This is a genomic window from Pantoea sp. AG1095 (genome assembly GCF_003208415.1).
Classification (GTDB): Bacteria; Pseudomonadota; Gammaproteobacteria; order Enterobacterales; family Enterobacteriaceae; genus Pantoea; species Pantoea leporis.
In genome coordinates, this window is sequence record NZ_QKMJ01000002.1 from 403700 (window position 1) to 455943 (window position 52244).

Genomic DNA, 52244 nt, shown 5'->3' on the forward strand with positions numbered 1-52244 from the left:
CGAATTCTTGGATAAGCTTGACTTAGATATTGTTGTTTGTATTCATAATGCATTGGATGACGTTCGTGCGTGTTTAGCTTCTTTGAATAAGGTAAAAGAAAGAGCCAATATTATATTAGTTGATGATGCATCCGATTTAGATACAAAGAATTTCTTAGAGGAATATTCCAAAGAAAATGGTGTGATGTTGTTGCGTCAAAATGAGAGAGTTGGTTACACCAAAACATCGAATAACGGTATTCGCTCAGGCATTAGCAAAAACGTCTTACTTTTAAATAGTGATACTATTGTTCCTGAAGGGGCCTTAGATAAACTTTGCCACGCATTAAACACGCATGAAAATCTTGGTATAGTTGGTCCCCTATCCAATGCCGCAAGTACTCAATCTGTTCCCTCAATTAAGGGTTCTGCAGGTCAGACAGCAATTAATGCACTTCCTGGAAATTTAAGTCCTGCTGTGATCGATCATCATTTTAATAAAATATGGGATCATGAGCTTGTAAGAGTTCCATTGGTTCATGGTTTCTGCTTTATGGTAAAACGAGAAGTTTTTGCGAAGATCGGTCTCTTTGATGAAGAGAATTTCCCGCATGGTTATGGCGAAGAGAATGATTTTTGCTTCCGCGCAGCGGATGCAGGTTTTGATTTGGCTGTACTCACCAATACTTATATTTACCATGCTAAATCAAAAAGTTATGCTAGCGATGAACGTGTGCGCTTAATGGATGCAGGTATGAAGGCGTTGGTTCGTAAATATTCTGTGAAACGGATTGAACGTTCAGTATCTACTATGCAAATTCAACCTAAATTAGAGAAAGCGCGTATAGATGCACAAAAACTCTATGATGAGTATGCAAAAAAAACTGAATTAGATTGAAGTTTAGCAGTTTGCTTTTTTTATTTTCTGAATTAGAAGCCTGATGATTTACATCAGGCTTTTCTATAATTTTTAAAAATCTACCCCACCAGCAACTCCCCCCGTCTCCCCGCATTCTCCCCAGCTAACCGCACCACCAACATCCCCGCCGTCACAAACTTGGTCAAATTCCTCGCATACAAAACGCCACCAAACTCCGCCACCAGCGGCATCACCTGGTCAGTAATCGGATCAACAACCTCCGCCACTACTTCCCCAGCCTTAATCCACTCACCCAAATTACGTCGGTAAAACACCAATCCAGATTGCGCCGCATGAATATACTCACATCCCGCCAGCGCCGTCGCCGGATGAATCAGGGCAGGGGATTCACCCACTTCACCGGCAATATATCCGCCCTCAATCAGTGCATTGATAATCGCGTCAGCATCTTTCTCCGCCATCTCAGGCGATACATCCGCCACACCGCGTAGTTCCAGCGTCACCGGCAGCAAGCCGCGCGGCATCGGATACTCATCACCAAAACGCTCTGCCAATGTTAGCCACGGCTCACAGCAAGCCTCATCAAACGGTTCACCGCCAGATATCTGCGCCAGCAACTGCACTTCACTGCCTAACCAACGCGCCAAAGGTTCAATGTCCGGCCACGCGTGCGGCGTGGTGTAGAGGTGCGGCAGCGCATCCCAGTCACAATGCAGATCAATCATCAAATCGGCCTGGCTCGCCATACGCATCAGCGTAAAGCGCTGGGCATCCAGTTCGGTGCGGGCAATGCGGTCACGATAATGGCGATCAATCGCTTCTCTGATCAGGCGCTTGTTTTCGTATTCACTTTGCGTCAGTGAGCCAGCGAGCTCTTCAACCAGCGCTTCACCCAATGCCGGGAAGCGGCGGTTAAAGTCTTGTCCTGATAACGTATGGAAACGCCCCAAATGGCTACCATGCCAATGCTGTCCCATGGCTAAAGGATTCGCCACCGGCACCAATGTGATTTTGGATTTGAGTTGTCCGGCAGATTCCAGCGCCAGCAGTTTCTGTTTCAAGTACCATGCCACCGCCATGCCCGGCAGCTCATCGCCGTGCAATGCAGCCTGAATGTAGACGCGTTGCTGTGAATCCGTACCGAAGTGGAAGCTGACAATTTCGCGTTGCGTGCCCAGCGAGGCGCTTAATAGAGGATGATGTTGTTGTTGCATAACGCTATCGATGTCCTTTATTCATGGCACGCTTTCAGCGACGCCAGATGCATTTTCTGATGGAATTATAGTGCTGAGTGCAAAAAGGGCGGCAAAAAAGCCGCCCAAAAGATTACTGCTGGATGGAGATGTCCGTTGCGAAGTACTTTTTCTGAATTTTATCGAAAGTGCCGTTCTTCTTCAGTTCGGCAAACGCGTTATCCAGTGCGGTTTTCAGTTCGGTGTCGCCTTTACGCAGACCAATCGCGGTGCCCGGACCGATAATTGGGTCCTGCACAATCGGGCCAGCCAGCTCGAAATCTTTGCCCTGCGGATGTTTCAGGAAGCCATTGGCGGCTTGAGCGGCATCAGTAAACACCACGTCAAGTCGACCCGAAATCAGGTCGCTTTCTACCTGCGCCTGATCGCCATAAGGTACAACCTGCACGCCATGCGGCTGCCATTTTGCCAGCGCATAACGCTCCTGCACGGTGCCTTGCTCAACGCCCACGGTTTTGCCTTTCAGCGATTCAGCGGTTGGCAGCAGGCCAGAACCTTTACGCGCAATCAGCTGCGTATGGGTGTCGTAGAGCGGCACGGTGAAATCAATCTGCTTCAGACGTTCTTCGGTGATGCCCATATCCGACAAGATGGCGTCGAACTTACGCGCTTTCAGCGCCGGGATCATGCCATCGAACTGGCTCTCCACCCACACGCATTTGGCCTTCATCTGCTCACACAGCGCATTGCCGAGATCGATATCAAAACCGACCAGTTTGCCCTGCGGCGTTTTGGATTCGAAAGGAGGGTAGGTGGGATCCACTGCGAAACGCACCTGATCGATTTTTGCCTGCGCGCCAAACGCGCAACTTGCCAGCACAGCCAGCACCAGCGTGTGACGCAGGCGGGCGTTTAAACGAGAACTTGCCATAATATCGGTCTTCTTTTGATGTGATGTTGAGTCAGAAAGAGTACCGCTCAGGGCCTGGCAAGGCAATTAGAGTATTATTTTCATAACGTTACCATTATGCAGCGCCTGATAATCCGCAACATTCAGCACCACCGATTGCTCCAGCAATCCGGCATTGAAGGCGATTTCGTCATAGCGTTCAAACAGCAGCGGATCGACCACCAGCTGTAAATCAGGATGGAAGCTTAACGGTGGAATAGCCCCGAATACGCAGCCTGTCAGCGTATCCACTTCCGCAGGCGAGGCCAGCGAAGCGCGTCGACCGCCAACCGCTGCAGCAACCTTGCTGAGATCCGCTTGCTGATCGGCAGGCAGCACCGCCAGCACATGTTGCTTGATGCCGTTGCCTTTCACATGACACACCAGCGCCTTCGCGCCTTGCCCAACTTCCGTGCCGCGAATCGCCGCCACCGCTTCGCACTTGCCGGTCGCTTCATGCTCCATCACGCGATAGCGCGCCTGATGTTGGTCGAGCAGGGCGAGCAATTTTTCATGTGTGGTCATGGTGTTTTCCATGCTGATGAATAGCGTAGGGTGCGCATTTATGCGCGCCTGGGACATTGGTCGCCATGAATGGCGACCCTACGAAACGTTATTTATGACGCGCGCGCAGATTATTGATGATGGTGCTCAAATCCAGCTCCTGATCTTGCAGCAGCACCATCAGGTGATAAAGCAGATCCGAAGCTTCATTGGTCAGCTCGTGACGATCGTTAACCGTTGCCGCCAACGCCGTTTCCACGCCTTCTTCACCCACCTTCTGCGCGATACGCTTGGTGCCGCTGGCGTACAGCTTCGCGGTGTACGAACTCTCTGGATCGGCGTTTTTGCGCGAAGCCAGCAGCTGCTCCAGCTGATAGAGGAACGTCCAGTCTGGCGCAGCCGGTGAGAAGCAGCTGGAGGTGCCGAGATGGCAGGTTGGGCCAATCGGATTGGCCAGCACCAGCAGCGTGTCGTTGTCGCAGTCCGGCGTAATGCTCGCCACTTGCAGGAAGTGGCCCGAGGTTTCGCCTTTGGTCCATAAACGGTTTTTAGTACGTGAGAAGAAGGTGACGTTACCCTCGCTGAGGGTTTTTTGCAGCGCTTCTTCGTTCATATAACCGTGCATCAGCACTTCGCCGGAAACGTTGTGCTGGACGATAACGGGCATCATGCCCGCGGTTTTGACCCAATCCAGCCTGGCCAGTTGTTCTGCAGTTAACACGCGCGAATCTCCACACCGTTGTCGATCAGGAAGTTTTTCAACTCGCCGATATTGATAATTTGTTTGTGAAACACCGAAGCTGCCAGCGCACCATCGACGTTCGCCTGCTCAAAGGCGTCGAGGAAGTGCGGCATAGTGCCTGCGCCGCCGGAGGCGATCAGCGGCACTTTGCAGACATCGCGCACTTTCTTCAGCTGCACCAGATCGTAGCCGTTACGCACGCCATCCTGATTCATCATGTTGAGCACGATTTCGCCTGCGCCCAGCTTCTGCACTTCCTGTACCCAATCCAGAGTTTCCCACGTGGTCACTTTGGTGCGCGCTTCGTCGCCGGTGTACTGATTGACGTGATATTTGCCGCTCACTTCGTCAAACCAGGTATCGATGCCCACCACGATGCACTGCACGCCAAAGCGATCGGCCAGGCGCGTAATCAGCGTCGGATCGGCTAAGGCCGGCGAGTTGATGGAAATCTTGTCGGCACCAAACTGCAGAATGCGCGCCGCGTCTTCTTCGCTCTTAATGCCGCCCGCCACGCAGAAAGGAATATCGATCACTTCCGCCACGCGCGACACCCAGCTTTTGTCCACGACGCGGCCATCTGATGAGGCGGTGATATCGTAGAACACCAGCTCGTCCGCACCTTCCTGCGCATAACGCTGCGCCAGCGGCACAATGTCACCGATGATTTCGTGGTTGCGGAACTGAACGCCTTTCACCACTTGCCCGTCACGCACATCGAGACAAGGAATTATCCGTTTTGCCAGCATGCGATTGCCTCCGCCACCGTGAATTTATCTTCCAGTAACGCGCGACCAACGATCACGCCCTGTGCGCCGCTGCCGCGTAACGCCGCGATGTCATCCAGCGAACCGATGCCGCCTGAAGACTGAAAAGCGATGTCCGGGAAGGCCGCGGACACTTCTTTATACAGCGCGACGTTGGAGCCGCTCAGCGTGCCGTCGCGCGAAATGTCAGTGCACAACACATGCCTGAGGCCAACCGGCTGATACCAGCCAATCACCTCTTCCAGCGTCACGCCCGCCGCTTCCTGCCAGCCGCTGATCGCCACCTCTTTGCGGTTGTTGGCATCAATGCGCACATCTAATGCCAGCACGATGGCGTCGGCGCCAAACTCGTCAAACCAACTTTTGACTTCTTCCGGTTGCTTCACCGCGGTGGAACCCACCACCACGCGCGTGGCACCCGCTGCCAGCAGCGCCGCCACGTCATCGCGATGGCGGATGCCGCCACCAACCTGCACCGGCACGGTCACGCCGCGCAGTAAGGTGGTGAGCAGAGGAATCTGACGTTTGGCCGGATCTTTCGCGCCGGTCAAATCCACCAGATGCAGCACTTCAGCACCCTGGCGTTGGTAATCCTGTAAGCGCGGCAGCGGATCGCTGCCATAATCGCGCTGCTGGCCGTAATCGCCCTGATGCAGGCGCACCACTTTGCCGTCGATTAAATCTAATGCGGGGATAATCATCACATCTCCAGGAAATTTTTCAGCAGCTGCGCGCCGGCTTTGCCCGAACGCTCCGGGTGGAACTGCACGCCGAAGAAGTTATCTTTCTGCAGGGCAGCAGTGAACGGATAACCGTAATCGCACTGGGCGATGGTGGCGGCATTCACTGGCATGGCGTAGCTGTGCACGAAGTAGAAGTAGCTGCCATCGGGAATGTCGCGGAACAGATGGTGGCCGGCTTTAGCGGTGATCTGGTTCCAGCCCATGTGCGGCAGCGGTAAATCCTGCGTGTCCATCAGCGTGACGGGCTCATCAACCAGGCCGAGCGTGGTGACGCCGCCATTCTCATCGCTACCGCGACCGAGCAGCTGCATGCCGAGGCAAATACCGAGCACCGGCTGAGTACAGGCTTTGATTAAGTCGATGAGATCGCGCTCCTGCAGCTGATTCATCGCCGCCTGCGCGGTGCCCACGCCGGGCAGCAGCAGCTTGTCGGCATGCAGCACCACATCCGGGTCGCGGCTCACCTGCGGCGTGTAGCCGAGGCGCTCAATGGCCCACTTCACCGAAGACAGGTTGGCGCAGCCGGTATCGAGGATCACCACGTTCATCACAGCACTCCTTTCGAGCTCGGCAAGCTGTTGCCTTCCACGCGAATCGCCTGGCGCAGCGTGCGGCCAAAGGCTTTGAACAGGCTTTCCACACGATGGTGATCGTTACGGCCTTTGGTTTTCAGGTGCAGCGTGCTCATCATTGCGTAGGAGAGGGAGCTGAAGAAGTGCTCGACCATCTCGGTGCTGAGATCGCCGACACGCTGGTAGCTGAACTCGGCTTTGAATTCGATGTGCGGACGGCCGGAGATATCCAGCGCGCAGCGTGCCAGGCACTCATCCATGGGCAGCACAAAGCCGAAACGGCCGATGCCACGTTTGTCGCCGAGCGCTTTCAGCAGCGCTTCGCCGAGCGCCAGACCGGTATCTTCCACTGTGTGGTGATCGTCGATGTAGAGATCGCCTTTCACATCAATGTTCATGCGGAAACCGCCGTGCACCGCAATCTGGTCCAGCATGTGATCGAAGAAGCCGACGCCGGTGTTAATTTTGCTGCCGCCTTCACGATCCAGCCACACTTCGACTTTGATCTGCGTCTCTTTGGTGTTGCGTTGCACCAGCGCGTAACGATCGCGCTGGGTCAGGCGCGCCTGAATCGCATCCCAATCTTCGCCTTCCGCGCCGTAACGCAGGCCCTGAATGCCCATGTTCTGCGCCAGCTGGATATCGGTGAGACGATCGCCAATCACGTAGCTGTTGGCGGTATCGAGCGCACCGGCGGCCAGCCAGGCTTCCACCATTTTGGTCTTTGGCTTGCGGCAATCGCAGTTATCTTCCGGCATATGCGGGCAGATCAGGATGTCGCTGAAATTCACGCCTTGTGAGCGGAGAATCTGCATCATCAGGTTGTGCGGGCCGTCAAAATCGGCCTGGGGGAAGCTGTCGGTGCCGAGGCCATCCTGATTGGTGATCATCACCAGCTGATAACCCGCTGCCTGCAACGCCAGCAGCGCCGGAATGGCGTTCTTCTCAAACGCCAGTTTCTCCATGCGATCCACCTGATAATCAGTGGGTGGCTCAGAAATGATGGTGCCGTCGCGGTCGATAAAAAGGATCTTCTGACTCATGCTTGCTCCACTGATAAGGCTTGCAGCGCGGCGATCAGGCGCTCGCACTCTTCACGGGTGCCGATGGAGATGCGCAGGCATCCCGCAAGGCCGGGGTTTTTATTTTGGTCGCGCAGAATAATGCCTTGATCCCACAGCGTTTTAAACACTTTTGGCGAATCAGTGAAGCGCGCCAGAATATAGTTGGTTTCACTCGGGAACACCTGCTGCACTACGCTAATCTGCGGCAACTGCTCAAACAGCCAGGCACGATTGGCGTTCAGCTCGGCAACGTGTTGACGCATCAGCGTAATGCCTTGCTCGCTCAGCGCTTGTCCAGCCACATCCGCCACCGGCGTCGCCAGCGGATAGGGCGCAATCACCTTCATCAGCAGATCGATCACCGGCTTGTTCGCGAGGGTGAAGCCGCAGCGCAAACCGGCCAGCGCAAAGGCTTTAGACAGCGTGCGCAGAATCACTAAGTGCGGATATTCCTGCAGCCAGCCCGCCAGCGTCGCGTCCGGGCAGAACTCGATATAGGCTTCATCGGCCACTACCAGCGCTTTACCGGCGGTCATCGCCAGCAGTTCGCGGATATCATCCTGATTGATCAGGTTGCCGGTCGGATTATTCGGGCTGCACATATAGACGACTTTCACGCCGTCGAGCTGGTCAGCAATTGCCGGCAGATTCAGCTGCCAGTCATCGAGTGCCGCCACGGTGCGGTATTCGATACCGATGGTTTCGGCGCTGACGCTGTACATGCCGTAGGTTGGCGGGCAGAACAGAATCGCATCTTTGCCCGGCTCGCAAAACGCGCGCATCAGCAGTTCGATACCTTCATCCGCACCGCGGCTGACCAGAACCTGCTCCGGCGTCAAACCGGCGTAAGCGGCATAGCGCTCAATGACAATCTTTGGCTGGCATTCCGGATAGCGGTTCAGCGTCTGCTGCGACAGCTCAAACGGCACCGGCAGCGGGAATTCGTTGGCATTCAGCCACACATCACCGTTACCACCCAGACGACGCGCCGATTGATACGGCGTCAACGCTCGCACGTTGGCGCGCGCTAACTCTTCAATATTCAGGCTCATGCTTGCTCCTTTAGCGCGGCAACACGCAGGGTAACGGCATTTTTGTGGGCTTCCAGCTGCTCGGCGGCGGCCAGCGTTTCAATCGTCGCGGCAAGATTGAGGAAGCCTTGCGGCGTCAGCTCTTGCACCGTCATACGTTTCTGGAAATCGGCCAGGCCAAGGCTGGAACAGGTCGCGGTGTAACCGTAGGTCGGCAGCACGTGGTTAGTGCCGGACGCGTAATCGCCGGCCGATTCCGGGGACCAGTCGCCAAGGAATACCGAACCGGCGCTGGTGATGCTTTCGACCAGATCGCGCGGCTGGCGCGTCTGAATGATCAGGTGCTCCGGGCCGTACAGGTTGGAGATCTCGATGCACTGCTCCAAATCGCGCAGCACAATCAGGCGGCTGCTCGCTAACGCCTGACGCGCGGTAGCCGCACGCGGCAGCTGCGCCAGTTGCTCTTCAACCGCTTGCGCCACGCCTTCGGCCAGTTGCAGCGATGGCGTCAGCAGAATTACCTGCGAATCCGGGCCGTGTTCCGCCTGCGACAGCAAATCAGATGCCACGAACGCGGGCGTGGCGCCTTCATCGGCAATCACCAGCACTTCCGATGGACCGGCTGGCATATCAATTGCCGCGCCATCTAAACGCTGGCTAACCTGACGTTTGGCTTCGGTCACATACGCGTTGCCTGGGCCAAAAATCTTGTCCACTTTCGGCACGGTTTCGGTGCCGAAGGCGAGGGCGGCGATGGCTTGTGAGCCGCCCACCTGAAACACCTCTTTCACGCCACACAGCTGTGCCGCGTAAAGAATTTCATCGGCAATCGGCGGCGGCGAGCACAGCACCACGCGACCGCAATCGGCGATGCGTGCCGGTGTCGCCAGCATCAATACGGTTGAGAACAGCGGGGCGGAACCGCCAGGAATGTACAAACCCACCGATTTGACCGGACGGGTAATCTGCTGGCAGCGCACGCCAGGCTGAGTTTCCACATCCACTTCCGCCAGAATCTGCGCGTTGTGGAATGTCTCGATATTGCCCACAGCCACGGCCATCGCCTGCTTCAACGTGTCGCTCAAACGATCGCTGGCCGCTTGCATCTCTTCAGCGCTGACGCGCAGGTTATCCACCTGCGCTTTATCGAAGCGCGCGCTAAATTCACGCAGCGCCGCATCGCCGCTCTCTTTCACTTGCACTAACACGTCGCGCACGATCTGGCTGATAGTTTCTGAAGCCGAAATCGCCGGACGCATCAGCAGCGCATGCTGCTGCTCTGCGCTGCACTGCTGCCAATCAATGGGTGTCATCAGCGTGCTCATGGTATTACTCCAACATTTTTTCAATTGGCAGCACGAGGATCGAGCTGGCACCCAGCGACTTCAGCTTTTCCATGGTTTCCCAGAACAGCGTTTCGCTGCTCACCATGTGCATCGCCACGCGGCTCACATCACCGGCCAGCGGCAGCACGGTTGGACGCTCAGCACCCGGCAGCAGCGCAATCACTTCATCCAGGCGCTCGCTCGGCGCGTGCAGCATGATGTACTTGGATTCACGCGCTTTAATTACGCCCTGAATACGCGTCATCATTTTGTCGACCAGCTCTTGCTTGGCGGCCGGCAGTTCGCCATCGCGCTGAATCAGCACCGCTTTAGAGCGGTAGATCACTTCCACTTCGCGCAGGCCGTTGGCTTCCAGCGTGGCACCGGTTGAAACCAGGTCACAAATCGCATCGGCCAGGCCAGCGCGAGGAGCAACTTCGACAGAACCGTTCAGCAGGCAGGATTTAAAGGCGACGCCTTGTTTATCGAGGTATTTCTTCAGCAGGTGTGGATAAGAGGTGGCGATGCGGGCGTTATTCAGGCATTGCGGGCCGGTGTACTCTTCATCAACCGGCATCGCTAGCGACAGGCGACAACCGCCGAAATCCAGACGACGCAGCGTGAAGTAACGCGGATCTTCGCCCTGAGCACGGCGATTCAGCAGCTCCTCTTCCAGCACGTTTTCACCGACGATACCGAGATCGACCACGCCATCCATTACCAGGCCAGGGATATCGTCATCGCGCACACGCAGGATGTCGATCGGCATGTTCTCCGCAAACGCAATCAGACGCTGTTGCTGAAGGTTAATTTTGATACCGCAGCGTGCCAGCAGTTCGCGTGATTCATCACTTAAACGGCCAGATTTCTGCATAGCTATGCGAATACGGGTGTTATCTAACATGGTTCCTGTCCTCTTATTCAATCCTGTCTGAACGTGTTGGTTGGCGTTCGCCCATAAAAAAACCCCCGGAAGATGATCTTCCGGGGGCTCTCTTTGCGTTCGCACCACTGGAAGATCCTAATCGTCTCCCAGCACACATCGCCTGAAAGACTAGTCAGGGTGATGGTGATGATGGTGGTTGAACTGAACGCGTGTCATAGTAAATTCCGTTGCTGAATGAGTATTCATTTGCGTGCTGAATAACCTAACGAAGATGGTGACAATTGGCAACCCTTTTTTAACCGTCAATTTCCGGAATCTCCCGAAACAGTTTACGCTGGTTTGGCACATCTACCCGCACTAAGATGAAGTGTGAGCCCATAGCAGGAGTCGATATGAAAAAGGTCGCGATCGTAGGTCTGGGATGGCTGGGTATGCCGCTGGCGATGGCGCTAACGGCACGCGGCTGGCAGGTCACCGGCAGTAAAACCTCGCCGGATGGCGTGGACGCCGCACGCCGCTGTGGCATTGAAGCCTTCCAGCTGGTGCTAACCCCCGAACTGGAGTGTGAAGCCGAAGAGTTAGATACGCTGATGGCAGTCGATGCGCTGGTGGTGACTTTGCCTGCCAGCCGCACGGTGAAAGGCGGTGAAGATTACATGCAGGCGGTGCAGAACGTGGTGGATACCGCGCTGGCGAAGAAAGTGCCGCGCATTATTTTCACCAGCTCAACCTCAGTGTACGGCAGCGGTGAGGGTGTAATGAAAGAGAGCAGTCCGCTGCAGCCGGAAACCGTCGCCGGCAAGACGTTGGTAGAGCTGGAGAACTGGCTGCACGATTTGCCCGGCACCAGCGTGGACATTGTGCGCCTCGCAGGATTAGTGGGGCCGAATCGTCATCCGGGGCGTTTCCTTGCCGGTAAAACCGGGCTGGAAAACGGCGGTCATGCGGTCAATCTGGTGCATCTCGATGATGTTGTTGATGCGATTGTGCTGTTGCTGCAAACCCCGAAAGGCGGGCATATATACAATTTGTGTGCATCTAAACATCCATCGCGCGATAGTTTCTATCCCAGCGTATCGAAGCAACTGGGGCTGGCGCCGCCGACATTTGCCGTTGAGCCGGAGCGTTCAGCGGGGAAGGTGATTGATGGCTCGAAGATCGCTAACGAGTTGGGCTTCGAATATACGTACGATGACCCGATGAAAATGCCGCTGGAGTGACATCTAAGTCTAATACTAATTAGCAAATGCTATTGTAAAACTATTTCCTTAGGGTTTCCTGAAGGAAATGGTTGCTGAAATTTAATAGGTATGATAATTCTACTCTAATAATCTAAATAACAAATAAAATGATGGGGTCCGTCTTGAAAGATAAAAATATCAATATAGAATTTCTTAGAGCTCGGCTGTCCTTTCGGTAATCTTTATACATATGACTATGCGGCATTATTATGATTCTAAGTTAATGGCTGAGAATCAACCTGCACGGTTATTTAGCCAGGTTTATTATAATCTAACAATTTTTTTGCGCCCCTGTTTTTTATTATTTCTGCGTACTTAAAATTTAATTTTTATTCCAAAAGCTCTATTTTTTCAAGGGGCATGTGATTATTCATTCCTTATATCACATGGTCTTTTATTTACTATGCTTATAGTTGTGGGACTGATGTAAGTGTTTTTATTATGAAGGTGTTTACATCCAAAACATCATTTCATTTATGGTTTATGCCCCCATTTATTGGTTATGCGATTTTATTGCCAATGATAAAGTATATTTTTAATGAGGATGGCAAGGATAAGTTTAGGTTTATTATTTGTTGTGTGTTTGTCTTTTCAATTTGTATACCGTCAATTATTAGTATTATAGGGCTGTTTATAAAAGAGCAAGAGTATCTTGTTAAACTCAACCAGTTTAACCTAACCTTGCCGGGGTACATTCTATATGCAATGGCATTTCCGTACTTACATAAAAAAATAAATATAAAATTAGGGATGTTTGTATACTTAATTACAATTGCATTTAATGTGCTTTTGAATGTTTTCTCATCTGAGAAAATTGGGAGGCCTGTTGAGATATTTTATGGGTTTACAACATTAACTGTTTTCCTGTCATCATATATTTTCTTTAATGTAGTTATGACTGCGGACCTCTCGTTTCTTCCGAATTTTATGAAGTGGATTACATATGAGGTTGGTGAGTGTTCGTTTGGAATATATTTGGCTCAACGGCTAGTATACCTTTCATTGGATAAATTAGGTTGGCTGAATCACGACAGAGCTATCGTGGACCCGCTCGTAAATACGCTTGTAACATTCGCGGTTACTCTTTTATGTGTTGGGGTTTTTAGACGGATTAAATTCCTTCGTTATTAAATGTGAATATTAAAAAGCCCACCACTATGGTGGGCGGAATTTATTTATTGTATTGACTAAGTTTATCAGAAAGTTTTACAATTAAAACGCCGTCCATAATTGATATGGAATCCCGGTTTGGCCATGACGGCAAGGTAGAACCATTTATTCTTGAGTTTGCAACCTGTTCACGAGTTGGTATTTTCGCGTTAAACATGTTACTCATGGCTAGATATCTGTACATTCTTCCATTATTCCCGCCATCTTGTTCAAAAAAAGATCTCCCAAAAATATCAGTTCTTTTCATTCGCCATGAATTGAAGGGAGTATAGCTACCATAAAAGAATATTGGTGTGGATTCAGATTTAAATTGAGGGTATTTTGAATAAATTGTATTTATTATTTGTGAGGAGAGATTTTTATCTGCCTCGCGAGCCATATAATCACTATAGAAGAGTTTATTTGAAGATGAGGATCCAATAAAAAGAATAATTACTGATGCCAGTATTGCGGTAATATTTAGCCTCCATAGAATTGAAGCCAAGATAAAAAGTCCAGCAAGGACAACTGGTGCTTGAGTCATCGTTCTAGGTGGAAGTCGCATTCCAATTCCGATATATAAAAGGAATGTAGACATCAATAAAGCAATGATGGAAAGTAGTGACAATATTTTATTGGAGGGTTTAGTTAATATTTTTATTGCGCATGCAATGACAAGCGGGATTGATAGTGAAAATAAATTCATTCCATAATCAGCATTGAAGCTGAAGTAATCCCAGATAAATGAGCTTAAGTTCCTTAAAATTTGTTCCGTACTTGCAATCTTCCAACCAATGCGCTCTGAAAGATAATCGGAAATAGGTATGTTATAGTATCGAGAAAAAAAATTCGCCAGTGAGGCATTAATTATTAATGAAATTAGCGTTAGTATGGAATATGTGGTCGTGACTTGTAATGATTTTTTAAAGTCGATTTCTTTATTAATTGCCGAAAGAGAAAGCCATATGCACAATAATGATGCTGCATATAAAAACATAGATTGATAAATAGATAATGAAAAGACGGTGAGAATTATGAAAATTAGAGACTTAATAATGTTTATTTTTTTTAAAAATTGCAACGACAAGACGGATGCAAGCGTAGAAAGTGCCACCGTGTCTGCCTGATTGCTAAATTCAAATTGATAAGCCATTTGTGGTAGAGCTGCAAGTACAATCACAAATGCGACAGATTTTTCAAATGAAAGGCTAAGGTAGTTAGTTGCTAATGTTGATGATATTGATAGAATAATAAGAGCTAGAGATAATGTAAAAAAAGGTACAAATGGTTCAGGTAAAATATAATGCCTTAATAAAGCATGTCCCCAACGACCAAGCGAAATAGTTTGTGAGAAGTTATCGAATGATTCTTCATCAATTGATAAAGTAAAGTGAGTTAGTTCAAAGCCGAATATAAGAGTATAGGATAAAAAAGCAGCAATGAAAATGTATAAGTCATTTTTACTAAAGTGTCTTTTTAAATGAAGATTATATATAGACATTGTCATGATTGGCCTTTTTTTAATTAAAATTGATGACATTTTTATAACTAAATTGATGATTATTTTTTTAATAATTCCATTGTCCACCCTGGTGGGTTAATTCTAATTATCATCTTTTCACCATGAGGAAGTGTTGCAAATTTTTTCAAGTCTTCATTATAACCGACATCAGGAAATGGTTTCATTCGGAAATCAGTTGTGGTGCAAATTATGGTAAATGCGATAATAAAAAAGAGAAGTTGATTTTTTAAAATTTTAACCTTGTCCGCCATATAAAGAACTAAGCAGAAGAAAGCGAAATTTGTCACTATAAAATATCGTTTCCCATTATCTGGTCCTAAAAATACGGGCCACTGAGGATCAGTAGTGCTCATCATTGGTTTAGCAAGAGCAAAACCAAACATAAGAATAGGAAATAATGCTGCAGTTCTGAAGCGCCAACTTCCTTTGAACGTAAAATATAATATAGGGAGTACAAGCACGATGAAGAGTAATGATCTGAGCAGTTCGTGCTTCGGAATGTTTGCCACAATTGAATTATTCAAAAATGTGCCAGCTACAATTCGATAAGATATTATTTTCACTAGGTTTGAAAATGAATCACCGAGTGGCGCAGTAGATCTTGAATTCTCAGGTGAGGTTAGTATTGCAGTGATTTGAATAATACAACATACCGCCATAGTCAAATCGAACTTATTAATGCCTTTAATGGCATTAACAAATCCACCGCGTTCAGCTATGCGCTTTATTATCAGGCAGGGCGCGATGAATACGACAAATGGGCCGCTTAGACCACTTATTATTAATATGATATAATCATGAATAGATTCTTTTATAGAACTAGGGGGTGGCGCTATTAAGACGGCTATGAGATATATTGATAAATACCAATGAGCGTTAGTTATATTAACAAATGCCTCATCGACATTTGGCATAATGATAAAATAAAAACATGCAATGAAACGATATTTTAGGTCTATAAAATTCATTCGATGTGAAATGATGAATCCAACAAACATGCATCTAATCAAAATTGCAATTATGTTAGCTAATAACGAAGCGTTTTCAATTCCAAATAGAAGAGAAAAGCCATATGTTATTCGGGATATAGTTTGATAATAACCATTCTGTGGCAGGAAAAGAGAAGCCCAGAAACCATCATTATAAATTCCTGCCATCCAAACCCGTCCATCCTCAGCCCAAGGTTGGGCATTAGTAATTATATCAGGACGTCGCAATACGAGCAGTACAAACGCTAATGCCATAAATCCAATAATTGTTGCTGCGTTCATATGTCTGATTTTGCTATTCATAAGTAGATACCTTCATACCACTTCTCCGTACTAACATTAAAAAATTGTTCAACACTGATTTAATCTGAGAGTTTGACGATTATATTATCATCGATCAGTTTAATACTTCCTGAATTAGGCCATGATTGCATTGAAGATAAATAGCCTTTGTATTTTTCTTTAATTTCATTGACCTGAGGGTAATTGATCTTATCAATGCCTGACATATTAATATAATTAACAATTCGTCCGCTATCACCTCGTTCAAAGAAAGAGACGCCAAAATCATCTGAGTTGAATTTTTTCCAGCCATTCAGATCTTTCAAACTTCCAATAAAATAAATATTGCTTTTATCACGACCGAATTCAGGTTGAACATTATAGATATCATGCATTATACGTCTTGCTATCATTTCATTCTGCTTGTCTGAAATATAATCAGAATAAAATAGTTGGCTAACTGTCGTGCATGCGGTAATCAAAAAGGATAATGTAATAACGCTCTTTATAACGTCACTTTTTAAATATGAAAAAAAGATAACAATTAGAGCGGAAAAAACTAACGATAATTGACTCAGCGTTCTTCCCGGAGTGCCGCCACCTATTGCGATATTCAGAGCGTAAGGCATTATCAATATTATTAGAACTAATAATACGATTAATGCTAGGTTGGTGTTTCTTTTCCATGCATTAATGCAAATTATCAAAACTGCGGCTAAATATGTAAAAGTATACGTAGCAAGTCCATATAAAGGATATGGCCCCGATCTTTCATAAATGAAAGAAAAAGCATTTTTTATTCCGCCACTAAAACCTAATGTCCCCCAAGTGATCAGCCCAGAGAAATATGAGGCAGAAGTAACTCCGTAATGTGATTTTATCTTCGACGTTAAAATAATATAAATCGCCACAGATATAGCCAGACAGATAGCAACTTTAAACGATAAGTTAAACCATTTTTTAAGAGAACAGTTATCATTACATGTATCAATCAAAAGCTTAATGGTTATCAGTGTAGCACTGAAAAAAATGAGTGATTGATATATTGATAGCACGATAACGTTGAGCAGTATGAAAGCTATAAAGAAAATAACTCGGTCTTTAAGAGCCAAAACTGCACTAGAAGCCGCCAAAAATATAGCTACGCCAAAAGTTTCATCCTGGTTAGAGAACTGAAGCTGATACGCAAATTGAGGCAAAGCAATAAATAGCACTGAAAAATATGCAGAATTCGTTTTATTTAAACCTAATGCATAACAGCATATGCCTGCCGCTGCGGATATACAAATTAATGCAACAATCATAGAGGAAAATGGAGACCAAGGTTCGGGGAATATAAACTCCTTGAGCCAAGCATGAGACCATCGTCCTAAGTCTATCATGTGAATAAAGTTGTGGGTTGTGTCTTCATCAATTGATAAAGTAAAGTGACTTAACTCATAACCATAAACAATCAAACATGATATAAAAGCACCTATGAAACCATATAAAATATTTGTGTTTTTTTTAAAATAACTATCGATTCTGGATTCTGAAATCATCATATTCACTTTTACAATTTGATTTTTGATTAATTACTGTGTTTTTATTATTGATGTTTTGTCTGCTGCAAGGTCATCGTTATTATTTTTTTTAGATATTACAAAACGTGGTCTACTTTTGGCCTCAATATAAATTCTACCAATATACTCCCCAAGCACACCAATCCCTATTAACTGAACGCCACCTAAAAACAGCATTGAGACCATAATTGAAGGATAGCCTTTAACAGGGTTACCCCAGAAAATTGTATCTATCAGCATCCATGCGCCATAAACAAACGAAAGTACGGCAACAATGAGACCAATATAAGTCCAGATACGAAGCGGGAAGGTTGAAAACGAAGTGATGCCTTCAAGGGCTAAATTCCACAACTTCCAGCCATTGAATTTGGTGGTTCCAGCAACCCGATCTGCCCGAACATATTCAACAATTTCTGTTTTACCACCAACCCAACTGAGAATACCTTTCATAAACAGGTTACGTTCTTGAAGCATTTTAATATTTTCAACCACATCACGTGACATTAAACGAAAATCGCCAACGTTCTCCTCGATTTTTGGAGAGCTAATCTTATTATGCAGTTTATAAAACCACTCAGCAGTTTTCCGTTTCAAATGTGAGTCGGTGCTACGATCAACACGTTTCGCGAGTACAATATCTGCACCTGAATGCCATTTTTCGATCATTAATGGGATGACATCTATAGGATCTTGTAAATCCACATCGATTGGAATGATGGCATCGCCAGTTGCCGCTTCAAGGCCAGCGAAAAGGGCCGGTTCTTTACCAAAATTGCGTGTGAACGAAATATGTTTGACTAAATCATCATTAGCCTCAATTTCATTGAGAACCGCTTCTGTGCTGTCTGTGCTGCCATCGTTTATGAAAACTATTTCAACATTATATTTTTTAAAAGGTTCAAATTCGCGTACTGCTTTATAGAAAAGGGGAATGGCCTCCTCTTCATTCAGTACTGGAACAATAAGAGATAATTTCATTTACTCGTCCTAAACACGAAAAACTTAGAGTAGGCGAAGCCGCAAACCAAGCTGAGTGCAGAGAAGAAAACCAATGTAATAATTGGATTAATGTGCAGATAGTCAGCTGTCCAGCCCACGGCTGTTGCCATTGCGCCCATAAAGCAGATATAGAGAAGATATCGGGTGGTGGTCGCTTCTGCGTTAAACGTCCATTTTGCGTTAGCAAAGAAGGAAAAGGTTACCGCAACACAAAACGCCACGAGGTTAGACAGGGATTGGCTACCAACGATGGCATAAAGTGCGGCAAATACGCCCCAATGAATGAGCGTATTAATTACACCTACAGAAGTGTATCTGGCGAACAACCTCAACATTTTACAGCCCAAAAATTAAAGAGCCTGATCCTGACATTACTGCTGTTTTATAGCAAGTTTTGGTAAAGGAATGTCGAGAAATTGTAATCAGTGGTTCACACCCCAAACCGATCCCTTAACGCATACCACGCCGCTCCCATCGCGGTAAGCGGCACCTTAAACCGTCTCCCACCTGGAAACGGCAGATGCGGCAATTTCGCGAACGCATCAAATCTCTCCGCATGTCCACGCAGCACTTCAGCAATCAACTTTCCTGAAAGATGGGTACAGGTCACGCCGTGTCCGCTGTCGCCCTGCATAAAGAACGCATTCTTCTCCACCTGCCCAAACTGCGGCATGCGCGATAGCGTGAGCAGGAAATTGCCGCTCCAGCGGTGGCTGATTTTGATATCCCGCAACTGCGGAAAGGTGCGCAGCAGCTTAGGGCGAATCAGCGCTTCGATGTCATCCGGCTCGCGTGCGCCATACACTACGCCGCCGCCGTAGAGCAGGCGGTTATCGGCGGTGAGGCGGAAGTAGTCGAGCAGATAGTTACAATCTTCAACGCAGTAATTGTTCGGCAGCAAACCCAGCGCCTGATCGCGCGTTAAAGGTTCGGTGGTGACGATCTGCGAACCGCACGGCATGCTTTTGCCCGTCAGGCGCGGTTCAAGCTGTGACGGCAAATAAGCGTTACCTGCAAAAATCACGAAGGTGGCGCTGACTTCGCCCTTAGCGGTTTTTATTCGATGCGGTGCACCATATTTCACTTCAATCGCCGCTGACTGCTCATAAATGCGCCCGCCGTGACGGCGAATCGCTTCGGCTTCGCCCAATGCGAGATTAAGCGGATGCAGATGTCCGCCGCGCTTATCAAGTAAGCCACCGACATAGCGATCGGTCGCCACTTCGCGCCGAATACCGCGTTCGTCGAGCAGCTCCAAATCGTGATTGCCGTAGCGTGCCCAAAGGGCTTTTTGGTTGCGCAGATGGCCCATTTGCCGCTGATTCAGTGCGGCGAAAATGCCGCCGGGGCGATAGTCGCAGGCGATAGCGTAACGGTCGATGCGGTCGCGAATGATCTCCGCTCCTTCAAACATCATGCTGCCAAGCATTTGTGCGGTCTGTTTGCCGTAGCGCTGCTCAATCACATCCACGTCGCGGCTGTAGGAGTTGACGACCTGGCCGCCATTGCGGCCGCTGGCGCCAAAGCCGATTTTCGCCGCTTCAAGCAGCACCACGTCGTAACCGGCTTCGGTGAGAAACAGCGCGGATGAGAGTCCGGTAAAGCCGCCGCCAATGATGCAGACATCGCATTGCACTGACTCTTGCAGCTCCGGCCACGGCTCATGGGCGTTGGCGGTAGCGGCGTAATAACTTCCCACATGTTGCATGACATCCTCCTTAAGCGCGAAATCTTAGAAATTGGCGGGCGTATGCGCGCTAACAATGCGACACGGCTGATCTGAGGTATTGGTAAAACTGTGCGGCAAGCCGGTATCAATCACATAGCTTTCACCGCGATAGAGATGGTAACTCTGGCCGTTGACCACCAGCGTGATTTCCCCTTCCAGCACGGTGCCGGTTTCCTCGCCGGGATGGCGTAACTTCTCGCCGGTGCTGGCGCCGGGTTCATAGCGCTCCAGCAGCATCGCCAGCGCGCGCCGTGCAGCACCGTTATCGATCAGCATCAGCGATACGCCAAGGCTGCCGATCTCCACGCACTCTTCCGGGCGCACAATCACCCGCGGCGTGGCATTGATTTTGGGTTCGGAGAAAAACTCTGAGAGCGAAAGCCCATAAACTTTCAGCAGCTTCTGTAAGGTGCTGACGGCCGGGCTCACTTTGTCCTGTTCGATAGTGCTAATGGCGCTGTGCGTTAAACCTGATAACTCAGCGACGCGACGCTGAGACAATCCCAACTCCTGCCGGATCTGCGATAAGCGACGTCCGGGTGCCAGAGTGGCATCATTCATGGCTGTTTTTCCTTGTGATAACAGACAGCGGCGTGGATAAAAGCCTCAAACAGACGGCGCGAGACCGGATCACGTTCGGAGTGCCATTCCGGATGCCATTGCACCGCAAGGGCGAAAGGGTGCTTTGGCAGGCTTACGGCTTCAACCAGCCCGTCGGGCGCGCGCGCTTCGATACGCAGCTGTGGACCGGTTTCGCGGATGCCTTGCCCGTGCAGCGAATTCACCGCAAAGGGTTCGGCGCTGCCGAGCAGTTGGCTCAGCATGCCATCCACTTCTGGCTGCACGATATGTGCCGGCGCGTATTGCTCATCCAGCGGCAGCGCGTCGTTTTCGCGGTGCTCCTGAAACAGATGTGTCATATGCAGCTGGCGATGCAGCGCACCGCCATTAGCGACCACCAGCTCCTGCAAACCGCGACAGATACCGAACATCGGCATCTTTTTACCCATCGCATGGGTGATGAGCCCAAAGGCGAGGCGATCGCGCGCCGGATCGGCATGCGTCTCTTTACCGTCTGCGCCATAATGCCAGGGCTCGATGTTGCTGGGGCTGCCGGTCAGCAAAATGCCATCCAGCACGGTCATACTGTTTTCTAATAGATGAGGTGCCTGCATCAGTTGATGCGGCAAGGGCAGCGGCACGCCACCGGCAAGCACGATAGCGTCGAGATATTTGTTGTGAACGGTTTGCCCTGCGTGGCTGCCAATAAAATTCTGGCACATCACTACGCCAATCAAGGGCTTGTCAAAAATAATGCCCATAACGTCTCCGCGTTGCTGTTCAATATTTTCGCCGAAAATGCGCGGCTGGCCTTAAAAGTGTGCAATATTTTGTCAATCTAGCAACCGATCGTTCATTCCTCAAACAGAATTGTTACATTTGCACACTTTTTGCGTTAGCGCTATGTTAGTGGAGTGGCTGTTATTTTGAGCATTGCGCGCACCAATATTAAACGGTAAAGGGCGGGTGGGATCATGACGAACCTCGTAGAAGTAGAAGACTTCACGCGACACAGTGAAGAGAAACGAACAAGCGCGTTCCAGCTGGAGGTCAAAACCTGGCTGGAACGCCATCCTGAAACGCAGTATGTCGATATTCTTCTTAATGATTTAAATGGGGTATTTCGCGGTAAACGCATTCCCATCTCCGCATTGGCAAAACTGGAAAAAGGGTGTTACTTCCCGGCCTCGGTTTTCGCTATGGATATCCTCGGTAACACCGTCGAAGACGCCGGACTGGGCCAGTCACTGGGCGAACCCGACCACCTCTGCATGCCGGTGCCCGGCACCTTGATTCCTTCTGCCGCCGATCCCACGCACATCGCTCAGCTGTTGCTGACCATGTGTAACCAAGATGGCACTCCCTTTGACGTTGAACCCCGTAATGTTCTCAATCGGCTGTGGCAACAGCTGCGTAATCGAGGATTGTTCCCGGTGGTAGCGGTAGAGCTGGAGTTCTATCTGGTGGATAAAAAGCGTGATGCGGAGGGCTTCATTCAGCCGCCGTGTTCGCCGGGCAGCGACGAACGCAATATGCAGAGCCAGGTGTATTCGGTCGATAACCTCGATCACTTCGCCGACGTACTGCGTGACATCGACCATCTGGCCAAGCTGCAAGGCATTCCCGCCGATGGCGCGCTGGCGGAAGCCTCGCCCGGCCAGTTCGAAATCAACCTGCATCACACACGTGACGTGTTGAAAGCCTGCGATCACGCTATCCAGCTGAAACGGCTGGTGCGTCAGGTGGCGGAAAATCACGGCATGACCGCCACTTTCATGGCCAAGCCTTACGAAGAGTACGCGGGCAGCGGCATGCATGTGCACATCAGCATGCTGGATGCCGCCGACCACAACGCTTTCGCGCTTGATGACGGCAGCGATTCACCGCTGATGAAACGCGCGCTTGCAGGCATGATCGATTTAATGCCGGCTTCGATGGCGCTGCTGGCGCCGAACGTGAACGCTTATCGCCGCTTCCTGCCGGAAGCCTATGTACCGCTGCAGGCGTCATGGGGACACAACAACCGCACGGTTGCGCTGCGTGTGCCTTGTGGCGATGCGGATAACCATCGCATCGAGTATCGCGTGGCCGGTGCGGATGCAAATCCCTATCTGGTGGTGTCAACAATTCTTGCCGGTATCTTGCACGGTCTGGATAATCAGCTACCTTTACCGCATGCGGTGCAGGGCAATGGACATGAAGCCGAAGGGCTGGCATTACCGATTCGGCAGAGTGATGCGCTGTATGAATTCGAGAATAGCTATCCGCTGCAAAAGCTGCTGGGCGAGCGTTTTAGTGGGGTGTGGCACAGCTGCAAACAGTACGAACTGATGCAGTTTGAGCGCTTAATCACCTCGACGGAAATCGACTGGATGCTCAAGAACGCCTGAGTGCCGGAAGAATTGATCTAACGTCTTGTGCCGATGGCATAAGTTGGGGCAAAATACGCGCCCTGCAAAATGAGAACTAACCGACGTTAATCGCGTCGGTTATTTTTTTGCATGATGTACTCACTGACATTCACACGAGGCCGGACACGCATCCGGATAGATAGATACTGACAAACACGCTTGTGCGTGAGATTTGAGGAAAACAAAGATGGGACTGTTTAACATTGCACCAGCGCAGGCTGGTTCTCGCTTCCGTGATGACTACGGCGCCGCGACAATCGTAAACACTAATATCACTTCTCACTGCAGCAAATTGCGCAGTAGCCCTGTAGCCCAACCGATCGCGGTTGTCGTCTGCGGGGGCCTGAACAATGTCGCTTAACACCTCTGCCGCACCTCAGCGTGCACACCTGAAAAAATCTCTGACCCTGATCCCGGTTGTCATGATGGGCCTGGCGTATATGCAGCCAATGACCCTGTTTGATACTTTCGGTATCGTGTCTGGATTGACCGACGGCCACGTCGCCACCGCTTATGCTTTCGCCCTGATCGCGATTCTGTTTACTGCCGTGAGCTACGGCAAGCTGGTACGCCGCTTCCCATCTGCGGGCTCCGCTTACACCTATGCTCAGAAGGCAATCAGTCCGCACGTCGGCTTTATGGTTGGCTGGTCATCACTGCTGGACTACTTGTTCATGCCGATGATCAACATCCTGCTGGCGAAAAGCTACTTTGAGACGCTGGTGCCGGGCATTCCGTCGTGGATTTTCGTGGTGCTGCTGGTGGCCTTTATGACCATCTCCAACCTGCGTGGAATCAAAACCGTTGCCAACTTCAACAGCGTGATCGTGGTGCTGCAGGTGGTAGTGATGGTAGTGATTACCGGTATGGTGGTTTACGGTGTGGCACACGGTGTTGGCGAGGGGACATTGACCAGCAGCAGACCGTTCTGGTCTGAGAATGCGCACGTAGTCCCGATGATTACCGGTGCGACCATTCTCTGTTTCTCGTTCCTTGGCTTTGACGGTATCAGTTCGCTGTCAGAAGAGACCAAAGATGCTGAACGCACCATCCCGCGCGCGATTTTCCTCACCGCGCTGATTGGTGGTGTGATCTTTATTGGGGTTTCTTACTTCCTGCAGCTGTACTTCCCGGACATCTCGCGTTTCCAGAATCCGGACTCTTCACAGCCAGAGATCATGCTGTTCGTGGCGGGTAAAGCGCTGCAAATTGGCATCCTGATCTTCTCGGTGGTGACGGTGCTGGCATCCGGTATGGCCGCGCACGCAGGCGTTTCACGTCTGATGTACGTGATGGGCCGCGATGGCGTGTTCCCGCAGCGTTTCTTTGGCTTCGTGCACCCGAAATACCGCACGCCGTCACTGAACGTGCTGCTGGTGGGCGCGGTCGCGCTGATGGCGATCAACTTCGACCTGGTAACCGCAACTGCGCTGATTAACTTCGGTGCGCTGGTGGCGTTCACCTTTGTAAACCTGTCGGTGATTGCGCAGTTCTGGATCCGTGAGAAGCGTAACAAGACGCTGAAAGATCACATCAACTATCTGGTGCTGCCGGTGATGGGTGCCCTGACAGTCGGTGCGTTGTGGATTAACCTGGAAGAGACCTCCATGGTGCTCGGCCTGGTGTGGGCAGCGATTGGTATTATTTACCTCGCCTTTGTGACCCGCACCTTCCGCAACCCGGTTCCGCAGTTCAGCGAAGAAGTGTGATTTAATCGACGTCGCTGTCCCCCATCCCGGCCTTCCCCCGCAAGCGGGGGAAGGAGACGCTGCCACATGCACCTCCTCACTCGCATAGAGCACCATCTTCCTCCCCCATTTATGGGGGAGGACCGAGGAGGGGGACAGCAAGCACGGACCATGGATAGGGGACAGCAAGCACGGATCGAGTAGGGGACAGCACGCACTATCCCGCCAATACCAACTCCCAACTCCCCGCACTCAACGCCTCGCGTCCCGCTTTACTCAACCCCGCATCGGTAATCAAGGTATCAAACCGCTCCAGCGGTAACGCCAGATGCGTCGCAATCTTGTTGTACTTCGAACTGTCGCTTAACAACACGCGCTTACTACTCACATCGCTCGCCGCCAGCTTCACCGGCACCTTATCCTCATCCGGCGTAAACAGTCCGCGCGGGCCCCAGCAGGACGCGGAGATAAACGCGATATCGATCGCCAGCTGGCGCAAACTTCTGGCGGCCGCTTCACCGACGCTGGAACGGTTCTCACGACATACCGTGCCGCCGGTGTGAATCAACTTGCAGCCGCTGCTCTCCATCAGCAGGCGCGCAATCACGAAATCGTTGGTCACCACCAGCAAGTCATCACGCTCAAGCAACTCGCGCGCCAGCGCCAGTGTGGTAGTGCCGGCATCGAGATAGATGCAGCTATTACGCGGAATATGACGCGCGGCATACTGCCCAATCGCCATCTTCTCGCCGCTGTACATATTGGTCTTCGCCAGATGCGACGGCTCCGCCGCCAGACGATCCGCCGAGCGCACGCCGCCCGAAACAGACAATACCGCGCCTTGCTCTTCCAGCTTCTGCACATCGCGACGTATCGTCATATGCGACACACCCAAGCGCTCAGTGAGCTCGGCAATGCTAACCACGCCGCGTTCGCCAACCAGCGCTAAAATTTGTTGATGACGTTCAACCGGAATCACCTTGCTCTCCCTGAATTATCATTTTTTCACATTGTAGATCATCGATTCACAGCCCGCAGCACAATTTATCTTGGCGGAATCTAAGCAGAAATCCCATCTGAACTGACTTCGAAGCGCTGACGTCCGGCTGTGAATCCATGTTAATCATTGAGCACCTAAGTTAATTTTTGTGATATTACGCACGTTTATTCGCCACCGACTGCGGCAGACTTAACACCAATGAACAAATTATCACTTAAATTAACAATGAGGGTTTGCTATGTCAGCAACCGTGAATAACATCGGCGTGATTGGTTTAGGTTCCATGGGCATGGGTGCAGCGCAGTCTTGCATCCGTGCAGGATTAAATACCTGGGGTGTTGATCTCAATCCGCAGGCGCTGGAAACCCTGCGTCAGGCCGGTGCACGTGATGCGCAAACCTCCGCTGCCCGCTTTGCCGCTGAACTCGATGCGGTGCTGTTGCTGGTGGTGAACGCCGCGCAGGTTAAAGCAATCCTGTTCGGTGAAAACGGCGTGGCGGCTCAGCTCAAGCCCGGCACCGTGGTCATGGTCTCTTCTACCATCTCTTCACAGGATGCGCAGGCGATTGAACAACAGCTGGCGCAGCATCAGTTGCTGATGCTGGATGCACCGGTTTCCGGCGGCGCAGCCAAAGCTGCAGTTGGCGAAATGACGGTAATGGCGTCCGGCAGCGATGAAGCTTTTGCCCTGCTCAAGCCTGTACTGGATGCGGTGGCGGCGAAAGTCTATCGCGTGGGCAGCGAAATCGGTCTCGGCTCAACCGTAAAAATCATTCACCAGTTGCTGGCGGGCGTGCACATTGCTGTGGGCGCTGAAGCGATGGCGCTGGCCGCGCGCGCTGGAATCCCGCTCGACACCATGTATGACGTGGTGACCAACGCCGCCGGTAACTCATGGATGTTCGAGAACCGCATGCGTCACGTGGTGGATGGCGATTACTCGCCGAAATCAGCGGTCGATATCTTCGTTAAAGATCTCAATCTGGTGGCGGATACCGCCAAGTCGCTGCACTTCCCGCTGCCGCTGGCTTCTACTGCGCTCAATATGTTTACCGAAGCCAGCAACGCCGGCCACGGTCGTGAAGATGACAGCGCGGTGATCAAGATCTTCAGCGGCATCACGCTGCCGCAGGCGAAGGAGCAATAATCATGCGTTTAGGCGTTATTGCAGACGATTTTACCGGCGCAACCGACATCGCCAGTTTTCTGGTGCAAAACGGTTTGCCGACCATCCAGTTCAACGGCGTGCCGGAAAGTCATGACGCGCTGAGCGCGCAGGCGATTGTTATCAGCCTGAAGTCACGCTCATGCCCGGCGCAGCAGGCGATCGATCAGTCGCTGGCCGCGCTGCAGTGGCTGCAACAGCAGGGCTGCGATCGTTTCTATTTCAAATATTGCTCCACCTTTGACAGCACCGAGCAGGGCAATATCGGCCCGGTGACTGATGCGCTGTTGGCGGCGTTGGGCGAAACGCAAACGGTGATCTCGCCGTCGCTGCCGGTTAACGGTCGCACGGTGTATCAGGGTTATCTGTTTGTCGCCGATCAGCTGCTGTCCGAATCGGGCATGCGCCATCATCCGGTGACGCCAATGACCGACAGCAATCTGGTGCGTTTGATGACGCGCCAGGCCAAAGGCCAGGCCGCGGTGATCAACGCCGCGCAGCTCGATCAAGGTGCTGATGCGGTGCGTGCGCAGCTGGATACCCTGAAAGCACAGGGCATCAACTATGTGGTGCTGGATGCGCTGCACGAGCAGCATCTGCTGACGCAGGGCGAAGCGCTGAAAGAGACGCGCCTGGTGACCGGCGGTTCAGGCCTGGCGATCGGTATCGCCCGCGCCTGGGCAACGCAGCAGCAGAACAGCGATGCTGAACACGCCGGGCGCCCACAAGGCGATCGCGCGGTGGTGATCTCAGGCTCCTGCTCGCAAATGACCAACCGTCAGGTGCAGGCGTATCGTCAGCAAGCGCCCTCGCATGAAGTGCTGGTGGAGCGCTGCCTCGATAACACCGAAAGCTATGCGCAGGAACTCTGTGATTGGGTGGAAGCGCATCATCAGTCCGATCTGGCACCTTTGCTGTTTGCTACCGCCGATGCCCAGCAGCTGCAGGCCATTCAGCAGCAATACGGCGCGGCGCGCAGCAGTGAAGCGGTTGAACAGCTGTTTGCTGCGGTAACTCGTGAACTAAAAACCCGTGGCTGGCAGCGCTTCATCGTTGCTGGCGGAGAAACCTCGGGCGTGGTGGCACAAAGCCTTGGCGTCACCGCATTCCACATTGGCCCAATGATTTCGCCGGGCGTGCCGTGGGTACGCGATATCCATCAGCCGCTGTCGCTGGCGCTGAAATCAGGCAATTTTGGCGATGAACAGTTCTTTGCCCGCGCACAACAGGAGTTTTCAGCATGACGGAACAACAAGCACGCGAAGAAATGGTGCAGCTCGGCGCGTCCTTCTTTCAGCGCGGTTACGCCACCGGTTCAGCGGGCAATTTGTCGCTGCTGCTGGAGGATGGCAACTTGCTGGCGACGCCAACCGGCTCCTGCCTCGGCGAACTGCAGGCCGATTGCCTGTCGAAAGTGACGATTCAGGGCGAATGGATCTCCGGCGACAAGCCGTCGAAAGAGGTGGCTTTTCACCGCGCGCTCTACCTGAATAATCCCGCGTGCAAAGCGGTAGTGCATCTGCACAGCCACTATTTGACGGCGCTCTCCTGCCTCAACGATCTCGACAGCGAAAACTGTATTCGTCCGTTCACGCCGTATGTGGTGATGCGCGTCGGCGATGTGCCGGTGGTGCCGTATTACAAGCCGGGCGATCAGCGCCTGGCAGACGATCTGGCGAATCTGGCCTCGCGCTATAACGCCTTCCTGCTGGCCAATCACGGTCCGGTGGTGGTGGGAAAATCCCTGCGCGAAGCCGCCAATAACACCGAAGAACTGGAAGAGACCGCGCGCCTGATGTTTACGCTCGGTGACCGCTCGATTCGTTATCTGACCGATAGCGAAGTCGCGGAATTGAGGAATGTTTAATGCCTAAGTTTGCAGCCAATTTATCAACGCAGTTCGGTGAGCTGCCGTTTATCGAACGCTTTGCCGCCGCGGCCAATGCCGGTTTTCGCGCCGTTGAATTCCTGTTCCCGTATGACTTTCCGGCCGAGGTGATTAAAGCCGAGCTGGAAAAACATCAGCTGGAACTGGTGCTGTTTAACACCGCCGCAGGCAACGTGCAGGCGGGCGAGTGGGGCGTTTCCGCCATTCCGGGCCGTGAACAGGAAGCGCGTGCCGATATCGATCGGGCGCTGGAGTATGCGCTGGCGCTCAACTGCCAGCAGGTGCATGTGATGGCGGCAACGGTGCCAAACGGTGCCGATCGTGCAGCCTATGAAGAGACTTTCGTGCGTAACATGCATTATGCCGCCGAGCGTTTTGCGCCGCACGGCATTCGCCTGCTGCTGGAAGCGCTTAATCCAGTCACTAAGCCGAATTATCTCTACGCCAGCCAGTATCAGACGCTGGCGATGATGGCGCGTATCGATCGTGCCAACGTCTTTACCCAGCTCGATCTGTTCCATGCGCAGTTGGTGGACGGCAATCTGACGCATCTGATTCGTGAATACGCCGGGCGTTATCGCCATATCCAGATCGCCTCGGCGCCGCATCGTCACGAGCCGGATGAAGGCGAGATCAACTATTCCTATCTGTTCGACCTGCTGGATGAAGTGGGTTACGACGGTTGGGTGGGATGTGAATACATCCCGCGCGGCCGCACTGAAGCTGGCCTCGGCTGGTTCGCGCCTTACGCTAAATAAATTTTGTTTAACCACCCAGCACAGGGATTTTCAGCACTGTGCTGGGTAAGTCATACCTGAATTCGTCAATACCAGATAGAGCTGTACCCAAACTATACTAATTAAATCAGAGGATTATCATGTCTACCGCGTTGTTGTTAGCCATTGCTACCGCCAGCATTGTGATCTTGCTGCTGCTGGTGATTAAAACCAAAGTTCACCCCTTTGTGGCGCTGCTGATTGTCAGCTTGCTGGTGGCGATTGCGACCGGCATTCCAGCCGACAAAATTATGGAAACCATCTTTAGCGGGATGGGTAACTTGCTGGGGCATATCACCATTATTATCGTGCTGGGGGCGATGCTCGGCGCAGTGATTGAGGCCTCGGGCGGTGCCGAGTCGCTGGCGCAACGCTTCAGTAAATCGCTGGGTATCAAGCGGACCGTGGCGGCGCTGACCATGGCGGCGTTTATCCTCGGCATTCCGGTGTTCTTCGAAGTCGGCTTCATCATCGTGATTCCGCTGATTTATGGCTTCACCAAAGTGGCGCGCGTGTCACCGCTGAAGTTTGGCTTGCCGATGGCGGGCGTGATGCTGACGGTGCATGTGGCGCTGCCAACCCATCCCGGCGCGGCGGCGGCGGCGGGCATTCTGCACACTGATATGGGCTGGCTGATGATGCTCGGTATCCTGACCTCGATTCCGGTGGGTATCGTCGGTTATTACGTCGCGAAAGCGATGAACCTGCGTCAATATCATCTTTCCGTTGATGTATTAGAACAGCTGCAGCTAGCGAAGCCGGAAGGCAAGCCGAAGAACGACGCGCCAGCGCCGGGTGCACTGACCATTACCGGTCTGATTGTTGTGCCGATTCTGTTGATCGTCATGGGCACCGTCGCGCATACCACACTGGCTGAAGGGAGCACGCTGCGTGCAGTGATGACGGTGATCGGTACGCCAGCCATTGCGTTGCTGATTGCGCTGGGACTGGCGGCATGGCTGCTCGGCGTGCGTCGTGGCTGGAGCAAAGAGAAACTGGAAGATCTCACCGGACGTGCGATTCCCAGCTCCGCCAGCGTGATTCTGGTTGCGGGCGCGGGCGGCGCGTTTGGTAAGGTGCTGGTGGAATCGGGCGTGGGCAAAGCGCTGGCGTTGACGCTGGAAACCTTGCATCTGCCATTAGTTCCGGCGGCCTTTATTCTGTCGCTGGCGCTGCGTGCTTCGCAGGGGTCGGCAACGGTGGCGATTCTGACCACCAGCGGCTTGTTAAGCCAGGCGGTGGGCGATGTGACGGATATGCAGCGCGTGTTGGTGACGTTGGCGGCCTGTTTCGGTGGGTTAGGTTTGTCGCACGTCAATGATGCGGGTTTTTGGGTGGTGACGCGCTATCTGGGCTTGTCAGTGGCCGATGGCCTGAAGACCTGGACGGTATTGACGACGGTGATGGGGCTGAGCGGTTTCGCATTGACGTGGCTGGTGTGGGGGATGATTTAAGGGTTTTCCCTCACCCTAACCCTCTCCCACAGGGAGAGGGAACCGATCGAGCGCTCACGCCAGCATTTGGCAGCGTCTCCCTATTCTGTGGAAGGGGGAACCGATCGAGCGCTCACGCCAGCATCTGGCAGCGTCTCCCTCTCCCTGTGGGAGAGGGCCGGGGTGAGGGCATCAAATCGCAGAGGACTACGACACCAGCTCCTGCGCATACAAATACAGCGCCTTCAGCTGCGCCATCTTCTCCGTATTTCCCTCATGCAAACTCGCCAGCGACTCCAGCTCCAACAGGAACGCCTGTACGCGCTCGGCATTCAGCGCTTCACGGCGATGCTGCAACCAGCGCTGCTGTTCGGCGTCATCCAGGGTACCGGGGAAGTTGCGCGCACGGTAGCGGAACAACAATTTAGCAATGCGCTTATCGTCGAAGGTCAAATCCAGCGCCGGTAAGTTCTGCGGCGGCGTCTGGCGGATGATATTCATGCCAGCGCGATCGGCATCGCTAAAGAAACCGTCATACAACTGCGCGTCAACATCATCTGACGGGGTAAACGGCTCGGCGTCGGCAAACAGCGCCACCACTTTCTCACGCACTTCCGCGTGGTCACGCAGCAGCTTGAGATTAGCGAGGCACTGCTGACGATCGATGTTGAGCCGCGCGGCATCTTCCGGACGCAGCGTGCTGGCGGGCGCCAGCACCGGACACTTATTAATGTGCACCAGCTTGATCGGCACCGCAGGCAGATCGCCCAAATCGCTGTGGCGGGTATATAAACGCTCGCGCAGTTCGTCAGATTCCAGCGTCAGCAGCGGCGACATATCACCGGCCAAATCGGCGACAATCAGCGCGTTACGGTTATCCGGATGCCACGCCAGCGGCACAATCCAGCTGGTGTTACCGCGCGCCGCACCGAACATGCCGGAGACGTGCACCAGCGGTTTCATCTGCGGGATATCAATCAGCGTCATCAGTTTCTGTTTGTTGCGATGGGTAAACAGAAACTCAAACAGCTTCGGCTGCTTCTCTTGCACCAGTTTTGCCATCGCCAGCGTGGCATAAACGTCGGACATCGCATCGTGCGCCTGTTCGTGCGCCACGCCGTTGGCTTTAGTGAGATGCTCCAGCTTGAAGCTGGGGAAGCCATCGTCATTCTCCGGCCACTCAATGCCTTCCGGACGCAGCGCGTAGCAGGCGCGCATCACATCCAGCAGATCCCAGCGCGAATTGCCGTTCTGCCAGCTCCAGCCATAGGGATCAAAGAAGTTGCGATAGAAGATATTGCGCGTCACTTCGTCATCAAAACGCACATTGTTGTAACCAATCACACAGGTTTGCGGCTCGCTAAACAGGCCGTGAATGCGTTCGGCAAACGCCGCCTCGGTCACGCCGCGCGCTTTGGCGGTTTGCGGCGTAATGCCGGTGATCATCACCGCTTCCGGCTGCGGCAGATAATCGTCGGCTGGCTGGCAATAAAATACCTGCGGTTCACCTACTGCATTGAATTCTTTATCGGTACGCAGGCCCGCGAACTGCGCCGGACGGTCCAGCGACGGGCTTTTACCGAAGGTTTCATAATCGTGGAATAAGAAGGTGAACTCAGAGGCGGGCACGGCGTTATCCTGGCAATGGAGAATCAACGCACAGGATAGTCGTCCATGGGTAGCAGTACAACCTCGATCATCCTCGCTGCGAGCAGGCGCGCAGCATTTATGCGCAGTTCATACTTTTTTTCAATTTATTCAGATCTGTAAGCGCTATTTGCCGTAAAACGTGCGGCGGTAAATTCATTTTTTGATTTTGAGGAAGAAGTGTTGAAAAGGCGTCTGCTGGTAACTGTATCTGGAATAATTATTTGGGCATCGTGGGCGCAGGCTGACGACAGCATGCCATTTCTCCTGACACCACCGCCGATTGATGCGGCTTCATGGGTGTTGATGGACGCCACCACCGGACAAATTCTCACCGCTGGCAATCCGGATGAAGAGCGTAACCCGGCCAGCCTGACCAAACTGATGACCGGCTATGTCGTGGATCGCGCTATCGATCAGAATAAAATCAGCCGCGATGACAAAGTCACTATCGGCAAAGATGCGTGGGGCGCAGGCAATCCGGTGTTCAAAGGCTCCTCGCTGATGTTCCTCAAGCCGGGCGATCAGGTCACTGTGCGCGATCTGATGCGCGGCGTGATCATCGATTCCGGCAACGATGCCTGCGTAGCGCTGGCGGATCACGTGGCCGGCAGCGAAAGCAGCTTCGTCACCATGATGAACAGCTACGTGCAGAAACTCGGCCTGTCGCACACCCATTTCGAAACCGTGCACGGCCTCGATGCGCCGGGCCAGCACACCACCGCACGCGATCTGGCGGTGCTGTCGCGCGCCATCATCAGCGGCGAGCCCGATTTCTACGCCATGTACGGGGAGAAAACCCTGACGTGGAACGGCATCACCCAAAACAACCGCAACGGCTTGCTGTGGGATCAAAATCTGCACGTCGATGGTCTTAAAACCGGCCACACCGAAAGCGCCGGTTTTAACATCATCGCCTCCAACGTCGTCGGACGTCATCGCCTGATTGCGGTGATCATGGGCGGCAAGAGCCCGAAAGGGCGTGAAGATCAGGCGCGCAAGCTGCTGGTGTGGGGCCAAAACAGCTTTGATACCGTGCAACTGTTCCACGCAGGCAAAAAAATCGGTAGCGAAAACGTCTGGTACGGCAATCCGCATAAGGTCGATGTCGGCACCACGCAGGATATCTATCTGTCGCTGCCGCGCACCGAAGTGGCCAACGTGATGGCGAAATACGTTATCGATCGCAAAGATCTGGAAGCGCCGCTGAAAGCGGGCGAGCAGATTGGCGAAATTCAGGTGATGGACAAAGATAAGCAGCTGGCCAGCTATCCGCTCTACGCGCTGCAAGCGGTGGAAGAGGCAGGCATCATTACGCGTATCAGCGATTACGTGAAACAGAAACTGTAATCTGTCGCGTATTTCCGCGTCATCGTCGTCGCCGTGATGCGGCGATGATGACACAATCGTTGTTGGCGTTGCAGACCAGAAAGGTGTGCTGGTGCGCGATGACGTGATTTTCTGATCGCCATTCATGACAACCGTTTTAATGCGCGCATTAAACCCACTGCGTTACATCAATGTTTCTATTGAGAAAACCTGATGTAACGTCCATGTTGTATTTCAGCAAAACCTGAAAAATAATTGCGTTCGACCCTGATGATGCAGCCGTCGCCAGGGTAACATAGCGCGCAAATTTTTAGCGTTCCCGGACAACCATGTTACGCGCTGACAAGCCCATCTCGCAGATTGAGTTCTGGTTCTACCGCCACTATCGCACCGTACACGGCGTGCGTATCGCTATCGCCTTTGTGCTGTGTTTCCTATTTGTGCGGCTCACCGACATTCCCGAAGGCACCTGGCCGCTGATTACGCTGGTGGTCGTGATGGGGCCGATTTCCACCTGGGGCAATGTGCTGCCGCGCGTGGTGCAGCGTATCAGCGGCACCTTTGCCGGACTGATTTCTGGCCTGATCGCGCTCAAGCTTGAGCTGTTTTCATTGCCGGTGATGCTGGTGTGGTGCGCCGTTGTGATGGTGGTCTGCGGCTATCTGACGCTGGGAAAACATCCCTACATGGCGCTGCTGATCGGCATTACGCTCGGCGTGGTGGTTGGCGCACCGGCCGGGGATTTCACCATCGCCATGTGGCGCGGGGGCGATGTGATTCTCGGTTCACTGATGGCGCTGCTGTTTAGCGCCATCTGGGCGCAGCGCGCCTACACCCATTGGCGCATCCAGTTGTCGGATGCGTTTATCGCCATGGCCAAACTGCATCACACCGGCTTCTCGGCCAATCTGCTGGAGAAGCCGCGGCTGAATAAACCTTTTCAGAAATTGCTGAGCAGCGTGATCAAAATGCGCGCGCTGCTGGAGCCGGCGAGTAAAGAGACGCGCATTCCGAAATCGGTGTTTGAGGCGATCCAGACCATCAATCGCAATCTGGTCAACACCATGCAGATGCAGATTGATGCATGGTGGTCGTCGCGTGAAAGCCACTTGATTATGCTCAACGCGCCTGCGCTGCGCCGCACCCAGCAGATGACCGAAGACACGCTAAATGCGCTGGCCACGCTGATGGTGAAAGGCGAAACCGAGCAGATCACCGCCAACAGCCACGCGCTCGAGGAGATCACCCAGGAACTGGAGCAGCTGATTGCTAATCGCAGCGGACGTTCCGAAACCACGGCGATTTACGGCTACGTCTGGCTGAGCCTCGAACAGGCGCGTCAGCTGGAGCGTATGACTGATTTAGTGCGTCTGGCGCTGCGTAAATAGTTTTCTCAGGCAAGGACTTAATGTGAATCACCCTTTCTTTGCGCTAAGATAAGCGCCAGTCCGAATTTAGCGGTGAGAATTGCAACCCTGGCGGCCAAGCCGCTAAGCTAAACGTTATGACTATTCCGCCTGCCGACGCAGGCCTCAAGAAAGGTGCCAACATGGAAAATGCCAAGCAATCATTTCAGGACGTACTGGAGTTTGTGCGTATGTTCCGTCGTAAAAACAAACTGCAGCGCGAAATCGTGGATAACGAGAAGAAAGTCCGTGATAACCAGAAACGTGTGCTGCTGCTGGACAACCTGAGTGAATACATCAAACCCGGCATGAGCATCGAGGCGGTGCAGGAAATTATCGCCAGCATGCGTGTGGACTATGAAGACCGCGTTGATGAGTACATCATCAAAAACGCTGACCTCTCCAAAGAGCGTCGCGAGCTGTCGAAGAAGTTGAAAGCGATGGGCGAGCCAAAAGCGCAATAAATCGTCTGGTCGCCATTTATGGCGATTTGGCCCGCACTAATGGGCAATTCATATGAAATAGCGCGACGAATCGCGCTGTTTTTTTTATTCCGCCGCTAACTCCCACCATAGCTTATCCAGCGCGTAGTAGCGGTCGCGTTCCGATTCAGGCTGATTCAAGTCGCGTTTCCACGGCTTCGCCAGAATAAAGTGCAGGTTCTTCACTTCATCTTCACGCCACATCTTACTGTGCTGGAACGGCAACGTTTTCAGCGCATTGTATTTGTACGAAAGCGGCAGCCAGCGATCCTCGAACACTTCATTAAGCAAATCCTGCTCGGAGAAGGGATAGCGGCGCAAATCGGTAATGCCCGCCACTTTTTCCTGCAGCCACGCAAACACCGCCAAATCCGGCTTCAGCACCAAAAAACCGCCGTTCAGATAGCAATCGAGCGTGGACGGTGCCGGTTCGCCGCGATCCTGCCAGGTATAGTGACAATTCTCTGGCTGCCAGCTGGCGGGATAACTGGCGATCTTATTGGGGTTGCAGCGACAGGCGTGGCACGCTGCCAGCGCATGCTTGCCCAGATCGAGCGTAAACAGCTCATCCATGTTGCGCAGCACCAACATATCGGCATCGAGAAATACCACGCGCTCACAATCAACCAGCTCCCACGCGCGCAGCTTGCTCCACACTTCACCGAACTGCGCCGAGGCGTAATGCTGCTCCAGTTCGGCTTTTGGCGTCAGCGGATCCACCGGATGGATCACACAGCCCAGCGCCTGCAACGCCTCACGCGTCTCCAGATCGATGGCGTCGGTGACCATGACAATCAGCGGCCAGCGGGTTTCGCTGCGCTTCAGCGAGCGGTGCAGCGCCTTCACGCCAATGAAATAGTCCGGCTGCGTTAACAGCGTTACCCATGCAAACATGGTTTCTCCCCTTCAAACTTAATCAAACAAAGCAGTGACATAGTCATTGCTAAAACGGCGTTGTGGATCGAGCTGGTCGCGCACCGCGCGGAAAGCGTCCCACTGCGGATAGATATCGCGCCACTGATAGCGCTGCGGATCGTAATATTTGCCCCAGTGCGGACGTCCGCCTTCGGCCGCCAGCAGCTTCTCGACTTCAGTGAGAAAATGCAGGCCATCCTGCGACAGCGAACCGTCATCAGCGTAATAGACCACAAAGCCAAAGAAGCAGGTGGCGTGCTGATACGCCGGGCTGAGCCAGCCTTCAGACGCGCCGGTACAGCGCAGAATGATCGGATAGTGCATGTGCGGATGATTCTCGGCATACCACGCTTTGATCTTGCTGATAATCTGCGGCGTTTTCTCCAGCGGCACGCCGATCTCGACGTTGATCTGCGGCACGGCAATGCCGCGACAAAATAGCTGATAGATATCGCCGCTGATGTCGGTGAAATCGCGGAAGCGCGTCACGGTGCGGAACTGTTTGCCGCCTTTGCCGTGAATCTGCGTATCGCGATGCATCTGCGCCAGCGTCTGGTCGATGGTGTCATTCAGGCTGCTGTCGGTGTCATCGCCATGCTCAATCACCTCGCGCTGATTGGCGTGCCATGCCTGCGAATCTTCAGCGCTGGCTTCGTGCGCGTTCCACACGTGCATCAGGTTGTCATCGACAAACCACCAGGCTTTGCTCATCTCATACTGCTGGTTCCATTCGATCAGATCGTTCTCCAGCGTATCGGCGGAGACGGCGAATTTGTGGCAGGTAAACAGGCGGAAAGGGCGGGTGCGCAGCGTCACGGCCGTCACAATGCCCAGGGTGCCGAGCGAAACCTGTGCGGCAGCGAAATCGGGCTCACCGCGCACAAATTCACGCACGCTGCCGTCAGCCAACACTATGCGGATGCGCAGCGCTTCATCGGCGATGGAGCTTTGTGCTAAACCCTGGCCGTGCGTGCCGGTGGCCATTGCGCCCGCCAGCGTCTGCACCGCAATCACGCCCGGCGACGAGGCCAGCATGCGATCCATCTCGGTTAGGGTGCTGTAAACCTGCTCCAGCGGCGTACCGGCGGCAAAGGTGACGCTCTCTTCGTCTTGGGCGATCACGCCGTTGAACGCGCTGAGATCCAGCAGCAAATCCTGCTCATCAACGCCCAGCATGCGGCCCGGCGACAAGCGGTTGCCCAGCACGCGCACTTTACCGCTGGCGGTGCGCAGCAGTTGTTGCAACTCCGCTTCAGTTTGCGGCTGATGTAGCTGACTACGCTGACCAACCACCGAGTTTTGCGCCCAGTTCCACAGTGCGCTGTCCCGATCGGTATTCTGCGTATGGCGTAAGGGATAAAGGTGGGGATCTTTGTTCACTACGGCGTTCCTTAGTCTGTGGTCTGTGACGGTCCCAAATTTAAAAGCGTAGACCATCAGCGCGCAGCCGCAGCCTACGGGGCTTTGCGCACATAACGCAGCGTGGCGGTGACGGCTAACTGGCGGTTGCGACGGATGCTGTCTTCCTCGCTATCGTTCGGCGTGAACAGCGTGTGAAAGGTGTAGCGATTGGAGACGTGATGCACACAAATGCTGCTCAGCAAGCGGTGCACATCCACGGTATCCAGCCCAGCAATAAACAGCCCTTGCTGCTGGCCGCGCGTCAGAATGTCATCCAGCACATCGAGTGCACTTTTGTTCAGCGCCTTGATGCGTTCGGATTGCATGATGTAGCGCCCGCGCAGCAGGTTTTCGGTACACACCAGCCGCATAAAATCCGGATGCGAGACGTGGTAATCAAAGCTGGCTTCCACCAGTTTTGTCATCGCCAGTTCCGGTGCCATCTCGGCGAGATTAAGGCCGGTTTCATGCTGGCGAATCGCCTGATACACCTGCTCCAGCACCTCAATATAGAGCTGCTCTTTATTGCCAAAGTGATACACCACCATGCGTTTAGTGGTTTGCGCGTGCTCAGCGATCTGCTCCAGCCGCGCGCCCTGCATACCGAACTCGGCGAACATTTTCAGCGCACCAGCAAGGATGCGTTTCTTGAGCCCTTCAGGGTCATTTTTTCGTTTAGGTGTGGTGTCCGACATAGCGCTCAGTAACAAGTCCATCAAAAGGGGGAGGATAGCACAGCCATTTCTCGCGTGTGGCGATGCGAGCGGCGCCGCGGCTTTATGCTTTTCAGGAATAGCATTCCTGAATAAATCATAATGCAGGAATAAGCAACTGCGTATACTGCGGTCATCTGTCGTTACGACAGCTAATTTTGACTCGCGCAATTATAACGATTAGGAAGCACTTTATGCACACACGTCTGTCATCAGTAAAAAATAAATTCCTGTTAACAGCTGGCGCCTTGCTGCTGGCCAGCGCGGCGTTGTCGCCGCTGTCCATTGCGCACGCGGCGGATAAAACCTCGGTAAAAGTCGGTATTATGAGCGGCGAAGATGAAGACGTCTGGCGCGAAGTGATCAAGCAGGCGGCGGCGAAAGGCTTAACGGTGAAAACCGTGATATTCAACGATTACAACCAGCCGAACGAAGCGCTGCAAAACGGCGAAGTAGATGCCAACGCCTTCCAGCATCAGCCGTTCCTCAATAACCAAATCAAGGTCAATCACTACGACATCGTACGCGTCGGCGATACCGCCGTGTGGCCGATTGGTCTCTACTCGAAGAAAGTCAAAAGCGCCAAAGCGCTGAAAGAGGGCGCGGTCATTGGCGTGCCAAACGATCCCTCTAACGAAGCGCGCGGTCTGGTGCTGCTTGAGCAACAAGGCCTGATCAAACTGAAGCCGGGCGTCGGCATCGCGGCCACCACCGCGGATATCACCGCCAATCCGCATCACCTGAAAATCAAAGAGCTGGATTCCGGCATCATCGGCCGCTCCGTTCCTGACCTGGATGCCGCCGTCGTCAACACCGATTGGGCGTTGAAAAGTGGCCTGACCGCCGCAGACCGCATTGCGCAAGAGCCGGTAAAAGATAACCCGTACAACAACTTTATTGCGGTGAAGAAAGAGAACGTCAGCGCGCCGTGGGTGAAAACGCTGGTGGCTTCTTATCAGAACGATGCCGTGAAGACCGTGTTTGACAAGGTCTACAAAGGCACGGGCGAAACGGCCTGGTAAGGAACGATAAAGATGACGTTATTCTCAGCAGCCGAAACGCCCTTTACCGCCGTGAAACGCGGCGTGGCGGAAAGTGCCCATGACGAGGCGCAGGTGAAGTTTCGCGATAGCGGCAGCGTGGTGCGCCTGCAAGGCGTGTCACGTCGCTTTGGACAAACCCAGGCGCTGCGCGATATCTCGTTGACGGTGCAGAAAGGCGAAATCCTTGGCCTGATTGGGCGCAGCGGCGCGGGGAAATCCACGCTGATCCGCTGTCTCAACGGGCTGGAACAACCTGATGAAGGCGTCATTGAAATCGAAGGCCGTAACATCACCGGCCTGTCGGAAAAACAGCTGCAAACGGTGCGCAGCCGCGTTGGCATGGTGTTCCAGCACTTCAATCTGTTATCAGCAAAAACGGTGGCGCAGAACGTCGCGCTGCCGCTGAAAATCGCCGGCATGGATAAAGCGCAACGCCAGCAGCGCGTGGCGGAACTGCTGGCGCTGGTGGGATTGGCGGACAAAGCACAAAGCTATCCGGCAGCGTTATCCGGCGGTCAAAAACAGCGGGTTGGCATTGCCCGCGCGCTGGCGGCCAGCCCGGCGCTGCTGCTGTGCGACGAAGCCACCTCGGCGCTCGATCCGGAAACCACGCGCTCAATTCTGGCGCTGCTCAAATCCCTGAATCAAAAACTCGGCATCACCATTTTGCTGATTACCCATGAGATGGAAGTGATCAAATCCGTGGCGCATCGCGTGGCGGTGATTGATGCCGGTGAAATCATTGAACAAGGTCCGGTTTGGCAGGTGTTTGCGCATCCCAACTCGCAATTGACGCGCACGCTGCTGCGCGGTTTGCTACCGCAGCTGCCGGAAAATATTGCTGCGCGCCTCAGCGATGACAAGCAAGGCGACGCCATCTACAGCGTGCATTTTGCCGGTGACGATGCGCAGGGCGATCTGCTCACCCGCTTTGCCAGCGCGCTGCCGGGCAAGTTCCGCCTGCTGCAGGGCGGCATCGATCACATCCAGCACTACGCGGTGGTGCGTTTCTTTATTGCGCTCCCGGCAGCCAACGCGGCCGACGAGCAATATATTCTCAGCTGGCTGCACGCGCAGCAGGCGCAAGTGGAGTTAGTGGGTTATGTCGCCAGTCATGATTGATCTTTTACTCAATGCGTTAGGCGAAACGGTTTTAATGACGGTGATTTCCGGCCTGTTTTCGCTGGTGGCCGGCTTGCCGCTCGGCCTGATTCTGGTGATGACCAGCCCCGGCGGCATCGCCGAACATCGCGGCGTGAATCGCGTGCTGGGCCTGATCATCAACAGCTTCCGCTCGCTGCCGTTCATTATTCTGCTGGTGGCGTTGATTCCCTTTACCCGTTTTCTGGTCGGCACCCCGCTCGGCACCTGGGCCGCGATTGTACCGCTGTCGATCACCGCCACGCCGTACTTCGCGCGCGTTGCGGAAGTGTCGCTGCGTGATGTCGATCGCGGCCTGATTGATGCGGTGCGCGCCATGGGCGCCAGCAAGCTGCGCATTGTCTGGGACGTGCTGATCCCGGAAGCGCTGCCCGGCATTTTGTCGGGATTTGTGGTTACGCTGGTGGCGCTAATTGGTGCTTCGGCCATGGCCGGCGCGATTGGCGCAGGCGGACTGGGCGATCTGGCGATCCGTTATGGCTATCAGCGCTTTGAAACCTCAGTGATGATCGCGGTGATCGCGGTGCTGATTGTGCTGGTGTGCGGCATTCAGTGGCTCGGCGACCGGTTAGTGCAGCGTATTGATAAGCGCCATTGATTATCACTGTTGCGCGATAAATCGCGCCGCTACGAATATCTGCATCTAAGGTAGCGGCGCAATCTATTGCGCATTGTTTTGCCAAAGGAGAATGCTCATGTCGCTGAATCCACTTCAGCTCACGCTCGAAAACAGCCTCGAACAACACAGCGCTGCTTATCTCAAGGTATCGCAGGCGATATTCCAAAATCCCGAAACCGGCAATAACGAATATTTCGCCAGCGAGCAACTCACGCAACTACTCAGCGCTGAGGGCTTTGCGGTCACGCGCAACGTCGCCGGACATGAAACGGCGTTCTACGCGGTAAAGGCCAGCGACAAACCGGGCCCCACCATCGCTTTTCTCGCGGAATATGACGCGCTGATCGGCATCGGTCACGCCTGCGGTCATAACCTGATTGGCACCACCAGCGTGGCGGCGGCCATCACGCTATCGCAGGTACTGGATCAAACCGGTGGACGCGTGGTGGTGTTAGGCACGCCAGCGGAAGAGGGCGGATTAGCCGGACCGGGCGGACCCAAAGGCAACGTGAAAAAGCGCTTTGTCGAAGCCGGCTACCTCAAAGATGTCGACGTGGCGCTGATGGTGCATCCTTCGGGCAAAACCCGCCTGACTGAATCCACGCTCGCCAATAATCATCTCTATTTCCACTTCTACGGCAAGCCGTCGCACGCCGCCAGCGCGCCGCATGAAGGGATCAACGCACTGGATGCGCTGGTGCTGCTCTACAACGGCATCAGCGTGTTGCGTCAGCAACTGCCGGATGGCGTGCGCGTGCACGGCATTATCACCAACGGCGGCCAGGCCCCGAACGTGATCCCGGAATACGCCTCCGCGCATTACTACATCCGCGCGGACAGCCGCGAAGTGGTGGAATCCCTTGAGCCGCGTCTGCGTGCCATTGCTGAAGGCGTGGCGCTGGCGACCGGCGCGCGCGTCGAGATTGACCATCAGATTGGCCCGCGCGATTTCAAACTCAACTCAGCGCTGGATGCCTTGCTGCTGGAAGAGTTCACCGCGGCAGGCGAACAGGTTGATCTCTCGCCGCAGAAAAACAAAGTCTCCACCGATGCTGGCGACATCAGCCACGCGGTGCCGACGGCGCATCCGTGGCTGAAAATCGGCCATGACGATCTGATTTTCCATACCGTGCCATTCCGTGAAGCGGCCAACTCTGAGCGCGGTTATCAGGCGCTGCTGATTGGCGCGCGCGTGCTGGCTCGCACCGGCTTACGTCTGCTGACCGATGCGGACGCCTTAAACCATGTCAAAGCGGATTTCGCGCGACAACCATAAAGGAGAGTGTTGTGTCGCAAACCTATCGCAGAAAACTTAAAACGCTGGTCGGCGCCAGCAGTGTGATTTCCGCCGCCAATGACAGCCAGACCGGCGTGGGCATCACGCGCGCCATCGAACTGGCGAAAATTGCCGAGCGCGAAAAAATCACCGGCCTGTTCACCGCCGATTTGCTGCAGGCCGATGCGGCCGGATTAGCGGGCACCACCGGCACGCAAGATCCGCTGATTGCGCTTGCGGCATTGAGCCAGGTCACTTCGCACATCGGTTTAATCGCTACCGTCAGCACTAGCTGGCTGCATCCGTATAATCTGGCGCGTCAGGTCGGCACGCTCGATCACATCAGCGGCGGCCGCGCGGGCTGGAACGCGGTAACTTCCTCGGTTGGCGAGGAGAACTTCGGTGAGAGCCAGCTGCCGCCACCGCAGGAGCGCTACGCGCGCGCCACTGAATTTATTGAAGTGATGAACGCGCTGTATGACGCCAACGAACGCGCGGCAGTGCAGCGCACCGCCAGCGGCGGTATTCGTCTCGACCACAGCAAACTGCATCCGATTCACTATCGCGGCGACTATTTTCAGGTGGCGGGACCGCTTAACGTGCCGCCGCCGCCACAGCGCCGTCCGGTACAGTTCCAGGCGGGCCAATCCGACGCGGGCGTCACGCTCGGCGCACGTTATGCCGAGGTGATTTACACCTCGCAGCCCACGTTTGATGCCGCGCAAACCTTCGTGGCTGATGTGCAGCAGCGGGCGCGTCGTTTTGGCCGCGAACATCATCCGCCGCTAATCATGAATTCGTTCCACGCCATCATTGGCGACAGCGACGCCGATGTGGCGCGCCGTCTGCGCGATAAGCATGAACGCATCAACTATGAACAGGGCAGATTACGCGTGGCCGATATGCTGGGCGGCGAGGTGGATCTGCGCGATGTGCCGCTCGACCAACCGCTGCCCGCCGCGTTAATTCCCGAACTGGCGCAGGTGCATCGTCGTCAGGGGCGCGCCGCCATTTTCCGTGGCTATGCGCTGGAAGGATTAACCCTGCGCGAGCTGATCATCAAAGCCGAAGAGACCGGCCACTGGTTTGTTGCCGGTACGCCAGAAACCCTGGCCGATGCCATCGAACAGCGCTACCGCGCCGGCGTGCTGGATGTGATTTCGCTGCATGGACTCGGCCAGCCCGATCAGCAGGATTTGCTGCTCAACGGCCTGCTGCCAGAACTGCGTCGCCGCCAGCTGATCGATAACGATTATGTCGGCAACGATTTCCGCAGCAGTCTGGAGCTGGCTCCGCTGCCAAACGCTATCGATTAACCTAAACCAGGTGCGCGCTTATGCGCACATGGTTGGCGGTCACCATACGAAGCGCTTATTCAAGTTAAAGCTCAGTCACTGCAAGCAAGGTTATCCGCCGCGCAACATAGTCGAGGACAGTTTTTCGCTGCGCTTCTGGCATGTGACTTTCAGTGTAGGTATCAATAATCAGCTGATGGTTACTGATAATTTCGCTTAGCCATTTTTTGGCCAAAGCGGGATGAATATCCATACCTTGCGCGAGCAGAATAAAATCCGCTCCCAGATATTCCCCGTAAATGGAGTTAATTCCCGGAGCGCTTTCCGCATCATTTTCTTCCCGCTCCAGAAGTGGCAACGCTAAATATTCTTTAAACGCCGCAGGGTAGGGAACGACGCTGATAAAGTCATAGACTGGAGCCAAATAAGGCGCTCCTTTTTCAGGAAGGATGATGCCGATATTGCGCAGATGAAAATCATTATTGCCTAATACATAGGCATAGATGATGCGTAAAAAGAGATCTCGCTTACTCTTTAAGCTGCTACTTACCGAATGATTGAGAAATTTAGCGGCTTTCTCGTAACTCGTGGCCTTTTTATTGTCTACATAGCCATATTTATCGCCGAGGCCCATCGCGCCATCCAACTGCTCCTGATGCAATCTGCCTTTATCAGTCCCTATCCGGTCATATCTCTTGATGACAAAAGCGAGTTCATCTGGCCGGTTATCATCATGCTTAAACTGCATAAGTCCAAAGGATGGAACGTCAAATTTCAGGCGTTGCATCAGACACATCGTTGCATGCTCATTTTCTGCCAGGTGCGGGTACTCCTCTGGTGAGGGTTTTAGAATATAGGTACCGTCGTTGCTGACCACATGCAACTCTCCTGCTTCCAGGCGGAGAGAGAGCTTGGGTTGATAGCCTGAAATGCTCATCCCTTTCTGGCGCTCAGGGAGTTCCTGAATAAACTGGCTACGGGTGAACGGCAAGCTCAGGGACACTTGCAAACTACCCAGTAAATGTTTAATGCCTTGTGTCGAATAGCCCGTATTCAACTCGGATTCTTTCAGCAGGTTTAAATTTATCAGGCAGCGTTCTGGGTTCATTGAGTTATCTCTTTAAGTACGACGGCACCAAGCAAGTCGTCACCATTCTGCATCAGTAAACCGAACAGATCTTTGTCGTCAATTTTCTGAATTTCAGAATATCGTTTACGCAACCATCCTTCTGGTGCTAATCCCTTGAAGAATGGATGAAGCTCTTCACTAAAGTAAGGCTCCGACCTCACTGGCATGCTAAGAGATATTGCTGGCCCGCGATAATTGGGCTGATAGCAGAAAGCAAAACCTCTTTCTACTTCACTCAATGTTCCTACAGGATGGTGGTATAGCCACACCGCTATTTTTCGAGCCATACTTTTATTCCGAGCTCTTTAAGCAATGCATGGAGATTAATTGCCTTTGCCGATGATGGTTTGGCAATCATTCGTTTAAACGTCGAGATTGAAACGCCAATTTGCAAAGCCATCTCTTCATAAGTGATATTTTGTTGCTTGAGTTCACGCGTCATGATCTGCGGCAAAAGCGAAAATTCCAGAGCGTTGAGAGCGCGTATGTCGTTCGGAGCACATTGAGTTGAAGATTGAATGTTCAACGCCCACTCTTCCAACACGCACTGTCGATCTGATTCAGAGAGCTTGTTAAGTTCAGATTTGATGTCATCTAGGTTCATTTTTGACACTGCTGCGCCTTTGCTAGCCTGCATTTTACGATATGACTCAACTATAAAGCCTTAAGGTTCATTTTTGAACCTATTAACTATTTTATCGCCAAATCCATGCAGTGACGTTAGAGATGAGATTGAAAAGTGTCATTAATGACACTTGATAAAGCTGCGGAATTGAGTGAGCGGAGATTTGGATATATACAGGAAAGCAAGAAGCCCGCTTAGTTTCCTAAGCGGGCTTCTTTGAATTTGGCTCCTCTGACTGGACTCGAACCAGTGACATACGGATTAACAGTCCGCCGTTCTACCGACTGAACTACAGAGGAATCGTGTGAACGAGGCGCATATTAGCGATGCCGATCCCCGTTGTCAAAGCCCGACTGCACACTTTTGGTTTAAGTGCGCGTAAAAGCAGCGGAATGCTGCTTTTCTACCTTGAATGATCAGATTCTAAACTGCCAGCAAGATCTCACTTTAAACGCAATTCCTTTGAGATGTTAGATGCATGTCAAAGTTTTGTTATTTGCCGATTTTAAAACAATCATTTCAGTGCTTTTATGATGAAAGTTTCAAATGCAAGTTAGATGAAATAAATGAACTGCTAATCATCACCGGCGAAATGAGTTGTGTCATCTGAAACGGCATTTCGAAAATAACTGGCTGATTAGTAGCAAGTTACACAGAAAAGATGCAGTAAACCGATAGCGTTAGACCAGAAGCCTTACCTCTACAACCACAAAAAAAACGCCAGCGACGTTGGGTGAATGTAAAAGATATTTTTCATTCGCGGTCTCAGCCAACCTGAGCATGTTAACGAATAAGAAGGGTTACCCATGAAATTCAAAAAAGCGTTATTAACTTCCCTGTTAGTTTGCATGTTACCTGCCGCCGTGATGGCAAAAGATCTTCAGGTAGGCGTTTCTATGGCGCTGTTTGATGACAACTTCCTCACTATTCTGCGCAACGCAATGCAGAAAGAGATGCAAAAAGACAACATCAAAGGCCAGGTTGAAGACGCCAAAGGCGACGTGGCACAGCAGCTGCAGCAGGTGCAGAACTTCATTGGTCAGGGCGTTGACGCCATCATCGTTAACCCCGTGGATACCAACGCGGTGAAACCGCTGGTGGATGCCGCAGCGAAAGCCGGCGTGCCGCTGGTGTTCGTCAACCGTAAACCGGCAGGCGAGTTGAAAGACAAAATGGCGTTTGTCGGTTCGGATTCTGAACTGGCGGGCCGTCTGCAGATGGAAGCGCTGGCTAAAAAGATGAACGGCAAAGGCAACGTGGCGATTCTGCTGGGTGACCTGGCTAACGAATCCACCCGTGAACGCACCAAAGGTGTGGAAGCGGTGGTCGCCAAATATCCGGGCATTAAAGTTGTGCAGAAACAGACCGCCAAATTCACCCGTAATGATGCGGTGGACGTGGTGAGTAACTGGCTGACCGCGGGCGATGACATTCAGGCGATTGCCTCTAACAACGATGAAATGGCAATCGGTGCGCTGCAGGCGCTGGGTAAAAACCCGAATCACATCCTGGTAGCGGGTGTGGATGGGACGCCGGACGCACTGCAGATGATCAAGAACGACAAAATGGTCGCCACGGTCTTCCAGGATGCGAAAGGTCAGGGCGAAGGCGCGGTACAAACGGCGGTCAAGCTGATTAATGGCGAGAAAGTGCAGAAAGTGGTCGATATCCCGTTCCAGCTGATTACCAAAGATAACTACGAAAAATTCGCCAGTCAGAATCAGAAATAAACCGTAACCGACTTAGCCGTACGGAGGTGATGTATGACCGCTTTTGCGCTTGAAGCCGAAGGCATCAGCAAGTTCTTCCCCGGAGTGAAGGCACTCGACAATGTCTCACTGCGTATTAAACCGGGGTCGGTACATGCCCTGATGGGTGAAAATGGCGCGGGCAAATCCACTTTAATGAAATGCCTTATCGGGATGTATCGTCCCGATAAGGGCACCATTCGCATTAAAGGGGAGCCGGTGCAGTTTCAGGACACCATGGATGCGCTGCGTTCCGGCATCTCCATGATTCACCAGGAACTCAATCTGGTGCCTTACATGACCGTGGCCGAGAATATCTGGCTCGGCCGCGAACCGATGAAGTACGGCTTTGTTGACCACGGTAAGCTGAACAAACAGACGCAGGAACTGCTGAACAAACTCAATATCCGTTTGAAAGCCGATCGTCTGGTCGGCGAGTTGAGTATTGCGTCGCAGCAGATGGTGGAAATCGCCAAAGCGGTGTCATGGAATTCGGACATCGTGATTATGGATGAACCGACCTCGGCACTGACGGAAACCGAAGTGGCGCACCTGTTCACCATCATCCGCGACCTGCGTGAGCAGGGCAAAGCCATCATCTATATCAGCCATAAGATGGATGAGATTTTCACCATTACCGATGAGATCAGTATTTTCCGTGACGGATCGTGGGTCGGCAGCAACAGCACCAGCGAATACACGCGTCAGTCACTGATTACGCAAATGGTGGGCCGTGAATTAACCCAGCTGTTCCCGAAATTTAACGGTGAAATCGGTGGGGATGTGCTGACGGTGCGCAATCTCACCTGCAAAGATCGCTTCACCGACATCAACTTCACGGTGCGCAAGGGCGAAATCCTCGGCGTAGCGGGATTGGTGGGTGCCGGACGCAGCGAAGTGATGGAAAGCCTGTTCGGCATGGAGAGTTTCGACAGCGGTGAAATCCTGATTGATGGCGTGCCGGTCAAGATCGATTCGCCGTCAACGGCGATTGAGAAGGGCATGGCGTTCCTGACCGAAGACCGTAAAAAGTCGGGGCTGTTTCTGGTGTTGTCGGTGATGGAGAACATGAGCATCGTCAACATGCCGGATTACACCCATAAAAGCGGTTTTGTCAGCCACATCAAAATGGCGCAGGACTGCATGGATCAGATTCGCAAGCTGAACATTAAAACCCCCACCATGGATCAGATCATCAATAACCTCAGCGGCGGTAACCAGCAGAAGGTGCTGATTGCCCGCTGGCTGCTGGCGCAACCGAAGATCCTGATTCTTGACGAACCCACGCGCGGTATCGACGTGGGGGCAAAAGCAGAGATTTATCGCTTGATCAGTGAACTGGCGAATCGCGGCGTGGCCATCATTATGGTGTCGTCCGAACTGCCAGAAATTCTCGGCATGAGCGACCGCGTGATGGTTATGCACGGCGGACGTATAACCGGCATCCTCGATAAAGAAGAGGCCAATCAGGAATCCATTTTGTCGTTGGCATCCGAGTGAGGCGTGAGACACCTATGAGTAACGTAAAAATTACGGCCCCGCAGGCCGCAGAACAGAGTTCTTTCTTTGGCAACCTGCGTCACAAGCTGCCAAAAGACACCGGGATTTTTGTCGTGATGGTGGGCATTGCCCTGATTTTTGAAATTGCCGGTTGGTATGTACGTGACCAATCTTTCCTGATGAACACCAACCGCCTGGTGCTGATTATTCTGCAGGTGGCGATCATCGGCATCATCGCGGTGGGCGTGACCCAGGTCATCATCACCACCGGTATTGACCTGTCATCCGGTTCGGTTATCGCCCTCACCGCGGTGGTAGCGGCCAGTCTGGCGCAAACTTCAGACAGCCTGTCGCCGATGTATCCCTCGCTGGTAAACCTGCCTGCGGTGATTCCCATCGTCGCCGGGATTGGCGTAGGGCTGCTGTGCGGCGTAATGAACGGCGTGCTGATCACCAAAACCGGTATTCCGCCGTTCATCGCCACGCTTGGCATGATGGTGTCGGCACGCGGTCTGGCGCAGTACTACACGCAGGGTAACCCGATTAGCTTCCTGTCAGATGGCTTCACCTCCATCGGCCAGGGCGCGATGCCGGTAATCATCTTCCTGGTGGTGGCGTTCCTGTTCCATATCGCACTGAAACACACCCGCTACGGCAAATATGTCTACGCGATTGGCGGCAACATGACCTCCGCCAAAGTGTCCGGTATCAACGTTAATAAGTACCTGATCATTGTCTACACCATCGCCGGTGCGCTCTCTGGCCTGGCGGGTGTGGTGCTGGCGGCGCGCGTCAGTAGCGGCCAGTCCAGCATGGGGATGGCGTACGAACTGGATGCCATCGCCGCTGCGGTTATCGGCGGCAGCAGCCTGATGGGCGGCGTCGGTCGCATCACCGGTACGCTGATTGGTGCAGTGATCCTTGGCCTGATCAAGAGCGGCTTCACCTTTGTCGGTGTCGATGCCTACGTGCAGGACATCATCAAAGGCATCATCATCGTCGCAGCGGTTTCTATTGATATGCATCGCAACCGTAAAAAACGCTAATACGCTTCATACTTCACGCTGTAGCGGCGTTGGCTGCGAAAATTCCCCCCGGTCACATAGTGAACTATGCTCCCGGGGCTGAATTTTCTTGCCGCCTTGCTACAGCGCGAATTATTTTGCGTAGTGACATTGTGCACGGTCGGTTCCCTCTCCCGCGCGCGGGAGAGGGTTAGGGTGAGGGACAACGCTGCACCGCCCCCCACATAAGTTTTCCAACTGGCTAGCCCCATACTCCCTGTTCGTTTTTGTTCCATTCCCGCCGTTTCTGTTCACTTTCTGTGTTTTCTGCACCAAACCAGCTCATCCGGTCATCACTTTTTTGCACGCCTGACTCGCATTTTCTGCCCCACGGCGGTGCATGTTGTTCAACGCTTACGCAAATCACGTCATCGCCCACGCTTATTAACTCCTTCGAGGTAATCACAAACGCTTATTTTCCGTACCGTTAGGAAAAATCTGGCAACGCAATTTTGCATCGCGAACAAACCTGGCCTGCATATTGCAACTTCATTCCCACAAGCCAGCAGGCTGAAACACCCAACTGGGTATTCGGGGATTGACGGAGGCAACATGAATTTAAGACGACTCAAATATTTTGTAAAAATCGTCGATATCGGCAGCCTGACTCAGGCAGCAGAAGTGCTGCACATCGCGCAGCCTGCGCTTAGCCAGCAGGTGGCGACGCTGGAAAATGAACTCGATCAGCAATTGCTGATCCGCACCAAGCGCGGCGTAACGCCCACTGAAGCCGGAAAAATTTTGTATGCCCACGCTCGCACCATTCTGCGCCAGTGTGAACAGGCGCAAACGGCGGTGATCAACGCCGGCCAGGCACTGAACGGCCAGGTTTCGATTGGTTTAGCGCCGGGCACCGCCGCATCTTCGCTCACCATGCCGCTGCTGCACACGGTGCGTGAGCAGTTCCCGGATGTGCTGGTGTATCTGCATGAAAACAGCGGCACCTCGCTCAATGAAAAAGTGATGAACGGCCAGCTGGATATGGCAGTGCTGTACGACCGTGCGCCAACGGCGGGCATCAACAGCATTCCCTTAATGAAAGAAGAGCTCTATCTGGTGGGCGCAACGGCGTGCCCGGGTGCGACGGTCGATCTGGCCGATGTGGCGCAGATGAGCCTGTTCCTGCCGCGCGATTACAGTGCGGTGCGTAAACGTGTCGATGAAGCGTTCTCGCTGCGCCGTCTGAGCGCGCGCATCATTGGCGAAATTGAATCCATTTCGACGCTGACGGCGGCGGTGTCCAGCGGCATGGGCGTGACGGTGCTGCCAGAATCTGCAGCGCGGGCGCTAGTGAGTTCAACCCATGCGTGGATGGCGCGCATTAACAGTCCGTCACTCAATCTGCCGCTGTCGCTGAACATCTCGGCGCGTCTGCCGCTGTCGCCATCGGCGCAGGCCGTGAAGAATATTTTGCTGTCGCTGCTGAATAAGCCAGCGGTAGAGGACCGTGAATTGATGCTGGTGGGATGAGTTAAGCGCACTTTTTCCCTCACCCTAACCCTCTCCCATCAATGGGAGAGGGGACCGATCCCGCCGATATTAGCCAAATAAATCACCTCACCAACCAACCGCTCGATCAACTCCCTCGCCCGCTTGCGGGAGCGGGGACCGATCCCGCCTATATTAGCCAAATAAATCACCTCACCAACCAACCGCTCGATCAGCTCCCTCGACTGCTTGCGGGAGCGGGGACCGATCCAGCGCATATTTAGCCACAATGATCACCTCACCAACCAACCGCTCGATCAGCTCCCTCGCCCGCTTGCGGGTGTACAGTCCGGGGACATGGTAGACAGGTGTTCGGGGACATGGTGAACACTTTTTAACATCCTTTACCCATGGTGATCGACTTTTTCTTCAG

General features: G+C 52.9%; 50 protein-coding genes, 1 tRNA gene and 1 other annotated feature (1 of these 52 cut by a window edge). Of the genes, 22 read left to right on the forward strand and 29 right to left on the reverse strand.

Features of this window, described 5'->3' with window-relative positions:
* On the forward strand, positions 1 to 877 hold the end of the coding sequence (locus tag DEU53_RS08415) for a rhamnan synthesis F family protein (protein ID WP_110866658.1). Its footprint begins 3356 nt before the window's first position; 877 of the gene's 4233 nt are visible here — the last part of the coding sequence; its start codon lies off the left edge, out of view; its stop codon occupies positions 875 to 877.
* 80 nt (positions 878 to 957) lie between these two features.
* On the opposite strand, the gene DEU53_RS08420 is transcribed toward DEU53_RS08415, so the two are convergent.
* From DEU53_RS08420 to hisL, 12 genes are all read right to left on the reverse strand, one after another.
* Positions 958 to 2073, reverse strand: a complete 1116-nt coding sequence (locus DEU53_RS08420) for a succinylglutamate desuccinylase/aspartoacylase family protein (RefSeq protein ID WP_110866659.1) — start codon at positions 2071 to 2073, stop codon at positions 958 to 960.
* 112 nt (positions 2074 to 2185) lie between these two features.
* Entirely contained in the window at positions 2186 to 2983 is a 798-nt protein-coding gene (locus DEU53_RS08425; RefSeq protein ID WP_110866660.1) for an ABC transporter substrate-binding protein, read from the reverse strand.
* A 66-nt stretch (positions 2984 to 3049) separates the two neighbouring features.
* A complete protein-coding gene (locus DEU53_RS08430) occupies positions 3050 to 3526 on the reverse strand; it encodes a YbaK/prolyl-tRNA synthetase associated domain-containing protein (RefSeq protein ID WP_110866698.1) in 477 nt (158 codons plus the stop codon).
* Positions 3527 to 3614: 88 nt separating this feature from the next.
* Positions 3615 to 4226 (reverse strand): bifunctional phosphoribosyl-AMP cyclohydrolase/phosphoribosyl-ATP diphosphatase HisIE, encoded by a 612-nt coding sequence (gene hisIE / locus DEU53_RS08435; protein ID WP_110866661.1) that lies wholly within the window; start codon positions 4224 to 4226, stop codon positions 3615 to 3617.
* A complete protein-coding gene (gene hisF, locus DEU53_RS08440; protein WP_110866662.1) occupies positions 4220 to 4996 on the reverse strand; it encodes an imidazole glycerol phosphate synthase subunit HisF in 777 nt (258 codons plus the stop codon). The genes hisIE and hisF overlap by 7 nt, the downstream gene beginning before the upstream one ends.
* A complete protein-coding gene (gene hisA, locus DEU53_RS08445; protein WP_110866663.1) occupies positions 4978 to 5715 on the reverse strand; it encodes a 1-(5-phosphoribosyl)-5-[(5-phosphoribosylamino)methylideneamino]imidazole-4-carboxamide isomerase in 738 nt (245 codons plus the stop codon). The genes hisF and hisA overlap by 19 nt, the downstream gene beginning before the upstream one ends.
* Positions 5715 to 6305, reverse strand: a complete 591-nt coding sequence (hisH, locus tag DEU53_RS08450; protein ID WP_101763389.1) for an imidazole glycerol phosphate synthase subunit HisH — start codon at positions 6303 to 6305, stop codon at positions 5715 to 5717. Before hisH ends, hisA begins: the two co-directional genes overlap by 1 nt.
* Positions 6305 to 7372, reverse strand: a complete 1068-nt coding sequence (gene hisB, locus DEU53_RS08455; RefSeq protein ID WP_110866664.1) for a bifunctional histidinol-phosphatase/imidazoleglycerol-phosphate dehydratase HisB — start codon at positions 7370 to 7372, stop codon at positions 6305 to 6307. Before hisB ends, hisH begins: the two co-directional genes overlap by 1 nt.
* Positions 7369 to 8445 carry a histidinol-phosphate transaminase gene (gene hisC, locus DEU53_RS08460; RefSeq protein WP_110866665.1) on the reverse strand — a complete coding sequence of 359 codons (1077 nt, stop codon included), beginning with the start codon at positions 8443 to 8445 and terminating at the stop codon, positions 7369 to 7371. Before hisC ends, hisB begins: the two co-directional genes overlap by 4 nt.
* Positions 8442 to 9749, reverse strand: a complete 1308-nt coding sequence (hisD, locus tag DEU53_RS08465) for a histidinol dehydrogenase (protein ID WP_110866666.1) — start codon at positions 9747 to 9749, stop codon at positions 8442 to 8444. Before hisD ends, hisC begins: the two co-directional genes overlap by 4 nt.
* 4 nt (positions 9750 to 9753) lie before the next feature.
* On the reverse strand, positions 9754 to 10653 hold the full coding sequence (gene hisG, locus DEU53_RS08470) for an ATP phosphoribosyltransferase (RefSeq protein ID WP_008104821.1): 900 nt from the start codon (positions 10651 to 10653) through the stop codon (positions 9754 to 9756).
* A 53-nt stretch (positions 10654 to 10706) separates the two neighbouring features.
* Positions 10707 to 10828, reverse strand: a sequence feature (His leader region).
* The gene (gene hisL / locus DEU53_RS08475) at positions 10804 to 10851 is read right to left on the reverse strand and encodes a his operon leader peptide (protein ID WP_100396937.1); all 48 of its coding nucleotides are present in this window, start codon (positions 10849 to 10851) and stop codon (positions 10804 to 10806) included. It overlaps the preceding feature by 25 nt.
* 176 nt (positions 10852 to 11027) lie before the next feature.
* Here hisL and DEU53_RS08480 point away from each other — a divergent pair, with 176 nt between their 5' ends.
* Positions 11028 to 11855, forward strand: coding sequence for an SDR family oxidoreductase (locus tag DEU53_RS08480; RefSeq protein WP_110866667.1), 828 nt, complete (start codon positions 11028 to 11030; stop codon positions 11853 to 11855).
* A gap of 393 nt (positions 11856 to 12248) precedes the next feature.
* Complete coding sequence (locus tag DEU53_RS23305; protein ID WP_370445556.1) at positions 12249 to 13007, forward strand: acyltransferase family protein; 759 nt, start codon at positions 12249 to 12251, stop codon at positions 13005 to 13007.
* Positions 13008 to 13047: 40 nt separating this feature from the next.
* Here DEU53_RS23305 and DEU53_RS08490 read toward each other — a convergent pair whose 3' ends face one another.
* The 8 genes from DEU53_RS08490 to puuD all read right to left on the reverse strand — a co-directional run bounded on the left by DEU53_RS08490 (position 13048) and on the right by puuD (position 21430).
* On the reverse strand, positions 13048 to 14532 hold the full coding sequence (locus DEU53_RS08490) for a glucosyltransferase domain-containing protein (RefSeq protein ID WP_158527631.1): 1485 nt from the start codon (positions 14530 to 14532) through the stop codon (positions 13048 to 13050).
* Between the two features lie 53 nt (positions 14533 to 14585).
* Positions 14586 to 15839 (reverse strand): glucosyl transferase, encoded by a 1254-nt coding sequence (locus DEU53_RS08495; RefSeq protein ID WP_110866670.1) that lies wholly within the window; start codon positions 15837 to 15839, stop codon positions 14586 to 14588.
* 59 nt (positions 15840 to 15898) lie between these two features.
* Positions 15899 to 17362, reverse strand: coding sequence for a glucosyltransferase domain-containing protein (locus tag DEU53_RS08500; protein ID WP_110866671.1), 1464 nt, complete (start codon positions 17360 to 17362; stop codon positions 15899 to 15901).
* Positions 17363 to 17392: 30 nt separating this feature from the next.
* Positions 17393 to 18358 (reverse strand): glycosyltransferase family 2 protein, encoded by a 966-nt coding sequence (locus tag DEU53_RS08505; protein ID WP_110866672.1) that lies wholly within the window; start codon positions 18356 to 18358, stop codon positions 17393 to 17395.
* A complete protein-coding gene (locus tag DEU53_RS08510) occupies positions 18355 to 18714 on the reverse strand; it encodes a GtrA family protein (protein ID WP_101763396.1) in 360 nt (119 codons plus the stop codon). Before DEU53_RS08510 ends, DEU53_RS08505 begins: the two co-directional genes overlap by 4 nt.
* Before the next feature lie 95 nt (positions 18715 to 18809).
* Positions 18810 to 20087 carry an FAD-binding oxidoreductase gene (locus tag DEU53_RS08515; protein WP_110866673.1) on the reverse strand — a complete coding sequence of 426 codons (1278 nt, stop codon included), beginning with the start codon at positions 20085 to 20087 and terminating at the stop codon, positions 18810 to 18812.
* Positions 20088 to 20111: 24 nt separating this feature from the next.
* A complete protein-coding gene (gene puuR, locus DEU53_RS08520; protein WP_008104818.1) occupies positions 20112 to 20669 on the reverse strand; it encodes an HTH-type transcriptional regulator PuuR in 558 nt (185 codons plus the stop codon).
* Entirely contained in the window at positions 20666 to 21430 is a 765-nt protein-coding gene (gene puuD / locus DEU53_RS08525; RefSeq protein ID WP_110866674.1) for a gamma-glutamyl-gamma-aminobutyrate hydrolase, read from the reverse strand. Before puuD ends, puuR begins: the two co-directional genes overlap by 4 nt.
* 213 nt (positions 21431 to 21643) lie before the next feature.
* Here puuD and DEU53_RS08530 point away from each other — a divergent pair, with 213 nt between their 5' ends.
* Both DEU53_RS08530 and DEU53_RS08535 read left to right on the forward strand, forming a co-directional pair.
* Positions 21644 to 23059, forward strand: coding sequence for a glutamine synthetase family protein (locus DEU53_RS08530; RefSeq protein WP_101763399.1), 1416 nt, complete (start codon positions 21644 to 21646; stop codon positions 23057 to 23059).
* A 371-nt stretch (positions 23060 to 23430) separates the two neighbouring features.
* On the forward strand, positions 23431 to 24789 hold the full coding sequence (locus tag DEU53_RS08535; protein WP_101763400.1) for an APC family permease: 1359 nt from the start codon (positions 23431 to 23433) through the stop codon (positions 24787 to 24789).
* Between the two features lie 196 nt (positions 24790 to 24985).
* Here the strand turns inward: DEU53_RS08535 and ygbI are convergent, their stop codons facing one another.
* Positions 24986 to 25747, reverse strand: a complete 762-nt coding sequence (gene ygbI / locus DEU53_RS08540; protein ID WP_101763401.1) for a DNA-binding transcriptional repressor YgbI — start codon at positions 25745 to 25747, stop codon at positions 24986 to 24988.
* 259 nt (positions 25748 to 26006) lie between these two features.
* Between ygbI and ltnD the strand changes: the two genes are divergently transcribed.
* The 5 genes from ltnD (at position 26007) to DEU53_RS08565 (ending at position 31051) form a co-directional block, all read left to right on the forward strand.
* Positions 26007 to 26915: an L-threonate dehydrogenase gene (ltnD, locus tag DEU53_RS08545; protein WP_101763402.1), complete on the forward strand. Its 909-nt coding sequence runs from the start codon at positions 26007 to 26009 to the stop codon at positions 26913 to 26915.
* Positions 26916 to 26917: 2 nt separating this feature from the next.
* A complete protein-coding gene (gene otnK, locus DEU53_RS08550; RefSeq protein WP_110866675.1) occupies positions 26918 to 28177 on the forward strand; it encodes a 3-oxo-tetronate kinase in 1260 nt (419 codons plus the stop codon).
* The gene (locus DEU53_RS08555; RefSeq protein WP_110866676.1) at positions 28174 to 28800 is read left to right on the forward strand and encodes an aldolase; all 627 of its coding nucleotides are present in this window, start codon (positions 28174 to 28176) and stop codon (positions 28798 to 28800) included. Before otnK ends, DEU53_RS08555 begins: the two co-directional genes overlap by 4 nt.
* Entirely contained in the window at positions 28800 to 29579 is a 780-nt protein-coding gene (locus DEU53_RS08560) for an HPr family phosphocarrier protein (protein ID WP_110866677.1), read from the forward strand. The genes DEU53_RS08555 and DEU53_RS08560 overlap by 1 nt, the downstream gene beginning before the upstream one ends.
* Positions 29580 to 29698: 119 nt before the next feature.
* Positions 29699 to 31051: a GntP family transporter gene (locus DEU53_RS08565; RefSeq protein WP_110866678.1), complete on the forward strand. Its 1353-nt coding sequence runs from the start codon at positions 29699 to 29701 to the stop codon at positions 31049 to 31051.
* Positions 31052 to 31237: 186 nt separating this feature from the next.
* Here DEU53_RS08565 and sbcB read toward each other — a convergent pair whose 3' ends face one another.
* Entirely contained in the window at positions 31238 to 32659 is a 1422-nt protein-coding gene (gene sbcB, locus DEU53_RS08570) for an exodeoxyribonuclease I (protein ID WP_110866679.1), read from the reverse strand.
* Positions 32660 to 32860: 201 nt separating this feature from the next.
* On the opposite strand from sbcB, the gene dacD reads away from it, so the two are divergent.
* The 3 genes from dacD (at position 32861) to tmaR (ending at position 35876) form a co-directional block, all read left to right on the forward strand.
* Entirely contained in the window at positions 32861 to 34027 is a 1167-nt protein-coding gene (gene dacD / locus DEU53_RS08575; protein ID WP_199559688.1) for a serine-type D-Ala-D-Ala carboxypeptidase DacD, read from the forward strand.
* Positions 34028 to 34335: 308 nt separating this feature from the next.
* Positions 34336 to 35394 carry an FUSC family protein gene (locus DEU53_RS08580; RefSeq protein ID WP_110866681.1) on the forward strand — a complete coding sequence of 353 codons (1059 nt, stop codon included), beginning with the start codon at positions 34336 to 34338 and terminating at the stop codon, positions 35392 to 35394.
* A gap of 161 nt (positions 35395 to 35555) precedes the next feature.
* A complete protein-coding gene (gene tmaR / locus DEU53_RS08585) occupies positions 35556 to 35876 on the forward strand; it encodes a PTS system regulator TmaR (RefSeq protein WP_008110563.1) in 321 nt (106 codons plus the stop codon).
* A gap of 84 nt (positions 35877 to 35960) precedes the next feature.
* On the opposite strand, the gene DEU53_RS08590 is transcribed toward tmaR, so the two are convergent.
* The 3 genes from DEU53_RS08590 to DEU53_RS08600 all read right to left on the reverse strand — a co-directional run bounded on the left by DEU53_RS08590 (position 35961) and on the right by DEU53_RS08600 (position 38905).
* A complete protein-coding gene (locus DEU53_RS08590) occupies positions 35961 to 36788 on the reverse strand; it encodes a glycosyltransferase family 8 protein (protein WP_110866682.1) in 828 nt (275 codons plus the stop codon).
* Positions 36789 to 36806: 18 nt separating this feature from the next.
* On the reverse strand, positions 36807 to 38189 hold the full coding sequence (locus DEU53_RS08595) for a D-arabinono-1,4-lactone oxidase (RefSeq protein WP_110866683.1): 1383 nt from the start codon (positions 38187 to 38189) through the stop codon (positions 36807 to 36809).
* Between the two features lie 74 nt (positions 38190 to 38263).
* The gene (locus DEU53_RS08600; RefSeq protein ID WP_101763413.1) at positions 38264 to 38905 is read right to left on the reverse strand and encodes a TetR family transcriptional regulator; all 642 of its coding nucleotides are present in this window, start codon (positions 38903 to 38905) and stop codon (positions 38264 to 38266) included.
* A gap of 212 nt (positions 38906 to 39117) precedes the next feature.
* Between DEU53_RS08600 and DEU53_RS08605 the strand changes: the two genes are divergently transcribed.
* From DEU53_RS08605 to DEU53_RS08625, 5 genes are all read left to right on the forward strand, one after another.
* Complete coding sequence (locus DEU53_RS08605; RefSeq protein WP_110866684.1) at positions 39118 to 39945, forward strand: MetQ/NlpA family ABC transporter substrate-binding protein; 828 nt, start codon at positions 39118 to 39120, stop codon at positions 39943 to 39945.
* Between the two features lie 12 nt (positions 39946 to 39957).
* Positions 39958 to 41088: a methionine ABC transporter ATP-binding protein gene (locus DEU53_RS08610; RefSeq protein ID WP_110866685.1), complete on the forward strand. Its 1131-nt coding sequence runs from the start codon at positions 39958 to 39960 to the stop codon at positions 41086 to 41088.
* Positions 41069 to 41725 carry a methionine ABC transporter permease gene (locus DEU53_RS08615; RefSeq protein ID WP_110866686.1) on the forward strand — a complete coding sequence of 219 codons (657 nt, stop codon included), beginning with the start codon at positions 41069 to 41071 and terminating at the stop codon, positions 41723 to 41725. Before DEU53_RS08610 ends, DEU53_RS08615 begins: the two co-directional genes overlap by 20 nt.
* A gap of 97 nt (positions 41726 to 41822) precedes the next feature.
* Positions 41823 to 43022 (forward strand): M20 family metallopeptidase, encoded by a 1200-nt coding sequence (locus DEU53_RS08620; RefSeq protein WP_110866687.1) that lies wholly within the window; start codon positions 41823 to 41825, stop codon positions 43020 to 43022.
* An 11-nt stretch (positions 43023 to 43033) separates the two neighbouring features.
* On the forward strand, positions 43034 to 44338 hold the full coding sequence (locus DEU53_RS08625; protein WP_110866688.1) for an NtaA/DmoA family FMN-dependent monooxygenase: 1305 nt from the start codon (positions 43034 to 43036) through the stop codon (positions 44336 to 44338).
* A 64-nt stretch (positions 44339 to 44402) separates the two neighbouring features.
* Here DEU53_RS08625 and DEU53_RS08630 read toward each other — a convergent pair whose 3' ends face one another.
* The 4 genes from DEU53_RS08630 to DEU53_RS08645 all read right to left on the reverse strand — a co-directional run bounded on the left by DEU53_RS08630 (position 44403) and on the right by DEU53_RS08645 (position 46370).
* Positions 44403 to 45425 carry a type II toxin-antitoxin system HipA family toxin gene (locus DEU53_RS08630; RefSeq protein ID WP_110866689.1) on the reverse strand — a complete coding sequence of 341 codons (1023 nt, stop codon included), beginning with the start codon at positions 45423 to 45425 and terminating at the stop codon, positions 44403 to 44405.
* Positions 45422 to 45733, reverse strand: coding sequence for a HipA N-terminal domain-containing protein (locus tag DEU53_RS08635; RefSeq protein ID WP_110866690.1), 312 nt, complete (start codon positions 45731 to 45733; stop codon positions 45422 to 45424). Before DEU53_RS08635 ends, DEU53_RS08630 begins: the two co-directional genes overlap by 4 nt.
* The gene (locus DEU53_RS08640; protein ID WP_110866699.1) at positions 45718 to 46050 is read right to left on the reverse strand and encodes a helix-turn-helix transcriptional regulator; all 333 of its coding nucleotides are present in this window, start codon (positions 46048 to 46050) and stop codon (positions 45718 to 45720) included. Before DEU53_RS08640 ends, DEU53_RS08635 begins: the two co-directional genes overlap by 16 nt.
* A gap of 244 nt (positions 46051 to 46294) precedes the next feature.
* Positions 46295 to 46370: transfer RNA gene (locus DEU53_RS08645), tRNA-Asn, on the reverse strand.
* Between the two features lie 507 nt (positions 46371 to 46877).
* Between DEU53_RS08645 and DEU53_RS08650 the strand changes: the two genes are divergently transcribed.
* From DEU53_RS08650 to nac, 4 genes are all read left to right on the forward strand, one after another.
* Positions 46878 to 47801, forward strand: coding sequence for a sugar ABC transporter substrate-binding protein (locus DEU53_RS08650; protein WP_110866691.1), 924 nt, complete (start codon positions 46878 to 46880; stop codon positions 47799 to 47801).
* Positions 47802 to 47834: 33 nt separating this feature from the next.
* Positions 47835 to 49319: a sugar ABC transporter ATP-binding protein gene (locus DEU53_RS08655; protein ID WP_101763420.1), complete on the forward strand. Its 1485-nt coding sequence runs from the start codon at positions 47835 to 47837 to the stop codon at positions 49317 to 49319.
* A 14-nt stretch (positions 49320 to 49333) separates the two neighbouring features.
* Positions 49334 to 50365, forward strand: a complete 1032-nt coding sequence (locus DEU53_RS08660; protein WP_101763421.1) for an ABC transporter permease — start codon at positions 49334 to 49336, stop codon at positions 50363 to 50365.
* A gap of 570 nt (positions 50366 to 50935) precedes the next feature.
* On the forward strand, positions 50936 to 51853 hold the full coding sequence (gene nac / locus DEU53_RS08665) for a nitrogen assimilation transcriptional regulator NAC (RefSeq protein ID WP_101763422.1): 918 nt from the start codon (positions 50936 to 50938) through the stop codon (positions 51851 to 51853).
* Positions 51854 to 52244 lie beyond the last annotated feature (391 nt).

Excerpts from the sequence above, each read along its gene's own strand:
- DEU53_RS08420 (WP_110866659.1), bottom strand. The coding sequence starts at position 2,073 with ATGCAACAACAACATCATCCTCTATTAAGCGCCTCGCTGGGCACGCAA.
- DEU53_RS08425 (WP_110866660.1), bottom strand. The coding sequence starts at position 2,983 with ATGGCAAGTTCTCGTTTAAACGCCCGCCTGCGTCACACGCTGGTGCTG.
- DEU53_RS08430 (WP_110866698.1), bottom strand. The coding sequence starts at position 3,526 with ATGACCACACATGAAAAATTGCTCGCCCTGCTCGACCAACATCAGGCG.
- hisF (WP_110866662.1), bottom strand. The coding sequence starts at position 4,996 with ATGCTGGCAAAACGGATAATTCCTTGTCTCGATGTGCGTGACGGGCAA.
- hisA (WP_110866663.1), bottom strand. The coding sequence starts at position 5,715 with ATGATTATCCCCGCATTAGATTTAATCGACGGCAAAGTGGTGCGCCTG.
- hisH (WP_101763389.1), bottom strand. The coding sequence starts at position 6,305 with ATGAACGTGGTGATCCTCGATACCGGCTGCGCCAACCTGTCTTCGGTG.
- hisB (WP_110866664.1), bottom strand. The coding sequence starts at position 7,372 with ATGAGTCAGAAGATCCTTTTTATCGACCGCGACGGCACCATCATTTCT.
- hisC (WP_110866665.1), bottom strand. The coding sequence starts at position 8,445 with ATGAGCCTGAATATTGAAGAGTTAGCGCGCGCCAACGTGCGAGCGTTG.
- hisD (WP_110866666.1), bottom strand. The coding sequence starts at position 9,749 with ATGAGCACGCTGATGACACCCATTGATTGGCAGCAGTGCAGCGCAGAG.
- hisG (WP_008104821.1), bottom strand. The coding sequence starts at position 10,653 with ATGTTAGATAACACCCGTATTCGCATAGCTATGCAGAAATCTGGCCGT.
- DEU53_RS08480 (WP_110866667.1), top strand. The coding sequence starts at position 11,028 with ATGAAAAAGGTCGCGATCGTAGGTCTGGGATGGCTGGGTATGCCGCTG.
- DEU53_RS08490 (WP_158527631.1), bottom strand. The coding sequence starts at position 14,532 with ATGACAATGTCTATATATAATCTTCATTTAAAAAGACACTTTAGTAAA.
- DEU53_RS08495 (WP_110866670.1), bottom strand. The coding sequence starts at position 15,839 with ATGAATAGCAAAATCAGACATATGAACGCAGCAACAATTATTGGATTT.
- DEU53_RS08500 (WP_110866671.1), bottom strand. The coding sequence starts at position 17,362 with ATGATGATTTCAGAATCCAGAATCGATAGTTATTTTAAAAAAAACACA.
- DEU53_RS08505 (WP_110866672.1), bottom strand. The coding sequence starts at position 18,358 with ATGAAATTATCTCTTATTGTTCCAGTACTGAATGAAGAGGAGGCCATT.
- DEU53_RS08510 (WP_101763396.1), bottom strand. The coding sequence starts at position 18,714 with ATGTTGAGGTTGTTCGCCAGATACACTTCTGTAGGTGTAATTAATACG.
- DEU53_RS08515 (WP_110866673.1), bottom strand. The coding sequence starts at position 20,087 with ATGCAACATGTGGGAAGTTATTACGCCGCTACCGCCAACGCCCATGAG.
- puuR (WP_008104818.1), bottom strand. The coding sequence starts at position 20,669 with ATGAATGATGCCACTCTGGCACCCGGACGTCGCTTATCGCAGATCCGG.
- puuD (WP_110866674.1), bottom strand. The coding sequence starts at position 21,430 with ATGGGCATTATTTTTGACAAGCCCTTGATTGGCGTAGTGATGTGCCAG.
- DEU53_RS08530 (WP_101763399.1), top strand. The coding sequence starts at position 21,644 with ATGACGAACCTCGTAGAAGTAGAAGACTTCACGCGACACAGTGAAGAG.
- DEU53_RS08535 (WP_101763400.1), top strand. The coding sequence starts at position 23,431 with ATGTCGCTTAACACCTCTGCCGCACCTCAGCGTGCACACCTGAAAAAA.
- ltnD (WP_101763402.1), top strand. The coding sequence starts at position 26,007 with ATGTCAGCAACCGTGAATAACATCGGCGTGATTGGTTTAGGTTCCATG.
- otnK (WP_110866675.1), top strand. The coding sequence starts at position 26,918 with ATGCGTTTAGGCGTTATTGCAGACGATTTTACCGGCGCAACCGACATC.
- DEU53_RS08555 (WP_110866676.1), top strand. The coding sequence starts at position 28,174 with ATGACGGAACAACAAGCACGCGAAGAAATGGTGCAGCTCGGCGCGTCC.
- DEU53_RS08560 (WP_110866677.1), top strand. The coding sequence starts at position 28,800 with ATGCCTAAGTTTGCAGCCAATTTATCAACGCAGTTCGGTGAGCTGCCG.
- DEU53_RS08565 (WP_110866678.1), top strand. The coding sequence starts at position 29,699 with ATGTCTACCGCGTTGTTGTTAGCCATTGCTACCGCCAGCATTGTGATC.
- DEU53_RS08580 (WP_110866681.1), top strand. The coding sequence starts at position 34,336 with ATGTTACGCGCTGACAAGCCCATCTCGCAGATTGAGTTCTGGTTCTAC.
- tmaR (WP_008110563.1), top strand. The coding sequence starts at position 35,556 with ATGGAAAATGCCAAGCAATCATTTCAGGACGTACTGGAGTTTGTGCGT.
- DEU53_RS08590 (WP_110866682.1), bottom strand. The coding sequence starts at position 36,788 with ATGTTTGCATGGGTAACGCTGTTAACGCAGCCGGACTATTTCATTGGC.
- DEU53_RS08600 (WP_101763413.1), bottom strand. The coding sequence starts at position 38,905 with ATGTCGGACACCACACCTAAACGAAAAAATGACCCTGAAGGGCTCAAG.
- DEU53_RS08605 (WP_110866684.1), top strand. The coding sequence starts at position 39,118 with ATGCACACACGTCTGTCATCAGTAAAAAATAAATTCCTGTTAACAGCT.
- DEU53_RS08610 (WP_110866685.1), top strand. The coding sequence starts at position 39,958 with ATGACGTTATTCTCAGCAGCCGAAACGCCCTTTACCGCCGTGAAACGC.
- DEU53_RS08615 (WP_110866686.1), top strand. The coding sequence starts at position 41,069 with ATGTCGCCAGTCATGATTGATCTTTTACTCAATGCGTTAGGCGAAACG.
- DEU53_RS08620 (WP_110866687.1), top strand. The coding sequence starts at position 41,823 with ATGTCGCTGAATCCACTTCAGCTCACGCTCGAAAACAGCCTCGAACAA.
- DEU53_RS08630 (WP_110866689.1), bottom strand. The coding sequence starts at position 45,425 with ATGAACCCAGAACGCTGCCTGATAAATTTAAACCTGCTGAAAGAATCC.
- DEU53_RS08635 (WP_110866690.1), bottom strand. The coding sequence starts at position 45,733 with ATGGCTCGAAAAATAGCGGTGTGGCTATACCACCATCCTGTAGGAACA.
- DEU53_RS08640 (WP_110866699.1), bottom strand. The coding sequence starts at position 46,050 with ATGAACCTAGATGACATCAAATCTGAACTTAACAAGCTCTCTGAATCA.
- DEU53_RS08650 (WP_110866691.1), top strand. The coding sequence starts at position 46,878 with ATGAAATTCAAAAAAGCGTTATTAACTTCCCTGTTAGTTTGCATGTTA.
- DEU53_RS08655 (WP_101763420.1), top strand. The coding sequence starts at position 47,835 with ATGACCGCTTTTGCGCTTGAAGCCGAAGGCATCAGCAAGTTCTTCCCC.
- DEU53_RS08660 (WP_101763421.1), top strand. The coding sequence starts at position 49,334 with ATGAGTAACGTAAAAATTACGGCCCCGCAGGCCGCAGAACAGAGTTCT.
- nac (WP_101763422.1), top strand. The coding sequence starts at position 50,936 with ATGAATTTAAGACGACTCAAATATTTTGTAAAAATCGTCGATATCGGC.